Consider the following 57671-nt stretch of genomic DNA (forward strand, 5'->3'; position numbering starts at 1 on the left):
CGTACCGGGCATTGGTGCCGATACGCCTTCTTCGCCTGCTGACGGCGCTGCTGCTGGTGCCGCTTTTGGTGCTGGCGCTGCTTTTGCTGCCGGTGCCGCTTTTGGCGCTGGTGCTGCTTTTTCTGCCGGCGCCGCCGCTCTTGGCGCGCTTTGTACTGATCCCATTTCCTCTACTTCTACTTCATAGCTTACGCCATTGACCGTTATATTATACTTTTTCATGTGATTCTTTCCTCCATTATTTTACATGTGCCGAATCGCCTGAGCGAATGGTACACTCATTGATACGAAACGCTTCAATGCCGCATCATTCCCTTTAGCACATAATGCTGTTTACAGACGCGATTGCATAATGTCGCTGCGTCCCTTTTGTCCCCAAACCGGTGTACCGTCACCCGTTCTGCGAATACTCGTTACCACAATGTTGTGCATGGATGTCTGCATGCTCGCCGCAATCGCCGCACTGATGACGGCGATGAGTTCACCCGGATCTTCTTCGGCTGTTTCAACAACTGCCGGTGCAGGTGTTGAAGCGGCTGCTTTTGGTGCAGGCATGACGGCTGGCTGTGACTTTTTCTCAATGCTTTGAACAACCTTTGAGAGTAGTGCTGTCATCGCCCAGATGAGCACAAGGGCAGTAAAGGTTATACCCATCCCAAGGAGAATGACGTACATGGTCGCAGCTAGGCGCTCGCCGAGTGTCATCTGAACAAAGGTGTCCGCATGCTTAAAGTTTTCCAGTAATTGCATTTCTTCACCTCAATTTCTTTTACAGCGGTATGTTGCCGTGTTTCTTCGCTGGTCTCGCTTCCCTTTTCGATGCTAACATGTCAAAGGCGTCCGCCAGTCTCGGTCTCGTTGCCGCAGGTTCGATGACATCGTCTACGAAGCCGCGTTCTGCCGCTTTGTATGGTGTTGCAAATTCGTCTGTGTATGCTTTAATGACGCGCTCACGCGTCGCTTTTGGATCATCGGATTCTTTAATTTCATTTCTAAAAACAATATTCGCTGCACCCTGCGGCCCCATAACGGCAATTTCTGCCGTCGGCCACGCCAGTAGGATATCTGCACCGAGGTGTCGGGAACCCATTGCAATATACGCACCGCCGTAAGCCTTGCGAACGATCAGCGTTACCATTGGCACCGTTGCCTCTGAATACGCATAGAGCATCTTCGCACCATGGCGAATAATGCCGCCGTATTCTTGCTGCGTGCCCGGTAAAAATCCCGGTGTATCCACAATGGTTAAGATCGGAATATTAAACGCATCACACGTTCTGATAAAACGTGCCGCCTTGTCTGAAGCACTAATATCCAAACAGCCTGCCAAATACTTAGGTTGGTTGGCGATGATTCCCACTGTTTTACCGTCTATTCTTGCAAAACATGTGACAATATTCTTGCCAAAATGCGACATGTATTCATAATAATCTCCATCGTCCACAATGGTTCGAATGATGTCATACATATCGTATGGTTTGTTAGGATTATCCGGCATCATTTCATTCAACCATGGCGCCGTCTCGTTGACATCTTGCGCTGAAGCGTATTCGGGCGCCGTCTCCATGTTATTGGATGGCAGGAAGCTTAACAGCCTTCTGATTTCAGCGATACACGCTTCATCGTCAGCGGCAATAAACTGCGCCACACCGCTGACGCTGTTATGCGTCATGGCGCCGCCAAGTGCTTCTGCGGTCACCTCTTCACCTGTTACGGTTTTAATGACCTGCGGTCCTGTGATAAACATTTGCGAGGTTTGATCCACCATAAAGATGAAATCTGTCAGCGCAGGTGAATACACTGCACCGCCGGCACAAGGCCCCATAATCGCCGTAATTTGAGGAATAACACCTGAACCAATGGTATTGCGGTAAAAGATATCACCATACCCTTTCAGCGCATCGATACCTTCCTGAATTCTGGCACCACCAGAATCGTTAATGCCCACTACCGGTGCACCGACCTTTAGCGCATTATCCAACACCTTGCAGATTTTGGCCGCGTGCATTTCGCCCAGCGATCCACCGATCACCGTAAAATCCTGGGAGTAAGCATAAACCAATCTGCCGTCTACTTTTCCGTAGCCTGTGACGACGCCTTCGCCGGCACCTTCTACTTTCTCCATGCCAAAGTTGGTACAGCGATGCTTCACATAGGCATCCAGCTCGACAAATGTCCCTGCATCAAAAAGCAGGGACAACCGTTCACGTGAACTCAGTTTCCCCTTCGCATGCTGCTTGGCAATGGCTTTTTCACCGCCGCCTGCCAGCACTTTCGCCTTACGACTTTCAAGTTCTTTCATTTTTTCACTCAATTTTTCTTCCTCCGCATTGTTCATTAAATCTTCAATGCAATAGCGAGATTTACAATCCCGCTATTTTAAACATTGTCTTTTTGCACAAATGCCGAGGCAAAGATTGGCTAATGTCAATCCTCGCCCCGGTTCCTTTATGCATTATAAAAACATTTTAACAATCATATAGCCAATCGACGGGCAAATCAAGCTGCCCAATCCCGTGTAAAATGTCGCCGTCATTGCACCATAAGGTACGAGCTTTGAATCAGTTGCCGCAAGACCGCCGGCTACGCCGCTGGTTGTACCAATTAACCCGCCGTATACCATTGCAGTCGTCGGATTATCAAGTTTAATCGACTTTGCAATAAGTGGGGTGATAATCATGGTAACAACTGATTTGACAACCCCGGCGGCAATTGATAGCGCCACCACCTCTGAACTGGCACCAAGTGCCGTCCCAGTAACTGGTCCAACAATAAATGTAACTGTTCCGGCACCAATTGTCGCTGCGTCAACCGCGTTGTTATAGCCAAGGGCTACAGCAATGATAACGCCTACAAAGAACGAGAATGCAACGCCGATCAACAATGAAACAACACCAGGTAATCCAGCTTTTTTAAGATTTTCGAGCTTAACGCCAAATGCTGTCGAGACGATTGCGTAATCTCTAAGCATCGAACCTCCCAAAAGTGCAAACCCGGAAAAGTAAGTGACATCGGAGATGCCCTTAGCACCACCTGTCGTTTTGCCGGCAACAAACGCCAGCGCTAATGATATTACAATTGCGATAGCGGATCCCATACGCTTTTGACCAATGAGATTCGCAAACCAGTAAGAAAATGCCATGATAATTGCAACGGCGCCAATGGCACCGACCAAAGGAAATTTTGAAAACAGCGTCGTAATAATTTCACCAATCATGTAAATGCCCCCCTTTATTATTCTATTGTCTCGTCTTTGTCGAGTTTACCGATTAACGGTACCAGCAGCATTGAACCAATCGTCGCAATACCGCCTGCTAAAAAAGCAACGGCACCGCCACTAAATGCGGCAACCACGTTTTGGATACCGGCCATGGCCACAACAATAGGAATATAGAGTGCACTTAACAACAAAATTCCATTCTGAGTACGCTCAGACCAACCACCTTTTTTTGTCTCGTAATAGTTGCTGAGCAATACCAACAATAACATGGCGAAGCCAACGCCGCCCACGTTACCGGAAACACCCAATAGTTTACCGATAAAGTAGCCGGCAAATGAGCCAATGTACATACAAAATGCAACAATACCTAAACCGTAAATTTCCATAATACCCCTCCTAAATTAGAAGATTCCTTCTGCTACCAGTGCATCGATTTCCTCTTGCGTTTTGCCGAGAAGCGATTTTAATATCTCTGTAGTGTCTTCTCCGAGGATTGGTGCTGCTTTACGCACGGCGCCTTGTGTTTCGCTCATCTTAATTGGAACACCTGGTATGTGTGTCACGCCTGCGATCTTATGTTCTATCTCTACGATCATATCGCGTGAAGTCACTTGTTCGTCCTTTGTGAGCATTTCAATGTTATTAATCGGACCGCATGGAACGCCCGCATCTGTTAACCGTTTGTACCACGTTGCCGTAGACTCAGATGCCATTTTTTCCGCGATCATTGGCCGAAGCGTCTCATAGTTTTCAAGACGTTTTGGATTGGTGATAAATCTTTCATCTTCAATGAGTTCTTGAATACCTAATTCTGTACAGAATTTTTTCCATAAACCATCGTTCCCGACTGCCACCATAATTTCGCCATCGCTTGTGTCAAATGGCTCAAAAGGCACAATGGAAGCATGCTTATTGCCGGCGGGTTTTGGTGATTTACCAGTGGCAAAGTAACGTGCCATCGCATTTTCTAAAATTGCCACCTGGCAATCCAGCATTGCCACATCTACTTTTTGGCCTTTGCCGGTGACATTTCTGTAATTAACAGCTGCCAGCACGCCAATGGCTGTAAAGAGTCCCGCCGTAATATCGCCGATTGACGGTCCAACGCGCGTCGGTTTGCCGCCAACTTGACCTGTGATACTCATAATGCCGCCCATTGCCTGTACAACGCCGTCATACGCAGGTCTTGTACTGTACGGTCCCGTATGACCAAAGCCAGAACTTGCCGCATAAATCAAGCTTGGATTGATCTCCTTCAGAACATCATAACCTAACCCCAATTTTTCCATCGTTCCGGGTCTAAAGTTTTCGACGACAACGTCGAACTGTTGAATAAGTTCTAAAAATAACGCTTTCCCGGATGGACTTTTTAAATTGAGCGTCATGCTGCGCTTATTTCGGTTAATGCTCATGAAATAGGCACTCTCACCATTGACATAAGGCCCAAATTGTCTTGAATCATCCCCTTTGACAGGTGCTTCAATCTTGATGACATCGGCCCCAAGGTCTGCAAGAACCATCGTACAGTACGGCCCAGCTAAAACTCTTGTCATATCGAGCACTTTCAGACCGCTTAGTGATAAATCCATTTGAAAACCTCCTTTACCTTTTATTAAAACCTTTGCAATATACTATATTTGCAAAAGTGATGCCAAATTGAAAATCCCTTCATTTCAACGATTCAGGACGCTGTTTCGCAAAAAAAGTGGTAAGAAAGTTACCGATCCGGTAACTTTCTTACCACTTTAACAAAAGGTCATCACCAATGTTATAGATAGAAAATAAACAATTATTACATTTCGACATTGAAGGATGCGTTAAAAAACATTTTAAGATTTTATCACTTACGGACGACTGTCAATACCGTATTTATCAATTTTACGTCGCAATGTCAGCCTCGATATCCCCAGCGCTTCAGCCGCTTTGGTAATATTCCACTGATGTTTGGAGAGTGCTCTCAGCACCACTTCCTGCTCCGCCTGCTCAAGATGCGACAGCTCATTTCGACTGCTAATCGCTTCTTCATTGATGAGTTCATAAGGAAGTTCTTCCAACGAAAGGGTTTCACTATCGCTTAAGATCATCAGTCGTTCAATGATATTTTTCAGTTCTCGTATATTGCCCGGCCAGTTGTAACGTTCAAAGAGATGCATCATTTCCTCTGGAATGGATACAACACTTTTCCCTAACAAATCGTTATAATTTCTAACAAAGTACTGCACGAGTTTTGGAATATCCTCACGACGTTCACGAAGCGGCGGAATTTCGATAGGAATGATATTTAGACGATAATAAAGGTCCTTACGAAAACGCGCTCGTTCAATTTCCTGCAATAGATTTTTATTAGTCGCTGCCACGACAAGGGCATTAAAAGGAATCTCAACGTTGCCGCCAATGCGTCTAAAGACGCGTTCCTGTAGCACGCGAAGCAACTTTGCCTGCAAATCAAGATCCATATCGCCAATTTCATCTAAAAACAAAATCCCATCTTTTGCAAGTTCAAAGAGCCCCGTTCGCGTATGCTTTGCATCGGAAAAAGCCCCCTGTTCATGCCCAAATAGCTCACTCTCTTGCAAATGCTTTGGAATCGCAGCACAGTTAATGGCAATATAGGGTCTGTCAGCAGAAAATTTTCTATGAATTTGCTTTGCAACGCGTTCTTTACCCGTACCGCTCTCACCAGTAATCAGAACGCATGTAAAAAACTGTACCCGCGTTACTTTTTCAATTTTTGTCTTTATTTGTTCCATCGCCAGAGATTCGCCGATAATTGCTTCCGCTTCCGCATTACTTTGCAGTCTTTGCCGATCCTTGAGATAGGCGTCCATCTGTTTGAGTGAAGACAGCATTTCTTCAATGGAAAACGGTTTTGTATAATAATCATATGCCCCCAGTTTCATCGCTTCCACAGCCAGTTTAACTTCACTGAGATGCGTCATCATAATAACCGTACAAGCCCGGTCAATCTGCTTGATTTGGCGCAAAACTTCAATGCCGTCAATATCCGGAAGATTAATATCCAAAATAACCAAATCAATGGTCTGATTTCGAACATTTTGAATGGCCGTCATACCGTTTTCGGCACTAAGCACTTCCACTGATAAGCTCTTTAAGGCCATCGTCAGTGATAAGCGAATGCTCTTTTCGTCATCTACTACCATTATGGTCATAATACAAAGACTCCTTCTTAAAAACAATTTTAAAACGCGTTCCATTGCCGAGTGATGACGTTACCGTCAATTGACAGCCATTCTCTTTTAAAGCATTGTAGGCAATAAACAGGCCGAGACCTGTACCGTCTTTTTTCGTGGTATAGAACGGGTGAAAGAGTTTGGACTTCGTCTCTTCAGACATGCCCTTGCCATCGTCTCCAATTTCTAGTGTTACTGTCTTTTCCTGGACTGACAGGACGATTTCAATGGTACCGCTTCCCTCCGTTGCTTGAATGGCATTTTTGATAATATTGATAATCGCCTGTTTAATGCTCCTCGATTCAATATTGACAACCACTGGTGCATCCGGCAGTGTTTTCACCAACTGCAACGCCTCTTCAGAGAATTCGCCTTTAAAGAGCTCTATACAGCTCTTGACCGTTTTCACGAGATCCTTTGGCTTTCGTTCGACATCACCGCTTCTGACAAAATCCAAGAAATTAATGACGAGAATATTGAGATCATTGACTTCTTCACTTAAAAGCGCTAAGACATCTTCCTGCGATTCCCCAGACAATTCCGGCTTTTTGAGAAGTTCAATCAATGTCGACATCCCTGCCAGCGGATTACCGATATCGTGAATAATCGATGCAGACAATTCACCGAGTGTATGAATGCGGTCTTCCTTTTTTAATTCATTTTCAATCGCCTTGATTCGCGTAATGTCTCTAAACTGTAAAACGGTCCCAATATTGTTGCCATTTCGATCTGTAACACGTGAACAGGAATAACTAATGGTGAGGAAATTACCGGCACGATCTTTTAATGTCGTCTCGACATCATTGATCACGGCATCACATTCAATGACCTTTTTAATTGCCGCAACGATATCGAGTTCCAGCATATTGAGCAATTCAAAAAAGTCATTGCGAACGACTTCCAATTCAGGAATACCTGTAATTTTCTTTGCCTGATCGTTCATCATCGTAATCACATGCTTGGAATCAGCAACGATAATGCCGCTGTGAACACTCGCCAAAATATTGTTGAGGTACTGTTGAATACGGTTTTCCCTTAAAATAGCACTTTCGAGTTCATCAATATTTTGACTGAGTTGGCTGCCCATTTCACTAAATGCATGACTGAGCTCCGCTATCTCGCTGTTCGGATCTTCCAGCGGCGCCACGGCAATCTGCTCTTTTTTGGTAAGTGCACTTGGCAAACCGCGAACATACTGCACCAACTGTTCAATTGGTGCAGTTATCCAATTGGCAATGACAAATCCCAGCAGCAACGCAAAGAAAATTACGATGATCTGAATGAGAATCATCTGTTTTAATGTATCATATATCTCACGGTTAACCGTAATTTCATCCTGCTCGACAACGACCATCCAGTCACTGCCTTCAACAAAAGTCACAGCCGCATAATAATTGTGTCCATTGGCAACGTATCTTAGATTTTCATTGATCCCACGCTTAAGAACTTCATCAATAGTCATACCGTTGCTAACTTGTTCAATACCCAATGTATCAATTTTTATCAGCGAATCCGTCATTTTGCAGTCAGGATGAATAAAGAGACTGCCCGACCCGTCGGAAAGCCATATTTTACCGTCAAACTGCATATCAACTCCACTGACGATATCTTCAATGTTGCTAAGTGGAATTCCAGCACCAATCAGTCCCGTGACTTCACTCTTTGAATCACTTACCGGCGCCGCAATAATAAAGTGCGGCTTATTTAAAACACTGCTTACCAACAGTTTGCTGAGTGTATGTGTTTTTTCATCTCCGAAAATATCCCAATAATAATCTCTGTCCGTGTAGAGGCGTCCCTGTACATTTTCGTTCGAAGGTTTGGAAAAGACCATCTGCGCATCGCGATTCATAAAAAAGATTAAATCAAAATAGTCAAAATTATCATAAATTCTAAAGATTTCTTCTTTTATTTTATTTAAATCACCATGACTCTGTGTCGAAAAGTTAGCAGATGTAATGACGGTATCCGTTGCATTTTCAAGGTAAAGACTCAACTCATCGGAAACCATTTCCGAAATAATGAGGTTTTTACGGGCAATGCTCTCTTCAAACTTTAGTCGAAAGATAAATAGAAAAATAACGCCCGTAACCATGACACACATCAGGGCAAAAAGTGAAATCAAAAATGGAATTCTGAATTTTATACTATTGCGCTTCAGTTTTATCACCTCTTCTTTGTACTGAGATTTTATCCTATTCAGTGCATTTTGTAAATCGCTGCCCCTATCGCACTTCAAATACTGTAAGACAGCAAAACAAAAGCACGCTTTTCGTATAACCTCATGGTATCCGAAATCAGCGTGCTCGTCTATTAGGTAAGAAAATATTTTGGTCTGTTATACGATCGGCGTTTTTCGATAATCAAGCTGTGGTTCAAGATTTATCAGTTCTTCTATCGGCGCTGGCTTCGCCATGAGAAATCCCTGACCAAAGTCACAACCCATACGGCACAGCTGCTGGTACTGACATTCGTCTTCAATGCCTTCAGCCACCGACTTCAACCCCAGCGCGCGACTCATCTGAATAATGTGTTCAACGACGATGGCATGTGCCGTTTCATCAACAATTTGATCAATATACGATTTGTCAATCTTTAATAGGTCAAAAGGCATCTTTACTAAATAGTTCAGCGACGAAAAGCGCGTGCCGAAATCATCAAGTGATATCCTAAAGCCCATTTGTTTTAAACGCATCACAGCCGTTTTTGCTTTATCAAAATCGTCGATAAATGAGTACTCTGTAATCTCGAAAGCGATTCGCGAAGGCTCTATACCGTATTTTGCCACCTCGTCTTCAAGGAATTCTATCAGCTTTTCAGATTTAAAAGTTTGCACCGATAAATTGATTGCTACTGTGTACGGCAAGACTTTTGTTTTCATTTTGGCGACGAACTGAAAGACATTGTCAATCACCCATTCGTCAATTTCTAAAATATGACCTGTCCGTTCAGCGACATTGATAAAATCCTGCGTCGATATTTCGAGTGGATTGTCCTGCCATCTAAGCAGTACTTCAACGGTTACCACCTTACCGGCCCTCATATCGTAAATCGGTTGGTAATAGAGTTTAAAAGCCGATCGCTTCAACGCTTCGACGATAGCATTTTCTATGGTAATTAAACGTTCTACCTCATATTGTAAAGCTACTTCATAATTTACATTCAGACCTTTCCCAAGCGATTTGGCCTTGTATAGCGCCATATCAATCGTCATTAACAGCGCCTGCGCATCTTCGCCATCCTCAGGAAAGGCAGTTGTACCAATACTGATACTTGGCTGATAGACCACATCTTCCAATAACCATTCGCGCTGCGTCAGCCTGCGAATCGCTTCAACGGTTTTTTCACGATCTGTTTCATCATTCCGGCGTTCAATGATGAGAAATTCATCTTCACACCATCTGAATACTTCCATGTCTTTAAACTGCTGTGTCAGCATCATACCATACTGCTTAAGAAAGAGATTGCCCTTATGATGACCGTGAATATCGTTGAGCATTTTAAAGTCGTCAACGTCCACATAATAGATATAAAATGGCTTTTTCGAACGTGTATACCGCTCAAGTTTTGACTCATACACAACGCGGTTTTGAAGGCCTGTCAAGCCGTCAATATAGGCCATGCTTTGCAGTGCGCGTTCACTCTCGCGCTGCTTTGTAATATCCATGCCAAAAGAAACGACACTGGTCTCATTCGTCATTGGATTCTGAATAATAGCATTATTCCATAACACGATCAGAACACTGCCGTCAGATGCCAGTACTTCATTTTCAACATTCGTAACGCGATAGCCTACCTTCAACCGATCGATCATGTCGACAACAACGGGTTCTGCAGATTCGGGTATTAAAAAATCCATCCAGTTTCGTCCCCGAATGTCTTCGAGTTTATACCCTAGTACCTCAACAAACTGATCATTGACATCCAATATCTCACCACTGAGATTCCAAACGCTGATAATCGCATTACTGCTATTGTATATTTCATCAACATACTTTTTTTGTTCTGTTAAAGCATCGGTTGTCTCATAGAGCGTCGTCAACTTTTGATGCAGTTCTTCTTCCATTGCAATGAGTTCTTCATTATAAGTCGTCAACTGCTGATTACGATCTGAAACATCTGCGTTGAGTTTAAGCACTTTTCGATAATCAAGCTTGATGATGAAGTAGAGACAAACCGACGTTAGCACAACATAAATCCAGCCCTTGTAGGTTTGAATCTCCTGATAGAGTTCTGGATCTTGAACCATCATGGCAAGTAGGCGATCTGAAAACAAAATCCATAAGAAACCGAAGATAAAATAGATTATAACGGATCGGATTGGATTACGTTCGACAACTTTTGGTGACTGCGTCAAATCACTTTCGATTTCTTTTATGCGTTTATCCATTACTGCAACCTTCCTAGTATTATCACTATAGCATTGTTATGGCATATATCGGCCGACACCTTCACCAGTCATCGCATCTATGTATTCAATCCATCGATCAACTTCATCCATTAAAATATCATTTATCAAATTGGGATTCATACGCGCCGGTTTAACATCAATTTTTAAGATTTTATGCTTAAAACGACATTGGTGCTCATAATTCAAATCACAAAACTGCCGCAGCCTCGTGTTAAAACTACCAAGTCTAGCTTCGTCATGGTCGTTGAAAAACAGCAATAGCTGTTCTGGTGCATAATGTGTAAACACCATTTGCTGATCAAGCTGCTGAATAACAAAATTCGAAAAGCTATGGAGCATTTCTCTAATCTGTCCTTCTGATTTTTGCCAGTCTTCGCCCACGGCAATGGAAACGAGATAAACGTCATCTCCAGCTTTATCATCACGGCCTCTAATAAGTGCGGCAACTTGCTCTTTAAAGCGCAATTTGACATCTCCAGCCATCTTCTTGCCTACCATACCAGATAGTTCATTCTCAATACGGCGCTGCATCGAATCCGTCTGATCATTCATCATCAGAATAAAATACTGATGTCTTTCGACATTAACCGGCAGCACTGACAAATCAAACCACTTAATGACATTTGTTCCCTGCGATGAAAATGAATGTTTAATTTTTATATTGCTGACCACGCGCTGTAAGAGGCCGGCACTTAAAATTGTATTCCGAATTTTACAGTTATCACACTGTCTCGTCGTACCGCACACACTCTCTGTTTGTGATACAACGCTGCACTGAAAAAGATTGCCGAATTTTTCTGAGTGCGGTTCATCGCTTATATGTATTAATTGCTTCAGTTGTTCATTGCCATACACGTAATTAAAAGCATCATCCAAAATAACGACGCCTAGCGGCGCAGCCTCTAATAAATGGCTTAACAGCGCCTCTGATTGAGTCTTCTCTAAGGCTCGAAAAATCTTATGTATCATTAAATCACCTCAAACCTTACAATATTGAAAGATATCTTAAGTATACCAAATCAGCCTGCTGTTTTCAACGTTAACAGTATCACGGCAACACTGTCCAATCGTTGTGTATATCGCGTTTACAGCGTGTTAACAAACTGTTTCCACTCTGTCGACTAGCCGCATCGTGAAATAAGTTCTGACTGCGGTTAAAAACGACTAGGACAGCCGATTCACAGGCATTGTCCTAGTCGTTATTTGAGACACTATTGAAGTAAAAATAATGACTTAAATTTTAAATTTTTGTATTAGTGACTGTAAATCCTGCGCCAGTCTTGAAAGATCTTCGCTGGAATTTGCAATTTCCTCTACTGATGAAGTCTGTTCCTGCATTGAAGCAGAAGCTTCTTCAGTCGAAGCCGCATTCTCCTCAGCCACCGCCGACAGTGTTTCAAGCGTTTCAGCAACGACATCTTTACGAGCTGCCATCTCATCATTAATACTGTTGAGTTTAAGCGCTATGGACGTCGATGTCTCCGCTGCACTTGCAATTTCATTGAATTTTGTTTCAGAAGCCTTGACGCTGTCTACTTGAGCACTGACAATATCTCTTATTTCCGTCATCTTCGTCACAGCGGTTTGAGCATCAACCGTAAGTTGCGCAACCATCTGGTCAATAGTCTGTGTCGAATGTCCCGACTGCTCGGCAAGTTTTCTAATTTCATCAGCAACAACGGCAAACCCTCGTCCGTGTTCACCAGCCCTTGCCGCTTCAATCGCTGCATTCAACGCCAACAGATTTGTTTGATCTGCAATAGAAGCGATAAGCTGACTCGCCTCACTAATTCGCGTTGAGCTCTCGTTGGTTTTAATAATGGCATCGTAAGCAATTCCCGTTGCAACACTATTGGATTCTGATGTTTCTATGAGTTCGTCGACGAGCGCCAATCCCTCCTTGACAAGCGTCTGTGTTTTTCCCGATGCATCGCCCAGTACCAATGTTTCATGCTTACTGGTTTCAATATGTTCACCGAGTACAATCAGCTGCTCAGTGCCCTGCATGGTTTGTGCCGCCTGATCAGATGCACCTCTTGCAATTTCTTCAATCGTCTCTGCTACCTCCGTCGCCGCAGAGGATGACTGCTGTGACGTTGCCGTGAGCTGCTCCGAAGAAGCTGCTACCATTTCAGCTGTCTTGAGAATCTCAGACAACAGCGTTTTAAGATTTTTAATCACTTGGTTCAGTGCACTTGCAATATCGCCAATTTCATCCTTGCGTTTAGTATAAGCTTCTGGAATATCATTGGCAATGTTGTAATTGGCAATTTCGTCTGCGTGGATTACGAGTTCGTTAATCGGTTTTGTAATAGATCTGGAAATCAGGATACTGATGACCAATGCAAAGATAATGGCAACTACGGCCAGTGTACCTTGTGTCATCATGAGCCGCTGTGTTCCAGCAAAGACTTCATCGGCATTGACTTCAATAATCAGACCACCGTGCAGTCTGCCGAACTGAACAACAGAGAGTGTCCCCAAAACCTGATTCTCGCCGATATCATTGTAATGTCCTGAGTGACGGTAGGCAATATTGCCATTTAGAATTTCCTGTTTTAACAACTGTACGGCTTCGGTATCAATCGTTGCATTCATCGCCGCATTAGATTGATACTCACCAATTGTCATATCTGTTAAGAGCATGCCTTCTGCATTAATAATATAAGCATTGCCCGTAACGCCAATTTCGTCAACTGCATACTGAACGATATTGTTCAATGCCGTTTGGTCAAACACAATGTTGATGGTTCCAACAATTTTGCCGCCGGTATCTAACTGATAAATCGGCTGGCTATAGAGCATAACATTTTCTTTGACGACATCGGAATAGAAAAGTTCCGACCACTGCGGTGTGCCAGTAAGCGAACTCTTAAGATAGTCTCGCGAAGAAAGGTCTGCGTCCATTAAACTTTCAGCCATTGTATTGGCAACGACAACCGTTCCCTTGGCATCTGTAATAAAGACTTCCGTATAGCCCAACGTATCAATCATTGATTCTACAAAAGTAGTCATCGCTTCTTGTGCTGATTTTAAATCCGCCTCTGTCGCATGGGGATTTTCACTTGCAACCAACATATTCCTCACATTTTCTGTTGTAGATGCAAGCTCAGCATTGGCTTTAATCGATTCAAAGTGATCGTTAAGCTTTTGAATAGCGAGATTGGAAAAAATCGTTGTTTGCTTGTCAACTGCCGTCTCTAGCTCAATACGTGCGTAAATAAAACTTAAGCTCGCCATTATGATTAACGGGAGCAATCCAATTAAGACAGCCATGACAATTAACTTTCGCCCCATTTTGATGTTTTTCATCACTGTACCTCCTGATTGCAGATGTATTTGTTTCCATACCTATATGTTTATTTGATATGTATGCGCAAATCATCAAATGGTGCAGACGTCTTCGCTGTAATCTTTTTAATTTCTTATGTGGTAAATGATTAATGATGTTATTTTATTTAATACCTATTATTCTAAAAAATAATCATTTATTTTTATCACCCTTTCATAAAAATGCTCTTAAATCCTTTCTATTTCAATACTTACACAGGTAGTTTGAATATAAAAAAGGTATTCTTTCATAAGAAAATTAACTTCATGCGAAAGAATACCTTCAACAGCTTATAAACATTGACGTTTACATCCAACGATACAGCGGTTTTATTGGACTGCTCATCTATGCTTTTAAATCAAGTCCAATAACACCAATAATTTTGCCATCTGTGTCTTTGATTGGAAATGATACCGTTTGACATGGTTGTTTGGTAATAGCGGATATATACATGGGCGAATAGTAAATTTCACCTTTGCTGCTGTGTTTAAACCAGTCTCGCACGCTGCCGTTAACAATGCCCGCAGGTGGTATTGAGTGCAAAAACCGACCTTTGATGTCATTGGTCCATATTGCTTCCACTTCACTGTATTGATTGAGTACCCCCTTCAGCAGTCCTTCATGTGCGCCTGCTTCCATGGTCGCCAATCGACGATCGCCAAAGATGGCCTTTTCTATTTTCTGTATCAGCTGCTTCGTTGTATCACTGATGATGACTTCCTGATCACTTTGCTGATCGTAGAAAACATTTTTAAGGTTTTCTGAGGCATCATTCAACCGCTTGCTCATTTCATCCATTTCCGCCATGCCCTCTTTCTGCTTGGCAACTGAATGATAGACGGCATCAACGCTTTCATTGGCATGTGTCATCATTTCTTCAACGTGTTCAATCTTCTCTTTGATCTCGTCTGACTTATCGACCTGATCTTTTGAAAGCCCACTGACACGGTTGATCAACCCGCTGACTTCTTCAAAGGATGCACTGATATTTTTCAAGTTGTGCTCGACTTTAGACGATATGGCAACGCCTTTTTCGACACGTGTCGAGTTTTCATCAACCTGCCTGGTCACACGCTTCACTTCGTCTTGAATCGTATTGATAAGCTTACTGATATCTTTCGCCGCATTATTCGTATCTGTCGACAATTTGCGAATTTGCTCAGCTACGACGCCAAACCCGCGCCCCGCTTCACCAGCTCTAGCCGATTCAATTGTCGCATTAAGGGCTAAGAGCTGTGTTTGTTCAGAAATGCTTTCAACGGTATCCAAGATATAAATAATCTGTTCAGTCGCTTCATGGAGTCTGCCAACATAAGCGATGGTCTCTATAGATGATTCTTGAATATCATTAACCGTTTTAACAATTTCAAGAATTTCCGTAAGACTGCTAAAAATAATTTTTGATGAATCATCGCTCTTTTGTTCCATGTCCTGCGTAATACCCATGACATCGTTCAACATCGCGTTGATCTGATTGACGTGACCAACCATCTCCTTGATATTTTGGGAGACATCATTATTAATTTTAGACATAGATTGCGTCTGATTGAACAAGTGCGTTGTAAATTCATTGTTTTCATCAAGTGTTATACAAAGTTGCTCAGAGATCGCCGACACTTGGCTTGAAGCAACTTGCGCTTCGCCGTTCAGCTGTTCAAGAGCCACTTCAGCTGACACAGCTTCCTCTTTTGCCGTTTCGACGTGTCCATTGCCCATCTTATGGCGAATAATAATCCATATAATGCCCACGAACATAAAAATAATCACTTTTGGCAGCCAAAGTGATTCTGGAAAGAATTTGAAATAGGCAACAGTCAACGCCAGCAGCACAATTTGAAAGGCCATTCCTCCTTTTTTCAACGTAATCCCCCCATTCTTTCTTCTACTTTGCTTGAAACATCTGTTCCTGCAAGCGCCAAATAATGACATACTTCCTGAGCGCCTGCCTCTTTAAATAACGGCGCATCACCATGACAATTGTTGACACTTTGATCATTGTTTCAATTTTCTATCTTTTTAATTGATACTGATTATACCATAATATAAAGACAACGGATACCCTTTGTGTATACAAAAAACGGCACCTGCAAAAGCGCAGCTGCCGCTAAGTAAAATAACATCATCAATCCGCATGTTAATGGATTTCTGAATAAAAACAATATCGCTTTTTAGGCAATCACTTTGATTTCCCCCTGACTTCACGATATTTATAAAACAAGATAACGCTGGCAAAAACAAAGGTAATGACATTGGCTCCCGCAATCGAGACGTCTCTTAGCCAAATGCCGTAAACGGCCCAGAAAAACACACCCGTTGTAAACATTAAGTACATCATAAACGAGATACTTGTCGTGTCTTTCGTCCTTATTACTTGAATCGCCTGCGGCAAAAATGAAATTGTCGTTAAACAAGCTGCAATGACACCTAGATACGCCATACAAACCACCCTTTCCATCACGTCTTTTTCTAAGTTTATTGTAAGCGCATCCACCAATAAATACCAGCAATATTATGTGATTGTTCAACAATATATTATCCACTTTAATCCAGCATTAGCAAATCGTAGCTGTGATTCAGCAAATCTACGTAAAGGACTTGATTTCGTAATAGCTCACCTTTTCCCACGATACATTTAATCGCCTCGGAAACTTGAATCCCCGCAATAATCGCCGGCGTGAACGAAGGATTCCCCAGCTTCGCTTCAACCCCTTGATACGCCGTGTTGGCATAGAGTTTTAAAAGCGTTTCATCACCGGGATAAACAACGGCTATTTGTCCAAACCACCCGCCAATAGCACCGTGTACCATTGGCACTTGACATGCTGCACACGCTTCACCAAGCGCCAACCGCGCCGGTATGCGATCCAGTGCATCGACGACGAGATCATGTCCCTTAACCAGCGATTTTGCGTTGGCCGCTTCTAAAAAGACTGCTTCTGTCTGAATGGACACTTCGCTGTTGATCGCTTCAATGCGCCGTTTAGCCGCCTCTACTTTCTGCATGCCGACATTTGCTTCTTCTGATAAGAGCTGACGATTCAAGTTGGTTACATCAAAGCAGTCACCGTCAATCACAGTGAGGTGACCCACGCCAATCCGTGCAAGCATTTCAATAATATAACCACCCAAGCCGCCACACCCAACAACGCAAATTCGCTTTGTCTTCAAGGCTGCCTGATCTGCCTCTGTCAACATTTCGTGATTGCGATCATAGCGGTTCATCGTCCTTCACCATCCCCTTTTAGCATTTATAAAAGTCAGCGCAAATGGTCAGATTATTCATTTTACGCTTCTTCTTTTTCGAGCAGCATGATGGCATCTCCAACTTTTACCATGCCACCGGATATAACGCGTGTAAAGATCCCTTCTTTTGGCATAATGCATTGACCTACCTGAACGCGAATAGCGCATCCCGCATGACATTCTTTGCCTATTTGAGCAATTTCCTGAATGGTCTCGCCAATGCGCAGCATCGTGCCAACAGGTAATAAATGCAGTGCAACACCTTCTGTTGTAATATTCTCAGCAAATTTACCGCTGCAAAGTCCCTTTATTCCCGTCTCAGTCATTTTATCAATGCTCTCTTGCGCCAAAAGGCTGACCTGCCGATGCCATTTCCCAGCGTGCGCATCACCCTCCAGGCCAAAGTCTGCAATGAAATGCCCCTCGGGGATCGGTTTTTTAACAACGCCCTTTTTTTCGCTGATATTAATCCCCTTCACTTTCCCCAACAACTTTGCCACGGTACCCCTCCTTTGTATAATCACCACTCTTGCCGCCGCGTTTTGCCAGCAGTTCAATGCGTTCAATCACCATTTCCTTGTCAATGGCCTTACACATATCGTAGAGCGTCAATGCCGCTGTGGATACCGCCATCAGCGCTTCCATTTCAACACCCGTTTTGCCAATTGTTTTAACCGTCGCGATAATCTCAATACCATCAGACTGCATTGCAAAGTCTAAATCAACACCAGTGAGCATCAGCGGATGGCACATTGGAATGACATCACTTGTGCGTTTGGCTCCCATAATGCCTGCAACTTGTGCAACACCAATCACATCGCCTTTTTTCATCTCGCCTCGGCCAATTGCATCAAGCGTCTCCGGCTGCATGCGAATAAAACCGCCTGCAATGGCAACGCGATGTGTATCGCCTTTATCGGTTACTGATACCATGCGTGCGTAGCCATCAGCATTGAGATGTGTCAAATGCTTGTCTTCTGACATTTTCAACCTCCTACTTGGAACATATTGCGCTTAACAGACTCAGAGCTGCCGATCTGATGTGCCTCCGGTTTTTCGAGAATATAATGTGCGATGACGTCTCGAAGTGCCGCTTCATCTTCAAGATACGGCGTAAGGTCCACTTCTTCATCTGCATGCAGACAATATTTTAGTTTGCCCTCTGCTGTTAAACGAACGCGATTGCAGTCGGCGCAGAACTTACAGCTAATGGGACTAATCAACCCGACCCTGCCTTTTGCATTCGGCAGCTGATAATACTTTGCCGGTGAAGCGGGATCACTTGCCGGAACTGCCGCTAAAGCCGGCACCCGTTTTAAGACAGTATCATTCGGCAAAAATTGCGCGGTACTCCAGTTTGCCACTTCGCCTATGGGCATCAGTTCAATAAACCGCACGTCAATCGCTTCATCCCGCGTCATCATCACAAAGCGTTCAATTTCGTTTTCATTAAAGCCGCCAATGAGGACAACATTGAGTTTGATCGGCGTCAAACCCACGCGTTTAGCCGCATCAATACCGTTTAATACCAAACCCAAATCCCCGCCTCTGGTAATTTTTGCGTATTTTTTTGAATCAAGTGTATCCAAGCTAATATTGACGCGTTTTAAACCAGCTGCCTTTAAATCATCTGCATATTTCGACAATAGGATGCCATTTGTGGTCATGGCAAAATCCGTTACTTTCGGATTGGCGCCAATATGCTCCACGAGGTTTAAAATACCCTTTCGAACCAATGGCTCGCCACCTGTTAATCTAATCTTTTCGACGCCGAGGTCGATAAATGTATCTGCAAGTTTACCAAGTGCCTCCATGGATAAAATCGCTTGGTGCGGCAATTTTTCAATACCAAAAGCAGGCATGCAATATTGACATCTCAAATTGCATCGATCTGTTACCGACAGTCTTAAATACTTCACCTGTCGTCCGAATTGATCTTTCATGCCGTACCTCCGTTCCAGCGAATGCTGCCTGGATTTTCCAGTACATAGCCGCCGAGCGCCTCAACAGCACTTGCGAATCCAGCTGATTCCAGTACTTTCATGAAACGTTTACAACGCTCATCATTTAAAAAAATCTTTTTTACTGCAAAGTCATATGATTCAAACCCAAGGGGAATAAAGTCCAGATTCATTGCCTTCGCCGCTGCGTAAACGCCGAGTCCGACATCAATCCCTTCTGATGCCACTGCAACTGCGACGCCGAGATGCGTTGTCAGCTCCCTTGAATAACCCGCAATGGTTTCTGCATCAATTTGATTCTGCCGAAGCTGATAATCTAAAAGCTGACGTGTTCCGGACCCCCTTTGACGATTGACAAAGACGACGTCATCACGCGTTAGATCTTCAAAACGTTCAATGGCTTTGGGGTTGCCCTTTTTAACAATGAGCCCCTGTAAACGTTTGACCCCTTCAATTAGTACAACTTCATCTGCTGGAAAGTAACGCTGTAGAAAGGCAACATTGTATTCACCCGTTTTCTCATCGAGCAAATGAACAGGGGCTAAATGACATTCACCGCGTTTTAACGCCATAATCCCACCCATGCTGCCGACATGCGCTGAGGAAAGCGGCATCTTATCCTGAATATCATCTATAATAATATCATGGCTGCCGATCACGACAATCCGCGGCATTACATCTTGAAGCGGCCTCATCAGATCTACAGTTACTTCTGTTCCCGATTCCAGCCCTTCAATGTGACGCGGAATGCGTACAATGCCGTCTGCCTTGACGAGACTCATTGTAGCACCGGCACCTCGATGAAGCGGCGTTGCAATGATCTTGCCATTCACACTCCCAAGCGTCACGCGAACGAGCTCCTCATGTTTTAGCGAGGAAACAACGCGCTGTGTCAAAACAGCTTGTGCTGTTTTCTGCACATTTGAAAAACCCAAATAGGTTTCGAGCATTGGCTTCACAAATGTTTCGAATGCAAAGTACGCGGATACCGGATACCCCGGCAGTCCGATGACCCCTTTGCCGTTTACATTGCCGAGTATGGTCGGTTTGCCGGGCTTCAGTGCAATACCATGGATCATCACTTCACCCAATTCTTCAATAATCTTTGAAGTAAAGTCCTTCGTCCCTGCCGAAGAACCCGCATTGACAAGTAATATGTCGTTTTCTGACAGCGCTTTGATAATTTGTGCCTTTAACAATTCATAATCATCCGGCACTGGCGCATAACGTTTTGGCAACGCGCCAAGTTCTATCGTCAATCCTTCAATCACACTGGAATTCGAATCAATGATAAAACCCTCCTGAATCGAATCAGCATGCTCAACAATCTCGCTTCCCGTTGGCAGTATACCGACGCGCGGCCGACCATATACCGGTACTTCCGAGATACCCGCGCTAATGAGCGCGCCCAAGTCGACCGGTCTAATACGATGCTGTGACGTAAGAATCATCTCACCTTGTGCAATATCCTCACCAACGACGCGAACATGTTGCCATTCATGCGCCGGTTCAATAATTTGAACACAATCCTCTGACAACGCCACGACGTCTTCAATCATGATGACGGCATCACAGGTCTTAGGCATGGGATTGCCCGTATTGACATAAACATATTGAGCGGGTGTCAATTTTTTTGGCAATCGCTCCGATGCGCCGAAAGTATCAACTGATCGAACGGCTATCCCATCCATTGCTGCACAGTGGTAGCTAGGCGAGGATACCTCCGCTTTAATCGCTGCTGCGGTTACGCGGTTAAGCGATTCTCTAACGGGAACTGTTTCGATTTCCGGCGTTGGCGACAGCATTTTTCGATACGCCGCTAGCGCTTCTTCAATTGGTATATTTGAAATATAGACATTGCGTTTCATAGGCGCACCTCTTGCAGCAGATAAACATCGACTGCCGTTCCAGCCGATAATCCTTCTTTTTCATTGGTCATGTGAATGTACCCCGATGCCGTTGCAAGCAATGACATCATTCCGGACTTCGCATAAATAGGCTTGCAGTGCCACGATGATCCTTCTCGGTAGAGCTGAACCATCTGAAAAGTATCCTTTCCGGGGGATGCATGTACATTTTCCGACAACAGCGCCTCGATCACAAATGGCGTCGGCGCGTGGGGCATCAGCTGATAAATGAGCGGCTTAACCACCGCGTTAAAAATAATTAATGCCGATGCAGGATGCCCTGGTAAACCAATGATAAACTTGTCGTCAATTTTGCCAACAATCGTCGGCTTCCCAGGCTTTATTGCAATACCGTGTGTGATGAGACGACCACCTTCAAACGATTCGATAACACGTGCGGTAAAATCGCGTGTACCAACGGAGCTGCCGCCGGAAAGAATGACAATATCCGCTTTTGCCAGACTGGTTTCAACCGTTTCCCTAAGCATTTCATAATTGTCACTGACCAGTGCTTTTTCTACCACATCACAGCCGAGCTCTAATAGACGCGCAGAAATCGTGTAGCCATTGACATCATAAATTTGCCCAAATGTTATGGGTTCTCCAACCGGTCTAACCTCATCTCCTGTTGAGATAACGGCAACCTTAGGTTTTCGATAAACGCAGACAGTATCATAGCCGGCACCTGCCAGCATGCCGATATCATAGGAATCTATTCGACGTCCGGCGGCAACGACGATATCCCCTTTTCGCACATCATCGCCGCGATAGGAAATATGCGCCCCCGGAGGCGATGGCTTATAAACCAGCAGTGTTTCATGATCCATCTTTTCTGTAAATTCAATCATAACCATTGCATCCGCACCAGGCGGCAGCATACCGCCAGTGGGCACGTAGACCGCTTGCCCTGATTGCAGTTGCTGCTCAATCGCTTCGCCCATCAGACTTTCACCAGCGAGCTGGAAAAATCCTGGGATTGCCTCTGACGCTCCGGCGCTTTCTCGGCCAATGATCGCATAGCCGTCAACCGTAGAGCGGTCGAACATCGGCATATCCTCTGGCGCAAGACAATCAGAAGCTGCAATACGTCCAAGTGCATCTAAAAGCGATACCGTTTCAAAGTGAGCTGCTGTTATCCCAGAATCAGTTAAATGTGCCAATACTTGCGGCAGTGTCAACGTCTTAAAAAATTCCATACCCCTGTCTCCTTCACATATGCGCTCGCTTCATCATTACTTCTGCTTCATCGGTTCTGCACACTCAGCGGCATCACCCATGAGAATTTCCAGCCCGTGTTCGATTGGACCTATAATAAAACCAAGATGCTCCCGAACTGCTTTTGGACTTCCCGGCAAATTAACGATCAGCGTATTGCCGCGAATACCCGCCACAGCCCTTGAAAGCATTGCTTTTGGCGTAATATTCAAACTCAGTTGACGCATGGCCTCCGGAATGCCTCGCGCTTCCCTTTCAATAACCTTAAGTGTTGCTTCAGGCGTTACATCACGCTTGCTAAAGCCAGTACCGCCAGTCGTTAAAATTAAATTGACACCCAATTCATCTGCAAACTTCATCATACAATCAGTTAGTGCGGACATTTCATCCGGCACAATTTCATAAGCCGCCACGTGATAACCCGCTTCGACAACCATCGCGCGAATCACTTCTGCACTTTTATCTTCCCGTTCGCCTCTGGCACCTTTATCACTTGCCGTAATAATGCCTACTGTGTACATGTGCCGCCTCCTTCTGTCTCAAACATTGCCTTTCATGCGTCGTACTTGTATTGTATTAGAACAGGAACATGATATCAAGTCCCTTTCATTGCCGCCTGAACAAGCCGCCCTCCAGAAAGCTTAATCACCGTATCGCAAAGCCGTTCAACCTGATCGCGATTATGTGAAATATGCAGCGTCATCATACCATGCCGATTGCGCAATACGCTTTCAATCAACTCAATTGTATCCTGATCAATATTTGCCGTTGGTTCATCGAGCAAGAGGACATCCGGTTCAAATACAAGTGCTCTGGCCAACGCAACTTTCTGCGTTTCACCTGCTGAAAGCATTTGTGCGTTTCGTTTGGCCAACGATTCGATTTGAAGCATCGCCAACATATTTTTGACTTTTTCGGTACAGCGTTCAGGCGACATGTTTCTGATTTTAAGCGGATAAGCCACATTTTCAAAGACACTTCGCTTTAATAAATAAGGTGTTTGGCTGACATAGGTGATGCGCTTGATTACTGCCGAAGACATTGACTCGCCATCATAGGCAATGGTTCCTGAAGATGGCGCCTCCAGTCCGGCTATTAATTTTAGCAGTGTCGATTTGCCGGCACCGTTTTCACCGACCACACCGTATATTTGCTGTTTATCCAAATTTAATGCTTCAATCTCCAGAACGCATTTATCGCCATAGCATTTTTGTACGTTTATTAACTCAATGTTCATCGCGAACCTCCATGCCAAATTGGTATAAAAGCGTATTGACAAGAAAAGAGATTCCCAGAAGCACGAGCCCCATTGCCAAAGCTTTGGCATAATTACCCATACCATTGTTCATTGCGATATAAGTCGTCATAACGCGCGTATGATACTTGATATTCCCGCCGACGATCATCACCGCACCAACTTCAGAAACGGCTCTGCCAAACCCCGTCACCACAGCGATCAACAAGTTAACCCTCAGTTCTGCAATCAGCAGCCAGATGACATCCACTGCATTGCCGCCCAGTGTTCTGCAAACGCGCTGAATGCCTTCACCATGTGCCTTAGCCGCATTAAAGACGATGCCCGTGACAATTGGCGTTACCAAAACAGTCTGTGCAATAATCATCGCCGTAGGCGTATACAGCAGCCTGAAACTGCCCAGTGCACCACGCCTGGATAAGATGATGGCCACTGCCAAACCCACAACAACAGGCGGCAAACTCATCATCGTATAGAGAATGCGCGTGACAATCCCTTTCCCGCGAAATGAACGAAGTCCCAACGTCAACCCCAGCGGTATCCCCATAACAGTTGCAATCACCGTCGAAGAAAACGACACAAAGAGGGACAGCAAAATAATGCCGTACACCTCTTGGTCGAATGTTGTCAATAATGTAATTGCCTCTTTAAAACTATCCGAAAAATAGGTCATTCACTGCCTCAGCATAAATTTATTTTGCATTTGGTGTAAAGAGTGCTTGACCAAACGTCTCTTTGCCATATTCAGCAATCAGCGCCTGTGTATCATCTGATAAAATCCAGTCGATAAATGCCTGAGCACCCTCTGCATTAATCAGATCGCTCTTATTGGGATTGACGGCAATTACACCATATTGATTGAATAAATTTGAATCGCCCTCCACGATAATGTCCAGTTCCAAGTGATCGCGAAGCGCCAAGTAAGTTGCGCGGTCTGTCATGGTGTAAGCTTGAAGTTCACTGGCCATTTGAAGCACATCGCCCATTCCCTTGCCCGCAGAAATATACCAGTCTCCCTCCGGTGTCAGCTCATAACTTTCCCAAAAAGCCTTTTCTTTTTTATGTGTTCCCGAATCATCGCCCCTTGAAACAAAAGGAAGCTGTTTCTCATAAATTGATTTCAGCGCCGCTTCAACATTATCGCCGCTCAGGCCATCCGGATCGCCTTTCGGCCCTACGATGACAAAATCATTGTACATCACATCAAATCGTTCAAGACCGTCGCCATTTGCGACAAATGCTTCTTCACTGCTCTTTGCATGTACCAACAGTACATCGGCTTCACCGTCAACGCCCATTTGAAGTGCCTTGCCCGTCCCAACGGCAATCACTTGCGGCTCAATACCTGTCTTCGCCTGAAAATCCGGTAAAATAGCGTCCAGCAACCCACTGTCTCGCGTACTGGTGGTTGTCGCAATGATAATGCTTGAAGCATCACTTGCATTTTCTTCTGTACTTTGATTCTCCGATGCGTCTGGTGTTTCTGCTGTCGCTTCGACAACCGCCGGCGCTGTCTCAGCAGCAGAAGATTCCGCTGCTGCCTTTGTCGTATTGGCACATCCCGAAAGCACCAATACCATTATGAACAATCCCAATAATAATTTGTTTCTCATCCCACAACTCCTTTAACAGTTCTACTTGCATGCACGTCTTTATGTATGCATTTTCATTATAAAAACATTCTCATTATAAAACTAACTTATATTTCATAAAAATGCGCTATATTTATAACACGCATTGAGAATAAACGTCCTCTGTGTTATGATGTTGCTAGACAATCGGGCATTATCTGGGAGGGTATTATGCTTCAAAACTTTGATCGGCGTTTTGAAAAAAACCATGATTACGAGACCGAATACTTAAAAGTTTTGTATTACGATCTCAGACCAAATTATAAAGAGATTTATAAATCTTATCAGTACAATCGCCTTTGCACCATTGTTCACGGAACAAAGCACGTTAAAATTAACAACGGTGATGAATTCGACTATTCGACATCTGACTTTATTCTGTTGCCCCCAAATTCCAGCGTGGACATGGAAATCAAAGATCCAACCATTGCGATTGTGTATGAAATCAGCGATAAACTCATTGACGATACCCGTAAAAAAATTCAGCTCAATCACGATGTCGATTTCAAGCCAAACGATTCTAACATTATTCGCGAAAAGCTCTACAGTATCGAAATGCCCGTTAAACGCATTAATCAGCTATGTATGAGCAGTGATCCCAACAGAGCGTTCTTAGTCGATCTCTGTTCACAGGAACTCGTCTATGATCTCTTGAAAAAACACTATATCAAAACGGATCAAACGGATCCCGTGGCCTTTGCGATTTCAAGAATTATGGATAACCTTTACAACAGCCAGTTTACACTTAAAGAAATTGCCGCTGAATTAAAAATATCCTCGTCAGCACTTGTAACGATATTTAAGCGCAAAACCGGTTACACGCCAAAGGAATACCAGAATATTGTCAAACTAAAAATTGCCGTGCACAAGCTCAAGGAAAAAAGTGTGACGGAAGTCTGCTTTGATTTAGGGTTTGAAAACATTTCCTACTTCATCAAACTCTTTAAGGCCTACTATGGGGAAACACCCAAACAATACGCCTTGAAATACCGAGAAATGTAATCATGTAAATCATCGCCTCATCTATTATTAACATAAAAAACCAGTGCCTTTTATTAACTGCACTGGTTTTAAACGTTTTTGTTTTGTAATGCTATCGCGTATTGCGATAGAGCATATCATATTCCAGATCCATATCTTCCATTTTCTTTCGATGCCATCCTCTGACATGATCGAGTGCTAAGTTGTACGCATGAGGACCAATGTGTTCAATCATGAAGTCAATCATCGCTTCGGCTTGAAACATGCCCAGCGTTTCTCCCGTTTCATGTTCATAAAAATCCTGAAATGCCAACATAATCGATTTTCGTGTCGCATCGTCTAATTGAACACCGTATAAATCGCGCATTTATGATAATTCCTCTCTTTCTTTAAGGCAAATACACCTGTTCAATCTGTGTAATTTCGCCATTGAGTATGCGAATATTAAAAGGATAATTAAACCCTTCCGACTCCATATAATCGACAAATTCCCATAAAACGCTTTCATCCGCTTTCATCGGTGTCGATTCATTAAGTGTATAATAACAAAGCGCATCTGATACCGGCAATTGTTCTTTCACGATTCCCGCATCGTAAATATAGAAACCGCCAGGCATGTCTCTGTCGTAATCAATGCCCACTTCGGATGCGCGTTCCGGCGTATCAATCCACTCAACTGCATTGAACGCAAGCGTCCGCGCGACTCTATCAAAAGCATCAATAAAAATCATCGCCTCGTAAGCAACACCGTCCTGCATCCCCAGTGACGCAATCGTGTAGACATCTGTTTGTTCATCTGTTTCACCGTTCGTATGCATTTGTGCATCCTCTTCAGGAGAGACAGATTCCATTTCTGCCGACATGCCTGCTTCTGTTTCAGAAAGCGCCTCATCAGCTTGACGCGCACAGCTGCATCCCGCCAACAATACCGCGATTATCATAACGCCGATTATCATTTTCCTGTTCATCTGTTTCTCCAATCTGTATTGTCAATTCGCTTAACCGTCATTACTCTGAATGAAAATGATACCCTGCCTGGGTTACTGATCTACGTTGTCATTATTTTGCTTTTCGTATGTTGCCATTTCTTGGTTGAATCGGCGCTGAACTTCTGTCATCCCTGTTCGCGGTGGTACGATTACCGGTTGCTCCGATTCATCCGAGGCTTCAGAAGCGGCTTCAAATGCAGCTTGATCAATGGTTTCAAAATAACCGCATATTGGACACACTGTAACGTATTTCACTTGATACGGTAAAATAGGAATAAAAAACAACGTAAACCAATACGTAATTTTTTTATATGGCCATCGCTTTGTATTGCCGCATCGCGGGCACGTTCTAACCTCTTCTGCCCATCGCGTTTTAATCGTCTGCTTGCCGAATCCAAATACGAAAAACATCCCTGTACCTCCTATCGCCCGCCGTTAATCACTCTGATAAAAATATGAACATTGGAAGAACCGTCGTTGAATTCCTTTTCTTCCGTTTCAATATAGTTGAGATTTTTAACCAGCTTACCCAATTTGTCATAACCATAATTTCTTGGATCAAATGAAGGATTATTCTTTGTAATATGTCCTCCAACCCTAGAGAGCAATGCCCAGCCGTCATCGCGGGAAACCGCTTCAATTGCAGACGTAATCAATTGTCTCAGACTTGCATTTTCAGATTCATCTTCCGTGTGCTTTTGCTCTCGCAATATTTCAGTATAGATAAACTTGTCACAAGCCGATATAAAAGGTTCCGGTGTCTTTTCTTCTCCAAAACCATAAACAAATAACCCAGCTTCTCTGATTCGCGTTGCAAGTCTCGTAAAATCACTGTCTGATGAAACAAGACAAAAACCATCTAAACGGCTTTCGTGAAGTAAATCCATCGCATCGATAATCAATGCTGAATCGGTTGCATTCTTCCCCTGTGTATAGCTAAACTGCTGGATGGGTTGAATAGCATATTTATGCAAATAATCTTTCCAGCTCTTTAAATTTGATGTCGTCCAATCGCCATAAGCGCGTTTGACGCTTGCAATACCAAATTTCGCTACCTCTGCCAATAACTCGCTGCAAACAGTTGCCTGTGCATTATCTGCATCGATGAGTACGGCCAACTTCTTGCTTTCTGCTTCCGACATGCCAATCCTCCCCTGTTGGAGCTGTAGACTCCCTCGATTTTCCATTTTATTTTAACTGCCTCCTAGACTGTTTTCGTTTCACTGCCGGCAGCAAACGACGATCCACTTCGATTCTATAGAGATGCTGTTCAATCGTCTCACCGTCACTTACAATACTATTTAACTTTTCAATCAGCCTGAGCTCTGCACGTCGGCGTTTTCCACTCGCACTGAGTACGCGATTCTTTCTCAGCACCTCGAGACGTTCCACAAAATGCATAAGCGCCTCAGCTTCAGTACTGCCGCTTTCTTTAATACCCGTCTTTTCATGACATATAACATAACTTTCGAATTGCTTTTCCTGTTTCACAAAAATGCGTTTCAAGCGTTCACGCTGTTTCGAATAGCCGTCATCAACAATGGGCTTTACAATTTTCCCTGTTGTTTCAACCACATCAAGTGTTGACAGCAAGTGACCGACTGCCGGTGCAAATCGCTTGGCATGTGTCAGTAGTTTTGCTGCAGATTTTGATGCTTTTCGTTTTATTGCAGACATATCATCACCCCTCAGAGAGTGTTTGCAGTGCTTGACCCGTTATGCGGTAAACAGTCCAGTCCGACATTGGCACAGCGCCCATATGCTTATAAAATGCGATAGAGGGTTCATTCCAATTGAGACAAGCCCATTCAAATCTGCCGCAGTGGCGTGCCACAGCTATTTTAGCAACTTGTTGAAGAAGCATTTTGCCAAGCCCTTTGCCGCGATAAGCGTCAAGAACATATAAATCTTCCAGATAGATGCCTGCTCCACCAACAAATGTAGAATAATTTTGGAAGAACAACGCAAATCCGACGGCCTCTTCATTGTATTCAACAAAGATAACTTCAGCTGCTTCTTGGTCAAAAAGTGACTGTTCAAGTCCGGCTTCTGTCGCTTCAACAGCATCCAGCAAGTGCTCATAAGCCGCAAGTTCCTTAATAAAGTATAATATCAATGCGACATCATCACGTGTCGCCTTTCGAAAACTGATTTTTGCCATTCACCATTTCATCCTTTTTATCAAAATCGTCAAACAATTATAATATCGATTGCCATCATTAAATATCTAAGGCCATATTCTTTTCAAAACAATTGACTGAATCCTTCTAAGTCTTCAAAGCAAAAGGAGACGTCCGGCAATTCCGCATCGCCGCTTTGATACTTGCCCGTTTTAATCAAGCAGCCGATACTGCCCGTGGCAGCAGCCCCTCGCATATCAGTCGATACGTCATCGCCAACGACATAAACAAATTCCGGCGACTTCCCAAGCAGTTTATAAGCCATTTGAAAATAAAGCGGTGAAGGTTTCCCCATGATCTGAATTTTCCGATCCGATGCCAATTCCAAAAGTTTTACAAACGCACCGGTATCAATATGTCGAATCCCATTCTTAGTATAGTAACATGAGCCTGAGGCGGCCAAGAACGGAGTATTCTGCCTGCAAAGTATCATCAGCTTCTGAAGCAGCCGATAATCTGCATTAATCTCTTCAAAATCCAGCAGCACAACCGCATCAGGTATTTCTGTATCTGACACGTGCAATAGTTGACAACGCTCCCTTTCACTGCCAATACATTTCACCGCAGACCATTTTTGACTTTGAATATACGCATTGACTGCAACAATGGGATTGAGTATATTTTCAATTGACAAATGCATTCCACACCTTTGAAGACGCTTGATCACTGCATCTGGAGATAAAACACTGTTCGTCATAACGAGCAGTGGTATCCCCAGTGACTGCAGGCGATTGACTAACGCCGCAGCACCCGCATGTGCCTGTGCACCATCCATTAGTGTGCCATCTAAGTCTAAAATAACACCGTGCTTCAAATGCATATCATGACTTGCCTGTATCATGGCAGCAAATAGTCGACAGCCGTTCGAGCTTCTTTGACAGACCCAATAAATTCCGCTGCAACAACATGTTTCGGGTGCGTTTTATAGCGTTCAAAAGCTGTTTGATCCTCGAAAACGGCAATGAGTACAACATCATAAGCCTGTGGGTCCGGCAATGCGGTAACGCCCGCCTCAATGCTGATAAGGCCTTCGATTTCACCTGCCAGTGCTTCAAGATCTGTTTTTATTTTCAATGCATTTGCCATTTTATCATGTGACGCCTTTAAACGCCACATCACGACATGTTTAATCATATTGTCCTCCAGTGTTTTTAAGTATTTTATCATCATTTGACACTTACGTGCGTTAAAAATTGATTAAATATCACAACGATTCCGATACATATGATGAATCCAATTATGTAATGAAGCCAATATTCTCTTAAATGCTTCGAAGTCAACAGCGTCTTTGATTTTGCCATGGAAGTGCCGGGTACATAAGCCGTTCCGCGAAGTCCTTTCTTCGACAAATTAAAGCGCAATCCCTTTAACCCCGTCAAACTGATTCCCCTTTGATTAAAATTGATTTTTAACCAATTGCCAAGTGCAATCGACTTTCGTTTCGCCATGTCATCTCCTTTCTGTTCAAACACGATCAAATCGCTATTTTTGCGATGATGCCATTCAACCGTTTGTCAATGCCGAAACCGTTTCTTCAGCAAATTTTGTCAATCTCGCTTTGTCGTCCTCTGTAAAAAAAGCATACTGCTTGCCTTTGTCCCGCGCATTATAATGCCCGATGTAGACGAGATCAGAATGTTTTGCATAGCGTTTAATGCCCGTTTCAAACAAATCTGCACCATAATGATCCGGATACCCGCATGTTGTGATAATGCCTAATTTTTTACCTGCCCAAAAACTGCCGCCGCGCGTTTCACCATAGTACTTATTCATCATATAAACAAGTCGATCCATTAATGACTTTACTGGCGTCGTACAATACCATGAATAAATGGGGGTTGTAAAAAAGACAGCATCTGCGGACTGCACCTTTTCAAAGATATCTGGCACATCGTCGCGTATCACACAGCCATGTGCATTTAAAACATTTTGACAAGTCGCACACCCTGTACATGCTTTGATATCGTATTTGACCAACGGCAAATATTCTACCGATGCATTTCTATCTGTCAACATGGCTTCAAATGCTTTTGTCACTTCTGCTGTACGGCCGTTTTGACGCATGCTTCCCATTAACAACAATATTTTCATGGCCTTTCCTCCCTTGTCCATATCACAATGATGCTTTCAAGTGCCACTAATCCACTCGATATCTCAGCATGGAGCTAATGCATCGTTGAGCATTGCCATTGTGATGGCTATCCTTTGGTTGTCTAAATAGAGTCTTTTTAATCGTGCAGTTCCGACAGTGATGACTGGTACGAATAAGGCTTTTTCATCGAAAGCCATTCCGTGATACATGACAACGCGTTTTCAACAGACAATTTCCATATCATATGCCGCGTTCCCTCACCCCATCGATCAATCAGTTCAAACTGCGGCTTCCCAAATCGCTTTTGCCATGTCTGTTGAGCAAACGGATAACCGCTGTCAAAACACAGCAACGTCTCACCACTCTTTTGGAACTGCATAACCGCAGCCAGCCAAAGTACCGCACCAAGACCACAGCCCCTTCTATCCGGCGCGACAAATAATGATCCGACTTCATGAATATTCTGGCATTCAGCTTCTTTTACCGACGTAATATCGTCATTAGGGTTCGTAATGCTGACGCTTCCTACTATCTGATGTCCGTCAACTGCAAGCAGGACAATCCTTTTTTCATTATCGGTACACAGCGCCAAGGTACTGCGAAATAATGCCTTCTTGCTATCAATTTCAGATTTGAGCAGCGCCTGCATATGCCAAATGTCATTTGCTTCAAATGTTTCTTTAAGAACGTCTTCAATGAATATTTCAGCACTTTGTATATCATCTGCTCTGAGTTTTCGAACAATCAACATCCACACCTCTCAATCAACTGAAATCAATCGACCTATAATGCTTATTATACCATAATTTTACATTGCCATTTAACTTGAACTATGCTAAATTATATTTAAAGTTTGATTGTATCGTTTTTCGGCCTATCTTTTATGCCTGAACGTTGCAATCAAGTATATTTTAAGCTAGGGGTGCTGCATAAAGGGCAGCTGAGAAAAATAGCCGACTATTTTACTCTCTTAACCTGATCCAGATTATACTGGCGTAGGGAAGCTAAGCCGTGAAATGACGAAGCATCAACCTATGGTTGATGCTTTTTTTACTTTTTAGGCACCCTGCGAAACAAACCACATTAGGAGGTCAAATAATGAATAACACACAGAAAGTGGTCGGTTCCGGCCTGCTCGTCGCCATTGGCGTTCTCCTCGGTTCGAATTTCTATATTCCAATCGGTGTCGCAAAAGCTTTTCCCATTCAGCATCTTATAAACGTCATTGCCGCAGTCATCTTCGGTCCCGCCTATGCCGTCATGTGCGCCTTTGGCATTTCACTGCTGCGCAACATGATGGGAACCGGCAGTCTGCTGGCTTTTCCAGGCAGTATGATCGGCGCATTTTTAGCGGGTATCTTCTATCTGAAAACTCGACATCATCTCGCTGCATGTCTCGGCGAAGTCATTGGAACGGGAATCATTGGCAGCATCGTTGCATATCCAATGGCAAAATGGTTTTTAGGTATGGACAACGGCGCCTTCTATTTTGTCATTCCCTTTGCCTTGAGCTCTGTTGTCGGCGCCCTCTTGGGGCTCCTCATGCTCAAAACACTGTTGCGTCGCTTACCCGTTCGTCCTTCTAAGCATCATTAAATGGTATGATCATTATCTAGATATTTCATATAGTAAATCGGTATTGCAATGACATTGAGTACCCATAGCACAATCACCCAAATAAGCTTCTGTAAGGAGCTTATTTTTTTATTAAAGACGACGGCGTGAAAAACAAAAGCGACCATCAGCGCCATCACGATAAAGATAGAAAAGAGCAGCAGTACCAGCCAATACGAAAGGATTCCCTGAAACATCGTTTCAACGGGCTGCTGACTGATTCCCAGCAATCGCCTGCCATAGATAAACACCATGCTGATTATGACAATAACCGATGGTACAAAACTCGCAAACCGAAGCACATTGGCTTTAAAAGTTGAACGCATATTACCTCCCTCGTCATCTTGTCAAACATTAAGGAACATTCGGTGCAAGCAACTCTTCATAGAGGCCGGCATAACCATCCCAGCGATTGACCAATGCATAATTGACAAATATAATATCTGTTATCTGATGTTCGCTAATCAATTGATCGACATCGTCAGTGTAAAGCCTAGGGTCAATGACAATGATTTCATCGGCAATCATTGTTAAAAAAGGCGTAAAAGCATTGGCATAAGAATCTTTCAATACCAAGAAACGCCTTCCTGTTCCCGCGTGCGTTTCAATCTGTGTATAAGCTCTGTCACCGCCTAGAAATACGCCGTATTTCTGCGGTGTATCCAACCATCTTAACGCGTAAACCCTACCGTTCTCAATGACCTTCCCTTTATCATCCCTCATTTCATGATCGGGTAATCCCTTATAGTAGGTAACCGTATCAGGATGATTCGTCAAATTTTCAAGCGAGGTCGCCGTATACAGGCTGCCCAAGTAACCATGTACCTCTATTGGCTCTAAACGATCAAGCTGCTGCGGCACTTCACCGTTAATGGCCTCCGCCAATACTTCAAAAGCGTATTTCGCCCCTAACTGAGTCCAGTGGTGATCAGTTCTAAAATAAATGTATTCAGAAGCATGCGCTGCCAATGTATCGTAAACATCGATAAACTGAACGCCTTGATCCAGTTTTGTTCGCATATCATCAATGGTATCGCGTTGCGAGGCACTCATCTCACGGTAATCATCATCTTTTAAAAACTCAATACGCGTCGGAATCAAAAGACTATAGACATTGCACGTATCTTTAAACCGAGCCCAATAAGTGTTAATAGCCGCTGCATAATGTGCGTTTGCTTCCGGATTCGATGTATTGATCTCCATTACGGAATCGCCGTAAACCAACAACTTTCCCCAATTGTCAAATTGCCGCGCATCACCTTCAATTGCTTCCATCTCTTCAGATTGTGCGCCGGCATTCTCTGTTGATTGCAGTGCTGCCTTTAGATCATCAGTTTCATCGGTATCAGCTGTCTCTGCTTCCGCCGTCCATTTTACCGCAACATTTGCACCTTCAAACGTCATCACTTGTGGTGCGCTGTCACCACTGCTGCCGGCTAACGAAGAGACCGTTCTGCTGACGCCTAGCCATTTATCCCGCAGGATAAAATGATCTGCAAAATAGTTTTCATAAGTACTGAAATAGGTACCGTCAAAAACGTGTGCTGCCGTCAGCACGGGTTTTTGTGTCGCCATCCGATTTTCAGTTTTTAAAAGTTCAGCAGGGGCCGGTGCAACTGCATTAGCAACTGCCAATAAACACAGCATCCCAATAAAAACCCATACATTGACATACCTGAATGGTTTCATCCTATCTCTCGACTTTCGTTAAAGTTAAAATCTAAAATACAAAAATGGATTATATGAGCTGCCCACGAGAAAAGCAGTTGCCAGCAAAAGTGTTCCACCAACCATCAACGCATCAAGCAAATCGCCCTGTTGCGTTTTTAGCGCAGCTTTTACTTTGATGTAACCCACTTTAAAAATCGGCGTACAGGCGATTACTGCCAGTATAAAAAATCGCCAGTTTTGCCGCATCAGCAAAGCGATCTCTGTTTGAATTACTGGAAGCCCTTGCATGCCAAACATCGTGCTAATGACGTAAATCGCATCCGGCAAAGATTCATAGTAGAAAAATACCCAGCCAATCAGCATGGCAATAAGGAGATAGCCATGTCTTAGCCACGATGGTATTTTTGCAAGCCTGGCCGCTCCAATCAGTTTTTCCATATAAATCAGGATGCCGTAAAACAATCCCCATACAATAAAATTCCAGCTTGCACCATGCCAAAGCCCCGTCAAAAACCAAACGATAAAAATATTGCGAAGCTGAAAGCGTCGTTTCCCACCCAATGGAATATAGACATAATCCCTAAAGAAACTTCCTAATGAAATATGCCAGCGCCGCCAAAAATCCGTTGCCGATGTTGCCATATATGGATAGTTAAAATTTTCTTTGTAGGTAAAGCCAAACATACGCCCCAAACCAATGGCCATATCTGAATACCCAGAAAAGTCAAAATAAATTTGAAAAGCAAACATGGCGATCCCAAACCACATACCGATAACAGTTGGACTCGTCTGTCTAATATCCAATACTTGACTTGCCACCGCCCCAGCCGTATTGGCAATGAGAACCTTTTTGGCTAGCCCTAGCGCAAAACGATTAACGCCATAAGAAAATTTAGCCAATGTCACTTTTCGGTGTTCAATTTCCGCAGCAATATCTTTATAACGCACAATCGGTCCTGCAACCAGTTGGTGAAAGAGCGAGACAAATAAAAGAAATTTTAAATAAGAACGCTGCGCCTTCACCTCTCCGCGATAGACATCAATCGTATACGAGAGCGTCTGAAAGGTGTAAAATGAAATGCCTATGGGTAATGCATAGTGGTGTGTAGGCAACAAAATACCTGATAACGCATAAAAATTTTCTGTAAAAAAATGCCAGTACTTAAAGAAACCCAGCAGCGACAAATTAACGACGAGCGAACTTATCAACGCCAGCTTGCTTTGAATACTGCCGCGATAGCGTTCAATGATCTTGCCATGCCAGAAATCAACTGTAGCACTAAAAATCAAAAGCGTTACCCATACCGGTTCACCATATGCATAAAACATCAATGAAAATAAAATAAGAATGCCGTTTCGAACTTGTTCACGTTTCGTACTGAAATAGAGAACCAAGTTAATCGGCAAAAACAAGTATAAAAACGTTAAACTGGAGAATACCAAACAGTCCCCGCCTTCCAAACAATATTTATCTAAGAAAATCGAACGATGGCATTTACTTACCAGATTCGTATCCTTTTATCATATAATGATCACTTTATACAGCACGCTTATGGCAGTCTTTAAAAAAGTGCTGAAGATCAAGTGCATCAAAGGCTATTTGCATCTCACCAATATCTGTATTGCCGAAAGTGCCATGACAATCAGATCCCGTGGTGATATAAAGACCTTCCGATCGACAAAATGTCACACAAGCTTTCGTTAATGCCTCACTATGCTTGGGATAGTGACATTCAATACCATCTATTCCGCGCGTGCTTACATATTCAAGAAACGCGGGTACTTCCGCTTCACTTACAGTCACACCAGGATGCGCCAGAACAGCAATGCCGCCAGCCGCATGTATCTTTTCACAAACCGACTGAATATCTGAAAACGGCGCTTGATCATAGCCGCAGTTATATGTTTCATACAAACGCATGCCTTCATAAAGGGATGATGTCAAACCAACCGCCATAAAATAATGCAGCGCTTTCCAGCCGCCTCTGCTTCGATCGTAACAAAAATCGCGATAACCCGTTGTCGAAACAGCTGTTTGATGATGTTGTCGCACCATCTTTTCAATCAAACGATCGCTAATTGCATCGAGATGTGCACGGTTCTCATTTACGAAATGATGAAAATCCCTATTTTCAAGCGACATGCCATAGCCTAGAATATGAACATCTTTACCATTTTCAAGCGTGTCAAGCTCAACGCCTGAGCATGCACAAATACCGTAATCATCTGCAATTTTTAAAAGTTCGGCAGTACCTTTCAATGTATTATGATCGGCAATTGCCAAATACCGCACACCATTTTGAGCTGCGCGCTTCAAAATAGCTTCCGGCGACATTGTGCCGTCTGAATAATAAGAATGAACGTGCATATCTACATAACTGCACAATTCCTGCGCTTTGGTTTTCATTAATCCTCCATTGGATTTTTATGCATTAGATAGGTCTTTCTTGGAAAAAAATTAAACCGCTGGTAGAAATCAAAAACTTGTTCGTTTCCCTGTGAAACTGCCAGTCCAATCTGATCACTGCCGTTTGCCTTTAACCATTTTAAGGCATTGATCATGAGATTACTGCCAATACCGTGCTCACGAGATCGTTCATCGACATAAAGCGAATCGATCTCACCAAGACCATTGCGAATAGCAGAAATACAATAGCCAATCACTTCTTGTTTTCTATTTTTAACCACTTCGATAAAAACATCATCCGGTGCATAATCTCGATAAATTGAAAATCGTTCTTCAAATGTACGATTGGCATAAAACTTTTTAAAATAGCGTGATCGCTCCTGATGCTCCTCATTGAGCCGTTCCCAAGCCTCACGTATTTCATCAATTGATTCCAGACTTAAATCATTAAACGTATACTCCATTTCAACCTCCTTGGTCATACTACAAAAGCGTTTAATTTTTTTGGTCTCATTTCATGCGCTCCCACAGAAGGGCCATGCCAATTGAAGCTGTTTACCACAAGTTTTTAAGACAGTCAATCACATGCTGATTCTTAATAAAGACACCACTGTCCAATAGCGCCAAAAGCGCCGATTGATCAACACGTTTCACCTCACTGACTTCTTCTGGCTGACAGATGATTGACGCCATATCAACTTCTGCTTTAAACAGCCAAATATCGCCAAAATAAGAAAACTCGGAATATTGGATAAAACGTTTGATGCGTTTGCCATCACCTCGTTTAAACGTAATGCCGAGCTCTTCTTTAATTTCTCTGAGGACTGCCGATTCACTGTCGTCGCCACTGACTGCTGCACCGCCTGTAATTTCCCAGTGATTGGGGAATGTTTTATTGGGCGTTCGTTTGGAAACGATAATCTCCCCTTTTGCGTTCATAATCACAGCAAAGACGACTAGGTGAAATTCACCTTCACCAAGCGGTACGCCCCTGACGACCTTCTTGCCCGTACGACACCGATTGGCATCGTATATATCCCATAACTCCATCGGCCTTTTACACCTTTCTGCCTTCTTTTACTGCCCATCGGATCAATCGTTCCGATCTTTTTCCATTATACCAAAAAAGTGATGAAAACGCTTTAGCAAAAATGCAGAAAGCGCTTTCATCATTCTTAATTCGGGACATATGTACGATACTATGCTTCTTCTGAAGCCTTTATGTAGCTGACACACGATTCGCAAATACACGTTTCTTTAAACGTCACGAGCTTTTCACTTGATTCACAAATGATACATTTCGGTCGCTCAATCACAGACTTGCGTTCTACTAAAATCAGCCCTTCCTGCATACGCTCTAATACGATTGTCATCACCCCCCCATGAATAAATGGCCGCCACCATTAGGTCTGTAGCTTTAGTCCATTTTAACCAACATTTACCATCGTGTCAATAGAGTTATAGTAATATAATTGTATTTATATCATTTTTTTGCAATATCATCATCAAAAAGCCATCGACAGCTATTATGCCGTCAATGGCCGTTATAAAACAAACCCTTTATTCAGTTTTCTATATCAATAGAATCTCTCTCTTTAGCCAAACCGTTTACCGTCATTCACGCTTTCTGTCTTCATTCCATCGGTCTATCTTGCTTTGGGCTTCTTTTCCTTATACGACATCTTCGCCCGTCTTCATCGCTCTTGTTCCACCATCATCACAATCATTTTATTGTGGTTTAAAGCGCCTTTCAACCATTTCGGCGAGTTCACTTCTGAACCTTGGGTGCGCAATGTCGATAAGCGCTTTTGCACGGGCTTTTAATGTTTTACCGCGAAGATCTGCAATGCCATATTCCGTAACAATAAAATGAACATCATTTCGCGACGTTGTGACTGCTGATCCTTCTTTTAACAACGGGACTATACGCGACATGGTACCGCGTTTTGCCGTCGAGGGCATTGCGATGATCGACTTGCCCCCTTTTGCCATACGCGTTCCCCTTACATAATCTACTTGACCGCCAGTGCCGCTGAACTGTTTATAGCCAATGCTTTCTGACGACACCTGACCCATCAGGTCGACTTCGATACACGAATTAATCGAAACCATTTTATGATTTTTAGCAATCACTGCCGGGTGATTCACATAATCTACTGGATAAAAGGCAACCATTGGATTGTCGTTGATAAATCGATACAGCCGATCCGTCCCCATTACAAACGTCACCACCATTTGACCTTTGTGCAATGTCTTATTCTGATTGGTAATAACGCCAGCTTCATATAAGTCGACGACACCATCAGAAAACATTTCCGAATGGATTCCCAAACCGCTTTTATCTGTGAGGGATAACAGCACTGCATCGGGAATACCGCCAATCCCAAGCTGTAGTGTTGACCCATTCTCTATGAGTTCAGAACAGTATCCGCCGATTGCGCGCTCTGCGTCGCCAATTGCCGCTCTAGGCATTTGAAGCAGCGGTACTGAAGTCTCTACGATACAATCGAGTTCGGATACGTGGATAAAATTGTCTCCAAACGTTCTCGGCATTTGATCGTTCACTTCTGCAATTACAACTTCAGCTGCTTCAGCTGCAGGCTTTGTGTAATCATTAGAGAGACCAAAACTGCAATAGCCGTGGTCATCCGGCTTACTCACTTGGATAAGTGCGGCGTCAACCGGCAGCTGTCCTTCTCGAAACAACTGCGGTACTTCATAAAAAAAGCACGGCGTATAATCTGCTCTGTTTGCTTGAACCGCAGCTCTCGTACTGCCGCCTACGAACAGTGCATTATGTCGAAAATACTTTTCCATTCCCGGTTCTGTATAAGCACTCTTGCCCATCGCTACCATGTGTACGATCTCAAGCGCATGAAACAGTGTCTTCTGTGCGATGAGCGCATCTATCAACGTTGTCGGCTCACTGCACGCATGACCGACGACAATGCGCCGCATACCTTGAAGTTTTTTAATTGCAGCTTCAGCACTGACACATTTTTTACGATAATCATCTTGCCACATCATCTCATTCCTTTCCATTATTGCTTTCGCCGTCAAATGATGATTCAGTCTCCTGTGGTGATCTCGACAATGATGTTTCAATCCATCGATTGTCGTTTTCGAAAGGTATCGATTCCCGCATACTTCGCCGCTGTCCCCAACTGCGATTCTATTCGCAGCAATTGGTTATATTTCGCAATACGATCTGTTCTGGAAAGCGATCCCGTCTTTATCTGACCGGCATTCATCGCCACGACGAGGTCTGCAATTGTCACATCTTCTGTTTCACCGCTCCGATGTGATACAACGGTACGATAAGCAGATGCTTTAGCCATCTCGATGGCATCAATCGCCTCTGTCATTGTGCCGATTTGATTAACTTTAACGAGGATGGCGTTTGCAGCACCGCTTGCTATTCCCTTTGCAAGGCGCTTTGTATTCGTGACAAAGAGATCATCGCCGACGAGCTGTACTTTGTTTCCCAGTGCTGCGGTCATTTGACACCAGCCAGTCCAGTCATCTTCGGCCAAACCGTCTTCGATTGAGAGAATTGGATATTTATCAATGAGCATCGCATAGTAGTCAATCATCTCTTCAGCCGTTTTTTCAGTGCCTTCACCTTCTAATTGATAAATGCCTTTTTGGGAATCATACAGCTCAGAAGCTGCGACATCTAGGGCAATCCCAATTTCAGCGCCCGCTTCGTATCCCGCTCTTTCAATGGCTTCAACAATTAACTGGATTGCTTCTTCGTTATTTTTCAGATTCGGCGCAAAACCGCCCTCATCACCAACCGTCGTTTGCATACCGGATTCTCTGAGAACTGCTTTTAAACTGTGAAACACTTCCACGCCCATCCTCAAACCTTCTCGAAAGGAGACTGCTCCCGTGGGCACAATCATAAACTCCTGAATATCCACCGTATTATCTGCATGAGCGCCTCCGTTGAGTATATTCATCATAGGCGTCGGCAGCGTTTTCGCATTGACGCCGCCCAAGTACTGATAGAGCGGCAGCTCTAGACTGTTTGCCGCCGCGTGTGCGGCTGCCATTGATACCGCAAGTAATGCGTTTGCACCGAGGTTTCCCTTATTTGACGTACCATCCAGTGCAATTAGCAGTTCGTCAATACGAACCTGCTCGAATACATTCATGCCAATGAGCTGTGCCGCAATCTTTTGATTAACATTTTCGACAGCCTTCAACACGCCTTTTCCAAGGTATCGGCTCATATCGCCATCTCTGAGTTCAATTGCTTCATGGACGCCTGTTGATGCACCTGACGGTACAATCGCTCGCCCAGTTTGACGATTTTCAAGGGTCACTTCGACTTCTATCGTTGGATTCCCTCTGGAATCTAATACTTCTCTTGCTTCAACTGCTGTAATCTTTTGCACTTTCTACCTCCAAGATACTGCGCTTACTGCTATTTATAATGACACAAAAACAGGTTTTCTGTCTTGGTACAGTGTTCGATATTTATAACCCAGTGTTTTTAGGAGTTCTACCGCAAAATCAATATCGCTGCCCACTTCCGCTGCGCGATGCGAATCAGATCCAATTGTAACGATCTCACCACCCATGGCTCGAAAAAGTTTCAGCATTTCTATCGTCGGCGTATAATGTTCCCCCATGCCATAACGAATACTGGACGTATTGAGTTCGATTCCCTTGCCCATTTCAATCAATCGTTTGAAAATCCCCTCAACCAGTTCCCGATAAGTATGAAATGCCGGGATCGCAGTTGCATATCGATCAATGATATTGACATGCCCCATAACATCAAACTGATCATATTTTAAAATCACGCGATAACAGTTTTCATAAAATTTTTGGTATACGGCTTCAGCAGGATAACCTGCATAAAATGTTTCACCGTAGAGTTCCATGCCGTCAGCAACGTGAAAAGAGCCGAGTACAAAATCAAAGTGATAGCTTTCGACTGCACGCTGCAGCAATGCCGTCACTTGATCTTGAAGCCCCAGTTCAATCCCCTTTACAATGTGAATAACGTCTTTATAAGCTTCTGCAGCATTTGTCAGCTCAAGAAAATACGCATCCAGATCAATCGTGGTATCTTTTAACAGATTGGGATAATCAGGATCGTAATGATCCGTAATGGCAATGCTTTTAAGTCCTCTACGGACTGCCGCTTCAATGACCGCCGTCATTGGCGCTTCACTGTCATGTGAAAAAGCGGTATGGTTGTGATAATCAAACATCTAGGATCTCCTGTTGGTGACGATACTGATAATCTCTGACGCATTACCTTCTTTGATGCGCTTTAGCGTCACCTCATTGTTAATCAGCTTGCTAAGGCCTTTTAGTGCTTTGGTATCTTCATCTTTGAGCGCAACCAGAAACATCATGTCGCAAAGATAATTCTCTGCCCAATAGATTGGCGTTTCCAGCTTAGCAATAGCAATAACTGACTTAATGACATATTTTGAATACGTATGCGGAATAGCCGTGCCGTTTTTATAATGGGTACTGATGGCTTTTTCTCGTGCGATGACATTCTCTCGAAATGCATCCGTTACATATTGCATGTCGCAGAGTTTATCAGCAATCTTAGCAATCGCCTCTTCTTTGTTCCTGCAAGACACTTTCTCAAAGATCGCATTTTTATAGTAACAATTAACCTGCGTCCCGTTATCCGGCAAGAGCTTTGGCAATGTACTGTCGATGATCTTGTTCAACATATCGCTGCCGTTTGGCTGCATAATATCCTCAATTTTAATAAACGGCACTTCTTCAATTTGAACCGTCACCGCGCCAATACATGCAATGATGCGATTATGTTTTCTAATTTCATTGATGTAAGCTTCAAGATCCTGTCCCAAGACACCAATTGGCAGCACTTTAATGCCCCGAGCTGTAATGTTGGGATAGTTGTCTTCAATATAAGTTTTGATTCCAATCGCCGCGCCTTGTCCCGTTATACAGGATACAACAATGATATTGTCGCCTTGTTTTGCTTTGCCAATGTCTTTACGATCATCTACCCGTGCTTTTCTTTTGATATAATCATAGATTTCCGTCAATGTAATATTTTCTTGCTTTAATTTCACAGCCGCTTCAAGTGCAATCGCCAAGTCTACGCGGCTAATCGTCTTCGTCTGCTTTTCAGTATGATTGGCAATAATTTCTCCCAGCATCAGCAATGAACCAATATCAACTAAGAGTAACAGATTATCCTCTTCAATCACTGCAATTTTTTCAAGGACGTATTCGACATACGTTTCTCTTTTTAAATTGAGCGGAATACTAATCCAATCCAATATCTGCTCGCTCAAAAATGTATTCACCACTTTTGCAATCTCCCTCCCGATATCGCCATGGGTGATGACAACAATTCTGACAAGCCGTTCTTTTTCTGTTCGATCGGCGTTGTTTTTCAAATAGAGGGCTATAATTCCCATCAGTTCCATTGGGAATACCCTGCCATAGTGATTTTCAAGATCTTCCATCACTTCCTGTGCAATGCTGTATTCCATCAATAACGTTTTTTCAACGCGTGTCATTCTATAATTGATAAATTGCCATTCCGCTTTTACTTTTTGGATGACGTCTTCAAATGTAATGAACATGCATCGTTTAATATCCGGGTCGATGCTGCCCACTTTTCGTTCGAGGCCATCTATAATTTGTATAGCATAAGGATTGCAACCAGCCGTTTCATGTTTGTATGCTTTTATAAAAGGTCCATTTTTTGATTTAATCGTCTTGATCATTTTAATCAGGCGATAATCAAACTCCCTGTAAATAAGATTGTCTACCAGTGACATCGGAAGCCCCTGTGATACAAAACGCTCATAACGATCCTTAAACGTCGTGAATATTTCATTTGGCATAACATAAATATTTTTTTCATCAACATATTCGACTTCATCATTGCCCGGTTTAATGGTAATACCGTGTTCACGGTAAAATTCAACGGATTCAAGTAGCAGATCTTTTGTAAACCCATCTTGAACACTTTTTCCAAAATCGATGATTTCCAGTTTAATCGTATCGCTTAAATCTTCAATTGTTCGCAGAAAACCGTTTGCAACGGCAACTCTGATATCACTCTTGAGCTGTCCAATATTGCCTTTGCACGGATAAGTGAGTAAATTGACGAGGCATTCGGATCGGACGCAAATACTCTTTTGAATCGCATTGGCTTCACATTGCAAACACCTTGCGACTAACATAAATCGTTCATCAATGGTGCGATGCTTAAGCGAAGGAAGCTCAATCAGCATTGGAATGCGCCGCTTAAAGGTTTCGAGCAATGAAGAATTAACGTTCTCCGTCGTCGCTCCAATGATCATAATGTTAATATCAGAGGGTTTGGAGCTTTGACCAAGTTTACGGTATTTGCCTTCATCAATGACGGTGAAAAGCATTTCCTGACCTTCACTAGACAGTCTATGAATTTCATCGAGAAACAGAATACCGCCGTCCGCTTCCCGAATCAATCCCTCTTTTTCGCTATCTGCGCCGGTAAAGGCACCTTTCACATAACCAAAGAGCTGCGATGCCAGCAATTGTGGATTATTTGCATAATCGGCACAGTTGTATTTAATGATTTTTTTATCGCTTGAAATCAAGCCTTCTCGTTTGAGTTGTTTAAACGTCAAATCCACGAGCATCGATTTCCCCGTCCCCGTTTCACCGGAGACAATGGTGTGCAAACCATATGGCGGATAGAGAATCGCCGCTTTCATCTTCTTGATTTGCTGTTCAATACTGCCGTGTTGACCAATCATTTCATCTTTTCTATCAATATGATACTGCGGTTCCGAAAATAATGCCGCTTCCGGAACCGCTAATGTTTCTTCAATTGTCTCTCTTAACTCAGAGACAAGGAAACGAGATACATTAAAACCGTTTTCTACCAGTCGACTGGTCAAATCTGCCGTGGTCATATGCTTCTGTACTTCAATCATCTGTTTAATGGTTTCATACAGCACTGGCAATCGACGCTTGCGATAGTCGAGAATACCGTATTTCTTACGCAGCCTTATGACTTCATAGCGCGTTGTATGAAGCAGCGACGCAAGTTCCGTATCATTGTACGGATTCTTAGGATTCTCATCGTTGATTAATGCCAGAAGCTTTTGCTTCACATTGATCACACTCCCGTTAGATTCTGCCTCCAGAAACGCGGACGGTTTCGCCAGTCATATAGCTCGCCATATCCGACGCCATATAGAGTACCATATTTGCCACTTCCGCAGGTTCGGCAATTCTTTTCACCGGAATATTTCCCACGCGTTTTTCGCGTGATTCTTCTGTCTTAAAGAGATCGTAAAACATATCGGTTTTCATCTCGCCCGGCGCAACACAATTCGTAAGAATACCATGCGGCGCATATCTTCTGCCAAGTGACTGTGTCAGCGCAATAAGGCCGGCTTTCGACACCCCATAGTGAGGACTGACACTGCCGCCGGTAATACCTGCTGTCGAAGCTATGTTGACAATGCGCCCATATTGCTGAATCATCATTTGTTTGATAGCCTCTTGGCAGCAAAAAAACGATCCTTTCAGATTAACAGACAGCACTTTATCATATTCCTGTTCTTCGATCTCGAGAAAATCCGTCATTGTACTAATACCGGCATTATTGATAAGAATATCAATTCTGCCGAATTTTTCAATGACCTGATGCATTGCCGCTTCAACATCACTGCGTTTTGCAACATCACCTTGTATATAGAGGGGGCCTTCGAGATCACAGACACCCGAATTACTGACTACGACGACATTTTGACAGCCGTTTGCCATCAGTTGTTCTGTACACGCTTTGCCAAGGCCGCGATTACCGCCTGTTACAACAGCCGTTTTACCTTGAAAATCAAATACTTGTTTCATCATTCATTACCTCAACTTTCCGGCTATTTCATTGATGACCATCTCATAAACGCGATCCGTACTATTTTCTAGTATCAAATTTTCTCTAAAACTGCTGCTCGCCAAACATCTCGCGAGTACTGCCAATATCTTAAGATGATCATTGCCTTTGCTTTGACCCGGTACCAATATCATAAAGACCAATTTGACACGATCTTCCGGTACGCTTTCGTCAAAATTAGCGTTTTCACGCCAGTCGACCCCTGCATCTGATTTGCCGATGAGTACCATTGGCTCCTTAATGCTGTCTGATTTTGCATGTGGGATCGCGACAAAAGCCATAACTTTTGTCGTAAATGAGGCTTCGCGATCCAACAAGTCCTTCAGAACGGCTTCCTGATTCGCAATATGCTTTTGCGCAGCAGATGTTTTAAGCAGCTCCATTAGCGCATCATTTCTGTTTTTTGATTCCATGCTGACTTTGACATATGCTTTTTTGATTACGTCTTTTATCTCCATTCTATCACGTCTCCCGTACTATTCGTTCATTAAAGCTAAAACAGCTTCCGCCGTTTCCATATTGAGTGCTTTTTGTGCCAGTTTTTTTGCTTCTTCATAATGGATGTTGACGACATTTTTTCGTACACTCAGAATCGAGCTCGCCGTCATGCTGAGTTCATCGAGTCCAATGCCGATCAATAGTTTTGTTAAATTTGCTTCACCTGCTAATTCACCGCACATACCGGTCCATTTTCCCGCTTTATGTGAAGCGTCGACGACCATTTTGATCAGCCTTAGAACTGCCGGATGATAGGGTGTGTACAAATCGGCAATTTTCTCATTACCTCTGTCTACAGCCAATGTGTATTGCGTTAAATCATTGGTACCAATACTGAAAAAATCTACATATTTAATGAGAGAATCTGCTGTAACAGCAGCCGCTGGCGTCTCAATCATGATTCCGACTTGAATCGCCTCATCGAAAGGCAGGTTTTCTGCCTTTAGCGATGCCTTGACTTCTTCCAACAGCGCATTGGCACGCTTCACTTCTGTCACATTAATAATCATTGGGTACATAATCATCAGTTTGCCATAAGCACTTGCGCGTAAAATAGCCCTAAATTGCGTTTTCAACACATCTGTTTTATCAAGGCACATGCGCATGGCGCGCCACCCTAAAAACGGATTTTCTTCTTTGCCAAAATCAATGTAAGACAATTCTTTATCACCGCCAATATCGAGCGTTCGAATAATCGTCGCCTTATCTTGCATCAGCTCTGCAACTTTCTTGTATTCCTCAAATTGTTCGTCTTCACTCGGCCAGTTTGACTTGCCCATGTACAGAAACTCCGTTCGAAAGAGTCCGACGCCATTAGGCCCAAATTTCATGCTGTTACCCGCATCGGAGGCATTGCCAATATTGGCACAAATTTCAACGTTTCGCCCGTCGACTGTGTTAGAAGCAGTCGTCGCATATTTTCTAAGTTCCGTCATCGCTTCAAGATAGTCCAAGCGCTTTTGCTCAAACATCTCTTTCATCGCATCATCGGGTTCAATACAGATTTCGCCCGATTCACCATCAAGACAAACGAACTGTCCGTTCTCTGCAAGCGCCGTCATTGACTTCGCACCAACAACTGCGGGTATTTCCAAAGATCTCGCCATAATCGCCGTATGTGATGTTCTACCACCGGCTTCGACAATGATCCCTACGACTTTTGACACATCCATTTGCACCGTATCGGAAGGTGTTAAATTCTCCGCGATAACAATCGTATTTGCTTCGAGATCCGAGAGTGTTGGTAACGTCATGCCTTTTAAACAGTAGATGATACGCGTGCAAACGTCCTTAATATCCAGTGCACGCTCTTTCATAACGGCATTTTCCATCATTTGAAACATATTGAAAAGTTCATCTTGTACCAACGAAACAGCATATGCTGCACGATACTGCTTGTCTTGAATGTATTTTATCACACGTTTATCTAAACCCGGATCTTTCAAAACATTGAGATGCGCGTCAAAAACTTTCGCTTCACTTGCTTTTAATATCAGTGACGCACGTACTTTGATTTTTAGTATTTGCTGCGTTGCCAATGTTTTCGCCGAATGATATGATTCGATTTCCCTTTTCACCTCATCGGGTTCGATCGGCGTCTTATCAATTGTCAATTGCTGCTGCTTGTATATGAAAGCCCTTCCAATACCGTATCCGGAAGAAGCGCCTATTCCCTTTTCCATGCCATCACTTCCTAATCCTCTATCGTATCCAACAGTGTTACAATTGCTTCGACGGCATGTATTTCATCTGGACCCTCTGCTTCAAAAATAAGGTTAGCCCCTTGAAATGCACCCAATGACAATATCTCGATGATGCTCTTTCCATCCGCATGCATATCGTTTTCTATGTTTCTTACATTTATTTCACTTTCAAAATTTTGCGTCAAGCTGACGAGCTCCGATGCCGGTCGAGCGTGAAGCCCCGTTTCAAACTTGATCACATATTCCTTTGTCGTCATAATTTACCCTCTCTTACACATTTTCTGTCTTTATTGTTCGCAGCGGATGTTAAAGCACCCTAAAACATCTTGTTATTGACGGTACTGCGATTTCAATACATATCGTCCATTAATCCCAGTACCGCCAAATGTTTAAAAATATAATTGTAAAATAAGACACACAGCAGCGTTTTATTTTCAAATAATTGACGTTGTTGCCAGCATTGTGCTGTAAGACTTGATCGTCATCGGCATTGTTATATAAATGAATCATTCATAAATCACTAAGCCATCACCAAATTATGAATGTGTCGGATCAAGTATACATCAGACAGTTGCTGTCCTTATTTTATTGAAACGCTTCTGCTTTTTGCGCTTTTCTCTGTGTTCTTGACATCTTCGGTGATACATCCTTTTTCAATACGGCTGTAAGACCTACTGTAACGGCGACGCCAACCGCGACAGACAACAAATACATCGGAACATTGCCAATGGCCCCCGGCACCGGCATAACCCAGATACCGCCATGCGGTACAGATTGCGTACATCCGAAAAATGCTGTAAGCGCGCCTGTGACCCCAGCACCTAATGTGACTGCCGGAACAACTGCTTTAATATCTCTCGCTGCAAATGGAATAACCCCTTCGACGATAAAGGATGCTCCTAGTACCCAGCAGCCTTTGCCTGCTTCAATTTCATCATCTGTAAATTTATGCGGCATTATTACCGTTGCAAGCGCTATTGCCGTAGAAGGCACCAAACCACCTGCCATTGCCGCTGCCATTGCCACTGAAGGCTGACCAGTCGCAAGTGTCGCTACCGCAAAGGCATAACCAACCCTGCAAAATACACCACCGAGATCGACTGCGATCATTGCCGCAACAATAAAACCTAAGACGACAGCACTGCCGCCAGATAAAGAATTAAGCCAATTTGTCAGAAAGTCATTGACGATTGCCACTGGTTTGCCAATGACAAACAGCATGATAATGCCCGTAATCAATGTTGAAAACAAAGGTAAAATCAATATCGGCATCATGGCGCGTAAACCGCCTTTGAATCGAAAGATCTTCTTGAGCAATTGAACGGAGTAACCTGCAATGAACCCTGCCAAAACACCGCCAATGAAGCCGGACGCCGTTACACCCGATGCTAAAAAGCCGCCGACGATCCCAGGTACAAGCCCAGGTCGATCTGCAATGGACTGCGCAATAAATCCAGCCATAATCGGCAGCATCATGCCAAACGCCAAATCCCCAATCGTTCCCAAGATGCCTGCAATTTCTGGATTAGATTCAGCAAATGCAAAGGATAATGCCATAATAATACCGCCGGATACGACAAATGGTATCAAATAAGAAATCCCGCACATTAAGTGCCTATATATTTCAGACCAGATAACATTTTTCCCACCATCACCTTGAGGCTCTGCCGATTCTGCTTTTGCTTCTTTTGGCGCAGTCATCGTCTCTTTGCCAGGCTGATAATTTTCTGAAAACTTCAGCGCCTTTTCAATTATTTCTCCCGCTTTGTTTACCACTTCATGCGTACCGGCTTCATAAACGGGTTTGCCTTTGAAGCGTTCCTTTGGAATACTGAGATCCGCCGCGATAATGACAACTTGTGCCTCACGAATTTCACGTTCTGTTAAAACATTTTCTGCACCAATTGATCCCCGTGTTTCGACTTTGATTTGATGGCCTAATGCTTTGCCGGCATTTTCAAGTGCTTCTGCTGAAAGGTAGGTATGTGCTATGCCCGAAATACAAGCCGTTACTGCAACAATTTTCATATAATACTTCCTCCCCATTTTTTATATCATGTCGGGTGTGCATCAACAGACGCACGACCCGACATTGATGATTCAATTTTCTAGATCAAATAGTTGTCTTTCACCCCATCTTCATAAACACCCCAGACGCGAATCGCTTCTTCGAGTTCTTTTTTGCCTACGGCTTCAGTCTTTAAATCTTTGCCTGCAATAATAATATCAATCGCCTGTCTCATTGCAATCGCACCGGCTTTTGGTCCCATCGGATGCGCGTGGACACCAGCACCAACTCCCAATATACAGTCGATTCCAGCATCGGTTAACGTTTGCTTAACGAGCCCCGGAATTACACCGCCGCCATAAAGCGGCAAAGAAGGTTTGATGTCATAAAGATCGCTGGTAAGCGCTTGTGTAATCTTCATGTATTTACTATGAAGAATATCAAACTTACCATAAGGTGATGAATTAACGACCAAGTCAGCACCACACAAGCGAATCATTTTATTCAGTACATGCGAGCTCATCCCTTGCAGTTCAGAGGTAAACCAAGCGCCGCCGCCACATGCGTGCGCTAAAATTGGTACATTGATTTCCGGATCTTCAGCAAGCATTCTCAGTGCTGACAATCCTGTTCCAACCACATTGACCATAATACAATTTGTTCCCGCTTCAATTGCCTTCATTGCGTTGGCTTTTAGTTTACTCATTTCATCAGTAATATTACAGCAGTAAAGTGTCATTTCACCTTTGACAGCATCTGCTTTTTTTGCTGCTGCCATGTTTAATTTTACCCTGTCTTCAATTCTATTGAAAGCCGTATCACCTGCAATGAGTTCGTCGTCTTTAATGATATCAACACCGCCAACAGCTGCTTCGTAGAACAATTTAGCACCAACTTCAGGCGTATAACCTGTACAAGGTTTGATCATATTATTCAGGAACGGTCTGCCTTGCACACCCATGAGTTTACGCATGCCTTCAATACCGAATTTCGGCCCTTTAAATTTTTCAACAAATTTTTTACCGAACTCGATATCGAGCAGTTTTAAATCAGGCAATGCCGCAATATTGCCGATAACTGATGACAGCATCAACGGCAAGTTGTCATCAAAATTGACAACCGGGAATGCAATCCGCATCACATACCAGCGCTTTTCTACACCATGGAGGTTTTCCATGTTTTCATAGTCAGGCACTTCATAGACGCCAATTGTTTTCGCAGCGTATTTTTCCCTCAATTCAGGTGTTTCTTCAGGAATGTCAACCCATGAACCAGTCGTTTGCTCGATGGCAATACTCGCTGCCTTGATAATTGGGTCTTCGTTGAGTTTGGCACCAACCAAATAGGTTCCAATGACATAATCATCTGGATTGATGCCCTCAAACATTCGATTTAATTCTTTACTGTAAAACGCATTTCTCATTTTTCTTCCTCCATTTGGCAAGATTAAGTTTCACACGCCCTATATAAACGCAACATTAATGCCAACAAAATGCAGAAATTGTTGATTTTACGATCAATACTTGAAATGCCAATGGTTAAAAAATAATACATTCTTTTGTATTCGCCACATTTTATGCATTTTCCACTACAAAGCTGCACATAATATTCATCGAGCACATTTTATGCGCTTTTTGTACATGATATGCATTAAAATTCAAATATGATTTTGCATTCTTTTTTAGACTTTAAAAAAACCGCTGGTACAGCTTCATCACTGCCACCAACGGTTTTTTTGCTTCCTTTAACGCATTAAACAAGTTTTTTTCACGCTCTTAAATTTCGATATAACTAATAATATCATCAATATACAAAATACCGTCCAAATGGTCTATTTCATGGCATAGGCATTTCGCATAATCATCTTCTCCTTCAATTGTGTACCGATTGCCTTCGACATCCTGCGCTTCAACCACGACGTGTGCAGGCCTTTTTCTGATTGCCGTTCTGTTTGGAACACTCAGACACGCTTCCATAACTTCCTGTTCGCCAGACTGAGAAACAATTTTGGGATTAATCAGCACTTTGAGACCATCTCCCATATCAATGACAACAACACGCTTTAAAATGCCAATCTGCGAAGCTGCCAATCCAGCCCCTTCCTCAAAGTACATCGTCTCAGTCATATCGTCCACAAGCTGTTTCAAGCGATCGTCAAAACGATCTACAGGCCTGCATTTTCGCCTAAGCATTTCATCCCCCAACGTTCTAAGCTTTCTAAGCCCCATTCCGCTGCGCCTCCTCTTTATTATAAAATATCCTTGATTTCAGGCTCTTCAACGACGCCATCATCGCCATCACATACAATCTAAGGATTAATACCGCTGTCGTTTAACGAAACACCTCTGACGCGCGCCATAATATAATCATCAACATAAGCACCACTGCGAATCGCAGCAGCCTTTCGCGTCCCCTCAATCACAAAGCCATGTTTTTTATAGAGATTAATAGCAGGCGCATTATCTGTAAAAACATCAAGTTCTAAGCGAACGAGCATTAGCCAATTATCTGCTATATCGAGAAGTGTCGTCATTAGCGCATCGCCGATACCCATCCCCTGATATGCCGTATGTACCATCATCCCAATGCTGGCACTGTGTCTGAGTCGGTGGTTTGAAGCGACTATAAGCCCTGCCGTTCCCACGATGATTTCTTCCCCATCCACTTCTGAAACAGCAACGAACTGATGTGTATTGGGGTCGATACTTTTCAAATAATCTTCATTGCGCTTCAAGCGTTCAGAAGGTATCCCTAATATATTTTCAAACGTACCCGGCATACGTCTTAAAAGATTAATGCCCGGTGCATCTTTTACCTCAATTGGTCTAATGACATATTTCATACAGATTGCCTCCCTTACTAAACAGCACTTACCTCGGATCACGATGTTCCCAAATATATAGATCCAGCGCTTTTATACCACGATGCATCAACTTCACCAGCAATACCATCAAATATATATAAAATACAAACAACGCTACCATTGCAACAATGTATAAACTTCTAAAAATCATTTATCCTCCAAAATAGGTACTTATAGAAACAACCTTCGACAGGCCTCCAAACACACGTCCTGAACGCCTTGGCATTTAAGCAGCAGTCACGCATTTCCGACAATTTATATTCAGTATCAATAGCATAAACAATTATATCATAGCCGTCAACCACCCATTCGTGTTGCCATTATCAGGAATTGTATCCTTTTTTGAACTTTTGTTAATATTTTACAATCTTGTTTTATTAAAAAACGTGCAATTTAACACGAAGATAATAAAATAGCATATGTTCATTTGCCTATTATCATATATAATGAAAACATCCGCATGTAAATATTCGACAAAGGAGTATATGAACATCATGGCTTTACTTGAAACCCTTTATTTAAAGGAAGAGAATTGTACCGGATGCAATCAGTGCGTTGCCAACTGCCCTATTCCCGGTGCAAACATCGCCTATTTAAACGAGGACGGCGTTAATAAGGTGAAATTGGATTCTGAGCGTTGCATCCACTGTGGTGAATGCATTCGCGTATGCGAACACGAGGCAAGACAATACCGGGATGATACAGAGCTGTTTTTCGAAGCCCTCCAAAAAGGGCAAAAAATTTCTATTATTGCAGCACCGGCAATCGCAGTCAACTTTAGTCGCTTTAAACAACTGTTCGGCTATTTAAAAACACTTGGCGTCAACGTTATTTACGATGTATCCTTTGGTGCAGATATCACCGTTTGGGCCTATCTTAAGGCTGCCAAAAAATCCGGCATGTCCAGCATCATCGCACAACCGTGTCCACCAATCGTCAATTTTATCGAAAAATATGCCAGCGACCTCATTAAAGATTTAGCGCCAATACACAGTCCGATGTCCTGTACGGCAATTTATCTTAAAAAATATGCGCATATCAAAGATGAAATTGCCTTCCTCTCACCATGTATCGGCAAACGTGACGAAATTCGCGACGCGAACACAGAAGACCTCATCACCTACAATGTCACCTTCAAAAAACTCGAAGATTATTTGAAAGCAAAAGGCATTGACCTCAATCGTTACCCCGAAAAAGATTTTGATGATTTAGGCACGACACTTGGTTTCCTTTTCAGTCGGCCTGGCGGTTTAAAGGAGAACGTCCTCTATTTTGAACCCAATGCTTGGATACGCCAAATAGAAGGACCTCATCACGTCTATGAGTACCTTCAGGAATATAGCGGTCTGCAAAACAGCACAAAGCCATTTTTAGTGGATATTCTCAATTGCAGTTATGGATGTAATTTTGGAACAGGGACAAAACACAATGCACTTGAACGCTCCACCAGCATTGACTACGTTGAAAAATTCTTCAACGACCGCAAAAAGGAGCAAGCCGACAAAAAAGCTGGGCTATTTCGAAAAAAACGCGTTGACGAACTCTATCGATATTTGGATAAAAATTTACAACTTGACGATTTCGTCAGACACTACAGCGCCAAAGGCCTAAAGCTAAACCACGATGTACCGTCTGCCGCAACACTCAATGTCATTTACGAGAGTATGAACAAAGAAGATCAGGAGAGCAGAAAAATCAATTGCGTTGCCTGCGGTTATCAATCTTGTGAAAAAATGGCGACTGCCATTTACCACGGTTTCAATATCCCAAACAACTGCATTGATTACAACAAAAAAACAGTCTCAATGGAAAAAGATATGCTCTCAGCACGAGAAGCACAGCTCCAAGCCGCAGAAGATATGAAAGCGTTAACCGAAAAACGCCTCGAAGATGCAATGGCAATCGGCAAGAGTATTAAAATCATCGTCGCTTCAATTGACAATGTCTTTGCCGGGAATGAAGAAAATGCCAACGCGGTTGAGAATATCCGCAATCAGTCAATCGACATTTTGAAAATGGTCGAAACGCTAAAAGCATCTATGACTGAGATGGATGCCAAACTCGTTGACTTCACAAAAGCCAACCAACAAATCGTCTCCATTGCAGATCAGACGAATATGCTGGCGCTAAATGCAGCCATCGAAGCCGCCAGAGCCGGTATACACGGTCTTGGCTTTTCTGTTGTCGCAGAAGAGGTTAAAAAGCTCGCTGAACAAACAAAATTTTTAGCGACGAGTACGCAAGAAGGTCAAAATGACATTCACAACGCGATGGTTTCCTTATCCGGTATTTCCAACACCATTGAATCTAAAATGAATAGTATGGATCAAGCCGTTTCCAGCATTTCGGCCTCTTTGCAAGAAATTACTTCTTATACCGAGGAAATGTCAGAATCTGCCGCACACGTCATCGAGCGCTTGGATCAATAATTGTTTTGTATTGGCATTTTTTTAGTCGTAAAACCCTACGAACGCCCTTAAAGTGCTATGTATACGAAAACACTTCCTACAATGTGCCAGATTGCTAAAAGCCATACCTACAACTAATACCAATAGGCTTAGCCGCCGATAGCAGTACATCATAGACAACACTTGATGACAATCGCTTAATTGAATAGCACTTTGTCAGTTTAGCTCACGTCCTTAAGGAAGTTGTCTCATCGTCTATCGGCGGTTCATATTTTTCTCTACATGTGTGCGCCGTGCAGCACATTTTCAAACACGATCACACCACGCCCTCTCAGCCTTTATAGTGCTTCACATAAAAAACGCCAAGCATTAAATAAACGAGCGTTAATGCCAGAAAGATAAATCCCAAAAGCACTTTCCCGCCGATAAAATATAAGACAGATGATATGCCAAATAATATGCCCGCTAAAAACTGTATCACAATTGTCGCATTTCGCCGCATCACTTCACCCTCACATCTTTGTTAACAGTCGCTCAAGTGCGTTAAGATCCTCTACAATCCAAGCCGCACCCGCTGTATTCAATTCTTCATAACCGCCATAGCCATAAGTCACACCAACACATTTTAATCCGGCTTTCCGTGCACCAATGACATCGTGTTCTCGATCACCAACCATAACGGCCTGTTCTCGATCATCACATCGAAGTAATTGAAGCGTCGCTTCGACCACTTCATCTTTATGGGTTCGCGTACCGTCAAGATTACTGCCGACGATCACTTCAAAGTACTGCGCCAGATTAAAATGCTCAAGAATACGCTCTGCAAACGGCGTCGGCTTTGACGTCGCAACCGCCAATACTTTGCCAGTCTTTTTTAGCCTTTCCAACAACTGTTCAATGCCCTCATACGCAAAATTATCAAGCATCCCTGAATCTTTAAAATATGTACGATAATGCTCAATCGCTTGAAGCGCCTCTGATTCTGTCATGCCATAAAAAGTCATAAACGATTCCTTCAACGGCGGCCCAATAAAATGCGTCAGTGTTTCAGGATCGACGTCTGTGTCAATCATACGCTTGAGTGCATAGGCTACCGATTTGGTGATTCCCGCTTTGGGGTCTGTTAAAGTACCGTCCAAATCAAATAAAATATATTGCAATGGTTCACCCCATTTCTTTATTTCTGCTTTTTTTGTCGCATTACTGTTTTATTCATTTGCCGTTTCGCTGTTTTCTCATTCCTAAGCTCGCATTGAGGCTAACTGTATTTCGCCGTTAGCGTGAAAGCTGCATAAAGCGCTTCAATAGTTCCCGCCCTGTCCTGAGGTTCCCATCCGCTTCTGATAATGCATCTGCTTGTATACGCTTTACACAGCGTTTATCTTCCAGCCTTGCAATACCGTTTTTAATCACTTCATCTGTGAACTCGGGATGAAACTGAAATCCATAAATATTGGCTCCCCATTTAATAATGTGATTAGGCTCATAATCACTGCTCCCGAGGCAAACCGCCGTCTCTGGATAAGCTAAAACACTCTGCGTGTGCGCCACATAGCCGGCAAAACGCTTTGGAATCCCTGCGAAGAGGGGATCGTTTACGCCCGCTTCATTTAACGCAACTACTGACGTTCCCATTTCTGTTCCCATCGGATGGTCGCCTACTGAACCGCCAAAAGCCATCGCCAGCATCTGATGTCCAAAGCAAATACCTAAAATCGGCACACCTGCTGCCGCGGCATTTCTAAGCCACGCCTCTGTTTGCAGCATCCACGGCATGCGTTCTGTCGCCATGCTGAGCGATCCCGTGACAATTACCCGATCAACTGCCGAAAACGCGTTTGGAGGCACTTCACCTTCAAAGACATTACAGATTTTTATATGCCTATTGCCAACAACTGCTTGGAACATATCACTAAAATCAGGGCCTTTTTTCAGTATGTACTCATTCGTGTGCCCCGTTTGAATAATCAATGTTTGCTTCATTTACGCC

58 protein-coding genes, 1 pseudogene and 1 riboswitch are annotated in these 57671 nt (G+C 43.3%); of the genes and pseudogenes, 3 read left to right on the top strand and 56 right to left on the bottom strand.

The window, feature by feature from the left end; all coding sequences use genetic code 11:
- The 23 genes and pseudogenes from KHM83_RS04205 to KHM83_RS04315 form a co-directional block, all read right to left on the bottom strand.
- A pseudogene (locus KHM83_RS04205) lies at positions 1-222 on the bottom strand (acetyl-CoA carboxylase biotin carboxyl carrier protein subunit); the annotation flags it as partial.
- A 111-nt stretch (positions 223-333) separates the two neighbouring features.
- Entirely contained in the window at positions 334-750 is a 417-nt protein-coding gene (locus tag KHM83_RS04210) for an OadG family protein (RefSeq protein ID WP_213235667.1), read from the bottom strand.
- 19 nt (positions 751-769) lie between these two features.
- A complete protein-coding gene (locus KHM83_RS04215) occupies positions 770-2302 on the bottom strand; it encodes an acyl-CoA carboxylase subunit beta (RefSeq protein ID WP_425513864.1) in 1533 nt (510 codons plus the stop codon).
- Positions 2303-2455: 153 nt separating this feature from the next.
- Complete coding sequence (gene madM, locus KHM83_RS04220; RefSeq protein ID WP_246542860.1) at positions 2456-3217, bottom strand: malonate transporter subunit MadM; 762 nt, start codon at positions 3215-3217, stop codon at positions 2456-2458.
- Positions 3218-3234: 17 nt separating this feature from the next.
- The gene (gene madL / locus KHM83_RS04225) at positions 3235-3606 is read right to left on the bottom strand and encodes a malonate transporter subunit MadL (RefSeq protein WP_213235669.1); all 372 of its coding nucleotides are present in this window, start codon (positions 3604-3606) and stop codon (positions 3235-3237) included.
- Between the two features lie 15 nt (positions 3607-3621).
- Positions 3622-4809, bottom strand: coding sequence for a CaiB/BaiF CoA transferase family protein (locus tag KHM83_RS04230; protein ID WP_213235670.1), 1188 nt, complete (start codon positions 4807-4809; stop codon positions 3622-3624).
- 255 nt (positions 4810-5064) lie between these two features.
- Complete coding sequence (locus tag KHM83_RS04235; RefSeq protein WP_213235671.1) at positions 5065-6390, bottom strand: sigma-54-dependent transcriptional regulator; 1326 nt, start codon at positions 6388-6390, stop codon at positions 5065-5067.
- Positions 6368-8506 carry a PAS domain-containing sensor histidine kinase gene (locus KHM83_RS04240; RefSeq protein ID WP_213235672.1) on the bottom strand — a complete coding sequence of 713 codons (2139 nt, stop codon included), beginning with the start codon at positions 8504-8506 and terminating at the stop codon, positions 6368-6370. Before KHM83_RS04240 ends, KHM83_RS04235 begins: the two co-directional genes overlap by 23 nt.
- Positions 8507-8749: 243 nt before the next feature.
- On the bottom strand, positions 8750-10801 hold the full coding sequence (locus KHM83_RS04245) for a putative bifunctional diguanylate cyclase/phosphodiesterase (protein WP_213235673.1): 2052 nt from the start codon (positions 10799-10801) through the stop codon (positions 8750-8752).
- 36 nt (positions 10802-10837) lie between these two features.
- Positions 10838-11791 (bottom strand): hypothetical protein, encoded by a 954-nt coding sequence (locus KHM83_RS04250; RefSeq protein ID WP_213235674.1) that lies wholly within the window; start codon positions 11789-11791, stop codon positions 10838-10840.
- 264 nt (positions 11792-12055) lie between these two features.
- Positions 12056-14134 carry a methyl-accepting chemotaxis protein gene (locus KHM83_RS04255; RefSeq protein WP_213235675.1) on the bottom strand — a complete coding sequence of 693 codons (2079 nt, stop codon included), beginning with the start codon at positions 14132-14134 and terminating at the stop codon, positions 12056-12058.
- A gap of 364 nt (positions 14135-14498) precedes the next feature.
- A complete protein-coding gene (locus KHM83_RS04260; RefSeq protein WP_213235676.1) occupies positions 14499-16013 on the bottom strand; it encodes a methyl-accepting chemotaxis protein in 1515 nt (504 codons plus the stop codon).
- 316 nt (positions 16014-16329) lie between these two features.
- A complete protein-coding gene (locus tag KHM83_RS04265; RefSeq protein ID WP_213235677.1) occupies positions 16330-16590 on the bottom strand; it encodes a SemiSWEET transporter in 261 nt (86 codons plus the stop codon).
- Between the two features lie 104 nt (positions 16591-16694).
- Entirely contained in the window at positions 16695-17375 is a 681-nt protein-coding gene (locus tag KHM83_RS04270) for a HesA/MoeB/ThiF family protein (protein ID WP_213235678.1), read from the bottom strand.
- A gap of 62 nt (positions 17376-17437) precedes the next feature.
- The gene (locus tag KHM83_RS04275; protein WP_213235800.1) at positions 17438-17884 is read right to left on the bottom strand and encodes an MOSC domain-containing protein; all 447 of its coding nucleotides are present in this window, start codon (positions 17882-17884) and stop codon (positions 17438-17440) included.
- Entirely contained in the window at positions 17862-18380 is a 519-nt protein-coding gene (gene moaC / locus KHM83_RS04280; protein ID WP_213235679.1) for a cyclic pyranopterin monophosphate synthase MoaC, read from the bottom strand. Before moaC ends, KHM83_RS04275 begins: the two co-directional genes overlap by 23 nt.
- A 2-nt stretch (positions 18381-18382) precedes the next feature.
- Positions 18383-19339, bottom strand: coding sequence for a GTP 3',8-cyclase MoaA (gene moaA / locus KHM83_RS04285; RefSeq protein ID WP_213235680.1), 957 nt, complete (start codon positions 19337-19339; stop codon positions 18383-18385).
- Complete coding sequence (locus KHM83_RS04290; RefSeq protein WP_213235681.1) at positions 19336-21225, bottom strand: molybdopterin biosynthesis protein; 1890 nt, start codon at positions 21223-21225, stop codon at positions 19336-19338. Before KHM83_RS04290 ends, moaA begins: the two co-directional genes overlap by 4 nt.
- The gene (locus tag KHM83_RS04295; protein ID WP_213235682.1) at positions 21222-22460 is read right to left on the bottom strand and encodes a molybdopterin molybdotransferase MoeA; all 1239 of its coding nucleotides are present in this window, start codon (positions 22458-22460) and stop codon (positions 21222-21224) included. Before KHM83_RS04295 ends, KHM83_RS04290 begins: the two co-directional genes overlap by 4 nt.
- Before the next feature lie 36 nt (positions 22461-22496).
- Complete coding sequence (locus KHM83_RS04300; protein ID WP_213235683.1) at positions 22497-23000, bottom strand: MogA/MoaB family molybdenum cofactor biosynthesis protein; 504 nt, start codon at positions 22998-23000, stop codon at positions 22497-22499.
- A 74-nt stretch (positions 23001-23074) separates the two neighbouring features.
- Complete coding sequence (locus tag KHM83_RS04305; RefSeq protein ID WP_213235684.1) at positions 23075-23716, bottom strand: ABC transporter ATP-binding protein; 642 nt, start codon at positions 23714-23716, stop codon at positions 23075-23077.
- Entirely contained in the window at positions 23706-24407 is a 702-nt protein-coding gene (locus KHM83_RS04310) for an ABC transporter permease (RefSeq protein ID WP_213235685.1), read from the bottom strand. Before KHM83_RS04310 ends, KHM83_RS04305 begins: the two co-directional genes overlap by 11 nt.
- 19 nt (positions 24408-24426) lie before the next feature.
- Positions 24427-25347, bottom strand: a complete 921-nt coding sequence (locus KHM83_RS04315; protein WP_213235686.1) for an ABC transporter substrate-binding protein — start codon at positions 25345-25347, stop codon at positions 24427-24429.
- A 189-nt stretch (positions 25348-25536) separates the two neighbouring features.
- On the opposite strand from KHM83_RS04315, the gene KHM83_RS04320 reads away from it, so the two are divergent.
- Positions 25537-26367 (top strand): AraC family transcriptional regulator, encoded by an 831-nt coding sequence (locus KHM83_RS04320; RefSeq protein WP_213235687.1) that lies wholly within the window; start codon positions 25537-25539, stop codon positions 26365-26367.
- A gap of 91 nt (positions 26368-26458) precedes the next feature.
- Here KHM83_RS04320 and KHM83_RS04325 read toward each other — a convergent pair whose 3' ends face one another.
- The 11 genes from KHM83_RS04325 to KHM83_RS04375 all read right to left on the bottom strand — a co-directional run bounded on the left by KHM83_RS04325 (position 26459) and on the right by KHM83_RS04375 (position 32358).
- Positions 26459-26713, bottom strand: coding sequence for a DUF2164 family protein (locus KHM83_RS04325; protein ID WP_213235688.1), 255 nt, complete (start codon positions 26711-26713; stop codon positions 26459-26461).
- 22 nt (positions 26714-26735) lie between these two features.
- Entirely contained in the window at positions 26736-27314 is a 579-nt protein-coding gene (locus tag KHM83_RS04330) for a hypothetical protein (RefSeq protein ID WP_213235689.1), read from the bottom strand.
- Between the two features lie 72 nt (positions 27315-27386).
- Positions 27387-27746: a zinc-ribbon domain-containing protein gene (locus tag KHM83_RS04335; protein WP_213235690.1), complete on the bottom strand. Its 360-nt coding sequence runs from the start codon at positions 27744-27746 to the stop codon at positions 27387-27389.
- Positions 27747-27757: 11 nt separating this feature from the next.
- Complete coding sequence (locus KHM83_RS04340; RefSeq protein WP_213235691.1) at positions 27758-28477, bottom strand: NYN domain-containing protein; 720 nt, start codon at positions 28475-28477, stop codon at positions 27758-27760.
- Positions 28478-28523: 46 nt separating this feature from the next.
- Positions 28524-29012: a hypothetical protein gene (locus tag KHM83_RS04345; RefSeq protein ID WP_213235692.1), complete on the bottom strand. Its 489-nt coding sequence runs from the start codon at positions 29010-29012 to the stop codon at positions 28524-28526.
- A 4-nt stretch (positions 29013-29016) separates the two neighbouring features.
- A complete protein-coding gene (locus KHM83_RS04350) occupies positions 29017-29496 on the bottom strand; it encodes a GNAT family N-acetyltransferase (protein ID WP_213235693.1) in 480 nt (159 codons plus the stop codon).
- An 83-nt stretch (positions 29497-29579) separates the two neighbouring features.
- On the bottom strand, positions 29580-30335 hold the full coding sequence (locus KHM83_RS04355; protein WP_213235694.1) for an HAD-IIA family hydrolase: 756 nt from the start codon (positions 30333-30335) through the stop codon (positions 29580-29582).
- A 17-nt stretch (positions 30336-30352) separates the two neighbouring features.
- Positions 30353-30649 carry a Dabb family protein gene (locus tag KHM83_RS04360; RefSeq protein ID WP_213235695.1) on the bottom strand — a complete coding sequence of 99 codons (297 nt, stop codon included), beginning with the start codon at positions 30647-30649 and terminating at the stop codon, positions 30353-30355.
- Positions 30650-30681: 32 nt separating this feature from the next.
- Complete coding sequence (locus KHM83_RS04365) at positions 30682-30963, bottom strand: DUF4236 domain-containing protein (protein WP_213235696.1); 282 nt, start codon at positions 30961-30963, stop codon at positions 30682-30684.
- Positions 30964-31018: 55 nt separating this feature from the next.
- The gene (locus KHM83_RS04370; protein ID WP_213235697.1) at positions 31019-31606 is read right to left on the bottom strand and encodes a flavodoxin family protein; all 588 of its coding nucleotides are present in this window, start codon (positions 31604-31606) and stop codon (positions 31019-31021) included.
- A gap of 137 nt (positions 31607-31743) precedes the next feature.
- On the bottom strand, positions 31744-32358 hold the full coding sequence (locus KHM83_RS04375) for a GNAT family N-acetyltransferase (RefSeq protein ID WP_213235698.1): 615 nt from the start codon (positions 32356-32358) through the stop codon (positions 31744-31746).
- Positions 32359-32515: 157 nt separating this feature from the next.
- Positions 32516-32626, top strand: a riboswitch (TPP riboswitch).
- Positions 32627-32705: 79 nt separating this feature from the next.
- On the opposite strand from KHM83_RS04375, the gene thiW reads away from it, so the two are divergent.
- A complete protein-coding gene (gene thiW, locus KHM83_RS04380; RefSeq protein WP_213235699.1) occupies positions 32706-33203 on the top strand; it encodes an energy coupling factor transporter S component ThiW in 498 nt (165 codons plus the stop codon).
- Here the strand turns inward: thiW and KHM83_RS04385 are convergent.
- The 19 genes from KHM83_RS04385 to KHM83_RS04475 form a co-directional block, all read right to left on the bottom strand.
- Complete coding sequence (locus KHM83_RS04385; RefSeq protein WP_213235700.1) at positions 33200-33547, bottom strand: hypothetical protein; 348 nt, start codon at positions 33545-33547, stop codon at positions 33200-33202. The genes thiW and KHM83_RS04385 overlap by 4 nt on opposite strands.
- A gap of 28 nt (positions 33548-33575) precedes the next feature.
- Positions 33576-34910 carry a DHHW family protein gene (locus KHM83_RS04390; RefSeq protein WP_213235701.1) on the bottom strand — a complete coding sequence of 445 codons (1335 nt, stop codon included), beginning with the start codon at positions 34908-34910 and terminating at the stop codon, positions 33576-33578.
- Between the two features lie 24 nt (positions 34911-34934).
- Entirely contained in the window at positions 34935-36335 is a 1401-nt protein-coding gene (locus KHM83_RS04395) for an MBOAT family O-acyltransferase (protein ID WP_213235702.1), read from the bottom strand.
- A 94-nt stretch (positions 36336-36429) separates the two neighbouring features.
- Entirely contained in the window at positions 36430-37299 is an 870-nt protein-coding gene (locus tag KHM83_RS04400) for a PHP domain-containing protein (protein WP_213235703.1), read from the bottom strand.
- Complete coding sequence (locus KHM83_RS04405) at positions 37299-37763, bottom strand: GNAT family N-acetyltransferase (RefSeq protein ID WP_213235704.1); 465 nt, start codon at positions 37761-37763, stop codon at positions 37299-37301. The genes KHM83_RS04400 and KHM83_RS04405 overlap by 1 nt, the downstream gene beginning before the upstream one ends.
- A 91-nt stretch (positions 37764-37854) precedes the next feature.
- The gene (locus KHM83_RS04410; protein ID WP_213235705.1) at positions 37855-38349 is read right to left on the bottom strand and encodes an NUDIX hydrolase; all 495 of its coding nucleotides are present in this window, start codon (positions 38347-38349) and stop codon (positions 37855-37857) included.
- A gap of 149 nt (positions 38350-38498) precedes the next feature.
- Positions 38499-38672 (bottom strand): hypothetical protein, encoded by a 174-nt coding sequence (locus KHM83_RS04415; RefSeq protein ID WP_213235706.1) that lies wholly within the window; start codon positions 38670-38672, stop codon positions 38499-38501.
- 355 nt (positions 38673-39027) lie between these two features.
- Positions 39028-40326, bottom strand: coding sequence for an acetyl-CoA hydrolase/transferase family protein (locus KHM83_RS04420; protein WP_213235707.1), 1299 nt, complete (start codon positions 40324-40326; stop codon positions 39028-39030).
- A gap of 74 nt (positions 40327-40400) precedes the next feature.
- Positions 40401-41699, bottom strand: coding sequence for a phosphopyruvate hydratase (gene eno, locus KHM83_RS04425; RefSeq protein WP_213235708.1), 1299 nt, complete (start codon positions 41697-41699; stop codon positions 40401-40403).
- Positions 41700-41732: 33 nt separating this feature from the next.
- The gene (locus tag KHM83_RS04430; RefSeq protein WP_213235709.1) at positions 41733-42524 is read right to left on the bottom strand and encodes a histidinol-phosphatase HisJ family protein; all 792 of its coding nucleotides are present in this window, start codon (positions 42522-42524) and stop codon (positions 41733-41735) included.
- Positions 42525-45416: a sigma 54-interacting transcriptional regulator gene (locus KHM83_RS04435; protein ID WP_213235710.1), complete on the bottom strand. Its 2892-nt coding sequence runs from the start codon at positions 45414-45416 to the stop codon at positions 42525-42527.
- A 16-nt stretch (positions 45417-45432) separates the two neighbouring features.
- The gene (locus tag KHM83_RS04440) at positions 45433-46164 is read right to left on the bottom strand and encodes an SDR family NAD(P)-dependent oxidoreductase (protein WP_213235711.1); all 732 of its coding nucleotides are present in this window, start codon (positions 46162-46164) and stop codon (positions 45433-45435) included.
- Positions 46165-46167: 3 nt separating this feature from the next.
- Complete coding sequence (locus KHM83_RS04445) at positions 46168-46659, bottom strand: PTS sugar transporter subunit IIA (protein WP_213235712.1); 492 nt, start codon at positions 46657-46659, stop codon at positions 46168-46170.
- Between the two features lie 18 nt (positions 46660-46677).
- The gene (gene ptsP, locus KHM83_RS04450) at positions 46678-48381 is read right to left on the bottom strand and encodes a phosphoenolpyruvate--protein phosphotransferase (protein WP_213235713.1); all 1704 of its coding nucleotides are present in this window, start codon (positions 48379-48381) and stop codon (positions 46678-46680) included.
- Between the two features lie 11 nt (positions 48382-48392).
- Positions 48393-48659, bottom strand: coding sequence for an HPr family phosphocarrier protein (locus KHM83_RS04455; protein WP_213235714.1), 267 nt, complete (start codon positions 48657-48659; stop codon positions 48393-48395).
- A 328-nt stretch (positions 48660-48987) separates the two neighbouring features.
- Positions 48988-50430, bottom strand: coding sequence for a PTS fructose transporter subunit IIC (locus tag KHM83_RS04460; protein ID WP_213235715.1), 1443 nt, complete (start codon positions 50428-50430; stop codon positions 48988-48990).
- An 80-nt stretch (positions 50431-50510) separates the two neighbouring features.
- Complete coding sequence (locus tag KHM83_RS04465) at positions 50511-51833, bottom strand: RuBisCO large subunit C-terminal-like domain-containing protein (protein ID WP_213235716.1); 1323 nt, start codon at positions 51831-51833, stop codon at positions 50511-50513.
- Between the two features lie 352 nt (positions 51834-52185).
- Positions 52186-52638 carry a peptide deformylase gene (def, locus tag KHM83_RS04470; RefSeq protein ID WP_213235717.1) on the bottom strand — a complete coding sequence of 151 codons (453 nt, stop codon included), beginning with the start codon at positions 52636-52638 and terminating at the stop codon, positions 52186-52188.
- 80 nt (positions 52639-52718) lie between these two features.
- Positions 52719-53252, bottom strand: a complete 534-nt coding sequence (locus KHM83_RS04475; RefSeq protein ID WP_213235718.1) for a GNAT family N-acetyltransferase — start codon at positions 53250-53252, stop codon at positions 52719-52721.
- A gap of 515 nt (positions 53253-53767) precedes the next feature.
- On the opposite strand from KHM83_RS04475, the gene KHM83_RS04480 reads away from it, so the two are divergent.
- Positions 53768-55702: a [Fe-Fe] hydrogenase large subunit C-terminal domain-containing protein gene (locus tag KHM83_RS04480; protein WP_213235719.1), complete on the top strand. Its 1935-nt coding sequence runs from the start codon at positions 53768-53770 to the stop codon at positions 55700-55702.
- Positions 55703-56012: 310 nt separating this feature from the next.
- Here the strand turns inward: KHM83_RS04480 and KHM83_RS04485 are convergent, their stop codons facing one another.
- The 3 genes from KHM83_RS04485 to KHM83_RS04495 all read right to left on the bottom strand — a co-directional run bounded on the left by KHM83_RS04485 (position 56013) and on the right by KHM83_RS04495 (position 57664).
- Entirely contained in the window at positions 56013-56186 is a 174-nt protein-coding gene (locus KHM83_RS04485; RefSeq protein WP_213235720.1) for a hypothetical protein, read from the bottom strand.
- A 7-nt stretch (positions 56187-56193) separates the two neighbouring features.
- The gene (locus KHM83_RS04490; protein WP_213235721.1) at positions 56194-56841 is read right to left on the bottom strand and encodes an HAD family hydrolase; all 648 of its coding nucleotides are present in this window, start codon (positions 56839-56841) and stop codon (positions 56194-56196) included.
- 115 nt (positions 56842-56956) lie between these two features.
- Entirely contained in the window at positions 56957-57664 is a 708-nt protein-coding gene (locus tag KHM83_RS04495) for a glutamine amidotransferase (protein ID WP_213235722.1), read from the bottom strand.
- Between the last annotated feature and the right edge of the window lie 7 nt (positions 57665-57671).

The sequence above is a fragment of the Fusibacter paucivorans genome, from assembly GCF_018390735.1.
Lineage (GTDB): Bacteria > Bacillota > Clostridia > Peptostreptococcales > Acidaminobacteraceae > Fusibacter > Fusibacter paucivorans.

What these genes read in the sequence shown, in the direction of transcription:
- KHM83_RS04295 (WP_213235682.1), bottom strand. Translation starts at nt 22,460, where the DNA reads ATGGAATTTTTTAAGACGTTGACACTGCCGCAAGTATTGGCACATTTA.
- madL (WP_213235669.1), bottom strand. Translation starts at nt 3,606, where the DNA reads ATGGAAATTTACGGTTTAGGTATTGTTGCATTTTGTATGTACATTGGC.
- KHM83_RS04465 (WP_213235716.1), bottom strand. Translation starts at nt 51,833, where the DNA reads ATGAGAAATGCGTTTTACAGTAAAGAATTAAATCGAATGTTTGAGGGC.
- KHM83_RS04440 (WP_213235711.1), bottom strand. Translation starts at nt 46,164, where the DNA reads ATGATGAAACAAGTATTTGATTTTCAAGGTAAAACGGCTGTTGTAACA.
- KHM83_RS04360 (WP_213235695.1), bottom strand. Translation starts at nt 30,649, where the DNA reads ATGATTAAACATGTCGTGATGTGGCGTTTAAAGGCGTCACATGATAAA.
- KHM83_RS04215 (WP_425513864.1), bottom strand. Translation starts at nt 2,302, where the DNA reads ATGAAAGAACTTGAAAGTCGTAAGGCGAAAGTGCTGGCAGGCGGCGGT.
- KHM83_RS04245 (WP_213235673.1), bottom strand. Translation starts at nt 10,801, where the DNA reads ATGGATAAACGCATAAAAGAAATCGAAAGTGATTTGACGCAGTCACCA.
- KHM83_RS04415 (WP_213235706.1), bottom strand. Translation starts at nt 38,672, where the DNA reads ATGACAATCGTATTAGAGCGTATGCAGGAAGGGCTGATTTTAGTAGAA.
- ptsP (WP_213235713.1), bottom strand. Translation starts at nt 48,381, where the DNA reads ATGGAAAAGGGAATAGGCGCTTCTTCCGGATACGGTATTGGAAGGGCT.
- KHM83_RS04230 (WP_213235670.1), bottom strand. Translation starts at nt 4,809, where the DNA reads ATGGATTTATCACTAAGCGGTCTGAAAGTGCTCGATATGACAAGAGTT.
- KHM83_RS04315 (WP_213235686.1), bottom strand. Translation starts at nt 25,347, where the DNA reads ATGAGAAACAAATTATTATTGGGATTGTTCATAATGGTATTGGTGCTT.
- KHM83_RS04370 (WP_213235697.1), bottom strand. Translation starts at nt 31,606, where the DNA reads ATGAAAATATTGTTGTTAATGGGAAGCATGCGTCAAAACGGCCGTACA.
- KHM83_RS04310 (WP_213235685.1), bottom strand. Translation starts at nt 24,407, where the DNA reads ATGACCTATTTTTCGGATAGTTTTAAAGAGGCAATTACATTATTGACA.
- KHM83_RS04405 (WP_213235704.1), bottom strand. Translation starts at nt 37,763, where the DNA reads ATGGAGTATACGTTTAATGATTTAAGTCTGGAATCAATTGATGAAATA.
- KHM83_RS04250 (WP_213235674.1), bottom strand. Translation starts at nt 11,791, where the DNA reads ATGATACATAAGATTTTTCGAGCCTTAGAGAAGACTCAATCAGAGGCG.
- KHM83_RS04480 (WP_213235719.1), top strand. Translation starts at nt 53,768, where the DNA reads ATGGCTTTACTTGAAACCCTTTATTTAAAGGAAGAGAATTGTACCGGA.
- KHM83_RS04355 (WP_213235694.1), bottom strand. Translation starts at nt 30,335, where the DNA reads ATGCATTTGAAGCACGGTGTTATTTTAGACTTAGATGGCACACTAATG.
- moaA (WP_213235680.1), bottom strand. Translation starts at nt 19,339, where the DNA reads ATGAAAGATCAATTCGGACGACAGGTGAAGTATTTAAGACTGTCGGTA.
- KHM83_RS04445 (WP_213235712.1), bottom strand. Translation starts at nt 46,659, where the DNA reads ATGGAGATAAAAGACGTAATCAAAAAAGCATATGTCAAAGTCAGCATG.
- KHM83_RS04420 (WP_213235707.1), bottom strand. Translation starts at nt 40,326, where the DNA reads ATGATGTGGCAAGATGATTATCGTAAAAAATGTGTCAGTGCTGAAGCT.
- KHM83_RS04330 (WP_213235689.1), bottom strand. Translation starts at nt 27,314, where the DNA reads ATGAACAGGAAAATGATAATCGGCGTTATGATAATCGCGGTATTGTTG.
- KHM83_RS04385 (WP_213235700.1), bottom strand. Translation starts at nt 33,547, where the DNA reads ATGCGTTCAACTTTTAAAGCCAATGTGCTTCGGTTTGCGAGTTTTGTA.
- KHM83_RS04335 (WP_213235690.1), bottom strand. Translation starts at nt 27,746, where the DNA reads ATGTTTTTCGTATTTGGATTCGGCAAGCAGACGATTAAAACGCGATGG.
- moaC (WP_213235679.1), bottom strand. Translation starts at nt 18,380, where the DNA reads ATGTCAGAAGACAAGCATTTGACACATCTCAATGCTGATGGCTACGCA.
- KHM83_RS04375 (WP_213235698.1), bottom strand. Translation starts at nt 32,358, where the DNA reads ATGTTGATTGTTCGAAAACTCAGAGCAGATGATATACAAAGTGCTGAA.
- KHM83_RS04410 (WP_213235705.1), bottom strand. Translation starts at nt 38,349, where the DNA reads ATGGAGTTATGGGATATATACGATGCCAATCGGTGTCGTACGGGCAAG.
- KHM83_RS04235 (WP_213235671.1), bottom strand. Translation starts at nt 6,390, where the DNA reads ATGACCATAATGGTAGTAGATGACGAAAAGAGCATTCGCTTATCACTG.
- KHM83_RS04400 (WP_213235703.1), bottom strand. Translation starts at nt 37,299, where the DNA reads ATGAAAACCAAAGCGCAGGAATTGTGCAGTTATGTAGATATGCACGTT.
- KHM83_RS04430 (WP_213235709.1), bottom strand. Translation starts at nt 42,524, where the DNA reads ATGTTTGATTATCACAACCATACCGCTTTTTCACATGACAGTGAAGCG.
- KHM83_RS04495 (WP_213235722.1), bottom strand. Translation starts at nt 57,664, where the DNA reads ATGAAGCAAACATTGATTATTCAAACGGGGCACACGAATGAGTACATA.
- KHM83_RS04320 (WP_213235687.1), top strand. Translation starts at nt 25,537, where the DNA reads ATGCTTCAAAACTTTGATCGGCGTTTTGAAAAAAACCATGATTACGAG.
- KHM83_RS04270 (WP_213235678.1), bottom strand. Translation starts at nt 17,375, where the DNA reads ATGAACCGCTATGATCGCAATCACGAAATGTTGACAGAGGCAGATCAG.
- KHM83_RS04350 (WP_213235693.1), bottom strand. Translation starts at nt 29,496, where the DNA reads ATGGCAAAAATCAGTTTTCGAAAGGCGACACGTGATGATGTCGCATTG.
- KHM83_RS04210 (WP_213235667.1), bottom strand. Translation starts at nt 750, where the DNA reads ATGCAATTACTGGAAAACTTTAAGCATGCGGACACCTTTGTTCAGATG.
- KHM83_RS04325 (WP_213235688.1), bottom strand. Translation starts at nt 26,713, where the DNA reads ATGCGCGATTTATACGGTGTTCAATTAGACGATGCGACACGAAAATCG.
- KHM83_RS04365 (WP_213235696.1), bottom strand. Translation starts at nt 30,963, where the DNA reads ATGGCGAAACGAAAGTCGATTGCACTTGGCAATTGGTTAAAAATCAAT.
- KHM83_RS04475 (WP_213235718.1), bottom strand. Translation starts at nt 53,252, where the DNA reads ATGAAATATGTCATTAGACCAATTGAGGTAAAAGATGCACCGGGCATT.
- KHM83_RS04390 (WP_213235701.1), bottom strand. Translation starts at nt 34,910, where the DNA reads ATGAAACCATTCAGGTATGTCAATGTATGGGTTTTTATTGGGATGCTG.
- KHM83_RS04290 (WP_213235681.1), bottom strand. Translation starts at nt 21,225, where the DNA reads ATGAAACGCAATGTCTATATTTCAAATATACCAATTGAAGAAGCGCTA.
- KHM83_RS04305 (WP_213235684.1), bottom strand. Translation starts at nt 23,716, where the DNA reads ATGAACATTGAGTTAATAAACGTACAAAAATGCTATGGCGATAAATGC.
- KHM83_RS04240 (WP_213235672.1), bottom strand. Translation starts at nt 8,506, where the DNA reads ATGGTTACGGGCGTTATTTTTCTATTTATCTTTCGACTAAAGTTTGAA.
- KHM83_RS04460 (WP_213235715.1), bottom strand. Translation starts at nt 50,430, where the DNA reads ATGAAAATTGTTGCAGTAACGGCTTGTATTTCGGGCATAGCACATACC.
- def (WP_213235717.1), bottom strand. Translation starts at nt 52,638, where the DNA reads ATGGGGCTTAGAAAGCTTAGAACGTTGGGGGATGAAATGCTTAGGCGA.
- KHM83_RS04265 (WP_213235677.1), bottom strand. Translation starts at nt 16,590, where the DNA reads ATGGCGTATCTAGGTGTCATTGCAGCTTGTTTAACGACAATTTCATTT.
- KHM83_RS04300 (WP_213235683.1), bottom strand. Translation starts at nt 23,000, where the DNA reads ATGTACACAGTAGGCATTATTACGGCAAGTGATAAAGGTGCCAGAGGC.
- KHM83_RS04455 (WP_213235714.1), bottom strand. Translation starts at nt 48,659, where the DNA reads ATGACGACAAAGGAATATGTGATCAAGTTTGAAACGGGGCTTCACGCT.
- KHM83_RS04255 (WP_213235675.1), bottom strand. Translation starts at nt 14,134, where the DNA reads ATGAAAAACATCAAAATGGGGCGAAAGTTAATTGTCATGGCTGTCTTA.
- KHM83_RS04345 (WP_213235692.1), bottom strand. Translation starts at nt 29,012, where the DNA reads ATGTCTGCAATAAAACGAAAAGCATCAAAATCTGCAGCAAAACTACTG.
- thiW (WP_213235699.1), top strand. Translation starts at nt 32,706, where the DNA reads ATGAATAACACACAGAAAGTGGTCGGTTCCGGCCTGCTCGTCGCCATT.
- madM (WP_246542860.1), bottom strand. Translation starts at nt 3,217, where the DNA reads ATGATTGGTGAAATTATTACGACGCTGTTTTCAAAATTTCCTTTGGTC.
- KHM83_RS04340 (WP_213235691.1), bottom strand. Translation starts at nt 28,477, where the DNA reads ATGTCGGAAGCAGAAAGCAAGAAGTTGGCCGTACTCATCGATGCAGAT.